This window comes from Pontibacter saemangeumensis (genome assembly GCF_039541895.1).
Lineage (GTDB): Bacteria > Bacteroidota > Bacteroidia > Cytophagales > Hymenobacteraceae > Pontibacter > Pontibacter saemangeumensis.
This window is the reverse complement of record NZ_BAABHC010000014.1, coordinates 524,181-579,064: the sequence shown is the minus strand read 5'-3', so window position 1 is coordinate 579,064 and position 54,884 is coordinate 524,181. Positions and strand designations below refer to the sequence as shown.

The 54,884-nt window shown below is 56.8% G+C and carries 69 protein-coding genes and 2 tRNA genes (1 of these 71 only partly in view); 54 read left to right on the top strand and 17 right to left on the bottom strand.

From position 1 onward, the window contains the following. A protein-coding gene (locus ABD920_RS13280; RefSeq protein WP_345159671.1) for a histone deacetylase family protein crosses the window boundary here: on the top strand, positions 1–248 show its end. Its footprint begins 655 nt before the window's first position; only the last 248 of its 903 coding nucleotides appear in the window; its start codon lies beyond the left edge, outside the window; it ends in the stop codon at positions 246–248. Between the two features lie 70 nt (positions 249–318). Here the strand turns inward: ABD920_RS13280 and ABD920_RS13275 are convergent, their stop codons facing one another. The 4 genes from ABD920_RS13275 to ABD920_RS13260 form a co-directional block, all read right to left on the bottom strand. Further along, positions 319–528, bottom strand: coding sequence for a hypothetical protein (locus tag ABD920_RS13275; protein WP_345159669.1), 210 nt, complete (start codon positions 526–528; stop codon positions 319–321). 52 nt (positions 529–580) lie between these two features. Beyond that, positions 581–1,291 carry a methyltransferase domain-containing protein gene (locus tag ABD920_RS13270; protein ID WP_345159668.1) on the bottom strand — a complete coding sequence of 237 codons (711 nt, stop codon included), beginning with the start codon at positions 1,289–1,291 and terminating at the stop codon, positions 581–583. Beyond that, the gene (locus tag ABD920_RS13265; RefSeq protein ID WP_345159667.1) at positions 1,266–2,393 is read right to left on the bottom strand and encodes a type III polyketide synthase; all 1,128 of its coding nucleotides are present in this window, start codon (positions 2,391–2,393) and stop codon (positions 1,266–1,268) included. The genes ABD920_RS13270 and ABD920_RS13265 overlap by 26 nt, the downstream gene beginning before the upstream one ends. Positions 2,394–2,580: 187 nt before the next feature. Then, positions 2,581–3,699, bottom strand: a complete 1,119-nt coding sequence (locus ABD920_RS13260; protein WP_425568620.1) for an NAD(P)/FAD-dependent oxidoreductase — start codon at positions 3,697–3,699, stop codon at positions 2,581–2,583. Positions 3,700–3,861: 162 nt separating this feature from the next. On the opposite strand from ABD920_RS13260, the gene ABD920_RS13255 reads away from it, so the two are divergent. Next, on the top strand, positions 3,862–4,248 hold the full coding sequence (locus tag ABD920_RS13255) for a T9SS type A sorting domain-containing protein (protein WP_345159664.1): 387 nt from the start codon (positions 3,862–3,864) through the stop codon (positions 4,246–4,248). Between the two features lie 71 nt (positions 4,249–4,319). Here the strand turns inward: ABD920_RS13255 and ABD920_RS13250 are convergent, their stop codons facing one another. The 6 genes from ABD920_RS13250 to ABD920_RS13225 form a co-directional block, all read right to left on the bottom strand. Beyond that, positions 4,320–4,676, bottom strand: coding sequence for an SH3 domain-containing protein (locus ABD920_RS13250; RefSeq protein ID WP_345159662.1), 357 nt, complete (start codon positions 4,674–4,676; stop codon positions 4,320–4,322). A gap of 451 nt (positions 4,677–5,127) precedes the next feature. Continuing rightward, positions 5,128–6,378, bottom strand: coding sequence for a tyrosine-type recombinase/integrase (locus ABD920_RS13245; RefSeq protein WP_345159661.1), 1,251 nt, complete (start codon positions 6,376–6,378; stop codon positions 5,128–5,130). Between the two features lie 66 nt (positions 6,379–6,444). Next, positions 6,445–7,329: a hypothetical protein gene (locus ABD920_RS13240; RefSeq protein WP_345159659.1), complete on the bottom strand. Its 885-nt coding sequence runs from the start codon at positions 7,327–7,329 to the stop codon at positions 6,445–6,447. Continuing rightward, positions 7,329–7,826 (bottom strand): hypothetical protein, encoded by a 498-nt coding sequence (locus ABD920_RS13235; protein WP_345159658.1) that lies wholly within the window; start codon positions 7,824–7,826, stop codon positions 7,329–7,331. Before ABD920_RS13235 ends, ABD920_RS13240 begins: the two co-directional genes overlap by 1 nt. 161 nt (positions 7,827–7,987) lie before the next feature. After that, a complete protein-coding gene (locus ABD920_RS13230; protein WP_345159657.1) occupies positions 7,988–8,419 on the bottom strand; it encodes a hypothetical protein in 432 nt (143 codons plus the stop codon). Between the two features lie 246 nt (positions 8,420–8,665). Next, the gene (locus ABD920_RS13225) at positions 8,666–9,091 is read right to left on the bottom strand and encodes a helix-turn-helix domain-containing protein (RefSeq protein ID WP_345159656.1); all 426 of its coding nucleotides are present in this window, start codon (positions 9,089–9,091) and stop codon (positions 8,666–8,668) included. 104 nt (positions 9,092–9,195) lie between these two features. Between ABD920_RS13225 and ABD920_RS13220 the strand changes: the two genes are divergently transcribed. From ABD920_RS13220 to ABD920_RS13040, 37 genes are all read left to right on the top strand, one after another. Continuing rightward, positions 9,196–9,444 (top strand): hypothetical protein, encoded by a 249-nt coding sequence (locus ABD920_RS13220; RefSeq protein ID WP_345159655.1) that lies wholly within the window; start codon positions 9,196–9,198, stop codon positions 9,442–9,444. A 37-nt stretch (positions 9,445–9,481) separates the two neighbouring features. Beyond that, positions 9,482–9,649: a hypothetical protein gene (locus ABD920_RS13215; protein ID WP_345159653.1), complete on the top strand. Its 168-nt coding sequence runs from the start codon at positions 9,482–9,484 to the stop codon at positions 9,647–9,649. 4 nt (positions 9,650–9,653) lie between these two features. After that, positions 9,654–9,932, top strand: a complete 279-nt coding sequence (locus tag ABD920_RS13210; protein ID WP_345159652.1) for a hypothetical protein — start codon at positions 9,654–9,656, stop codon at positions 9,930–9,932. 13 nt (positions 9,933–9,945) lie between these two features. Beyond that, positions 9,946–10,191 carry a hypothetical protein gene (locus tag ABD920_RS13205; RefSeq protein WP_345159650.1) on the top strand — a complete coding sequence of 82 codons (246 nt, stop codon included), beginning with the start codon at positions 9,946–9,948 and terminating at the stop codon, positions 10,189–10,191. A 20-nt stretch (positions 10,192–10,211) separates the two neighbouring features. Then, positions 10,212–10,460, top strand: coding sequence for a hypothetical protein (locus tag ABD920_RS13200; RefSeq protein WP_345159648.1), 249 nt, complete (start codon positions 10,212–10,214; stop codon positions 10,458–10,460). Positions 10,461–10,495: 35 nt separating this feature from the next. Further along, entirely contained in the window at positions 10,496–10,792 is a 297-nt protein-coding gene (locus tag ABD920_RS13195) for a hypothetical protein (RefSeq protein ID WP_345159647.1), read from the top strand. Positions 10,793–10,973: 181 nt separating this feature from the next. After that, the gene (locus ABD920_RS13190) at positions 10,974–11,420 is read left to right on the top strand and encodes a hypothetical protein (RefSeq protein WP_345159646.1); all 447 of its coding nucleotides are present in this window, start codon (positions 10,974–10,976) and stop codon (positions 11,418–11,420) included. A 23-nt stretch (positions 11,421–11,443) separates the two neighbouring features. Then, on the top strand, positions 11,444–11,836 hold the full coding sequence (locus ABD920_RS13185) for a hypothetical protein (RefSeq protein ID WP_345159645.1): 393 nt from the start codon (positions 11,444–11,446) through the stop codon (positions 11,834–11,836). Between the two features lie 48 nt (positions 11,837–11,884). Beyond that, positions 11,885–12,184: a hypothetical protein gene (locus ABD920_RS13180; RefSeq protein ID WP_345159644.1), complete on the top strand. Its 300-nt coding sequence runs from the start codon at positions 11,885–11,887 to the stop codon at positions 12,182–12,184. Between the two features lie 66 nt (positions 12,185–12,250). Then, entirely contained in the window at positions 12,251–13,123 is an 873-nt protein-coding gene (locus tag ABD920_RS13175) for a PD-(D/E)XK nuclease-like domain-containing protein (protein ID WP_345159643.1), read from the top strand. 11 nt (positions 13,124–13,134) lie between these two features. Then, positions 13,135–13,920: a recombinase RecT gene (locus ABD920_RS13170; protein WP_345159641.1), complete on the top strand. Its 786-nt coding sequence runs from the start codon at positions 13,135–13,137 to the stop codon at positions 13,918–13,920. After that, the gene (locus ABD920_RS13165) at positions 13,917–14,051 is read left to right on the top strand and encodes a hypothetical protein (RefSeq protein ID WP_345159639.1); all 135 of its coding nucleotides are present in this window, start codon (positions 13,917–13,919) and stop codon (positions 14,049–14,051) included. Before ABD920_RS13170 ends, ABD920_RS13165 begins: the two co-directional genes overlap by 4 nt. 132 nt (positions 14,052–14,183) lie before the next feature. Continuing rightward, on the top strand, positions 14,184–15,089 hold the full coding sequence (locus ABD920_RS13160) for a hypothetical protein (RefSeq protein WP_345159638.1): 906 nt from the start codon (positions 14,184–14,186) through the stop codon (positions 15,087–15,089). After that, positions 14,998–16,086 (top strand): P-loop NTPase family protein, encoded by a 1,089-nt coding sequence (locus ABD920_RS13155; RefSeq protein ID WP_345159637.1) that lies wholly within the window; start codon positions 14,998–15,000, stop codon positions 16,084–16,086. The genes ABD920_RS13160 and ABD920_RS13155 overlap by 92 nt, the downstream gene beginning before the upstream one ends. Further along, positions 16,083–16,289: a hypothetical protein gene (locus ABD920_RS13150; protein ID WP_345159636.1), complete on the top strand. Its 207-nt coding sequence runs from the start codon at positions 16,083–16,085 to the stop codon at positions 16,287–16,289. Before ABD920_RS13155 ends, ABD920_RS13150 begins: the two co-directional genes overlap by 4 nt. Further along, positions 16,273–16,704: a hypothetical protein gene (locus tag ABD920_RS13145; protein ID WP_345159634.1), complete on the top strand. Its 432-nt coding sequence runs from the start codon at positions 16,273–16,275 to the stop codon at positions 16,702–16,704. The genes ABD920_RS13150 and ABD920_RS13145 overlap by 17 nt, the downstream gene beginning before the upstream one ends. A gap of 54 nt (positions 16,705–16,758) precedes the next feature. Next, positions 16,759–17,901: a phosphoadenosine phosphosulfate reductase domain-containing protein gene (locus tag ABD920_RS13140; protein WP_345159633.1), complete on the top strand. Its 1,143-nt coding sequence runs from the start codon at positions 16,759–16,761 to the stop codon at positions 17,899–17,901. 2 nt (positions 17,902–17,903) lie between these two features. Beyond that, positions 17,904–18,080 (top strand): hypothetical protein, encoded by a 177-nt coding sequence (locus tag ABD920_RS13135; protein WP_345159631.1) that lies wholly within the window; start codon positions 17,904–17,906, stop codon positions 18,078–18,080. A 207-nt stretch (positions 18,081–18,287) separates the two neighbouring features. Next, a complete protein-coding gene (locus tag ABD920_RS13130) occupies positions 18,288–18,491 on the top strand; it encodes a hypothetical protein (protein WP_345159629.1) in 204 nt (67 codons plus the stop codon). Between the two features lie 46 nt (positions 18,492–18,537). Further along, entirely contained in the window at positions 18,538–19,017 is a 480-nt protein-coding gene (locus tag ABD920_RS13125; RefSeq protein WP_345159627.1) for a terminase small subunit, read from the top strand. Continuing rightward, positions 19,017–20,192: a PBSX family phage terminase large subunit gene (locus tag ABD920_RS13120; protein ID WP_345159834.1), complete on the top strand. Its 1,176-nt coding sequence runs from the start codon at positions 19,017–19,019 to the stop codon at positions 20,190–20,192. The genes ABD920_RS13125 and ABD920_RS13120 overlap by 1 nt, the downstream gene beginning before the upstream one ends. Beyond that, entirely contained in the window at positions 20,189–20,935 is a 747-nt protein-coding gene (locus tag ABD920_RS13115) for a hypothetical protein (protein WP_345159626.1), read from the top strand. The genes ABD920_RS13120 and ABD920_RS13115 overlap by 4 nt, the downstream gene beginning before the upstream one ends. Position 20,936: 1 nt before the next feature. Then, positions 20,937–21,107, top strand: a complete 171-nt coding sequence (locus ABD920_RS13110) for a hypothetical protein (RefSeq protein ID WP_345159625.1) — start codon at positions 20,937–20,939, stop codon at positions 21,105–21,107. Further along, positions 21,108–21,222: transfer RNA gene (locus ABD920_RS13105), tRNA-Gly, on the top strand. It begins immediately after the preceding gene. Between the two features lie 69 nt (positions 21,223–21,291). Further along, positions 21,292–21,711 (top strand): hypothetical protein, encoded by a 420-nt coding sequence (locus tag ABD920_RS13100; RefSeq protein WP_345159624.1) that lies wholly within the window; start codon positions 21,292–21,294, stop codon positions 21,709–21,711. Beyond that, positions 21,702–22,208, top strand: coding sequence for a hypothetical protein (locus ABD920_RS13095; RefSeq protein WP_345159623.1), 507 nt, complete (start codon positions 21,702–21,704; stop codon positions 22,206–22,208). The genes ABD920_RS13100 and ABD920_RS13095 overlap by 10 nt, the downstream gene beginning before the upstream one ends. Then, entirely contained in the window at positions 22,205–22,594 is a 390-nt protein-coding gene (locus ABD920_RS13090; protein ID WP_345159622.1) for a hypothetical protein, read from the top strand. Before ABD920_RS13095 ends, ABD920_RS13090 begins: the two co-directional genes overlap by 4 nt. Next, positions 22,595–23,233, top strand: coding sequence for a hypothetical protein (locus ABD920_RS13085; RefSeq protein ID WP_345159620.1), 639 nt, complete (start codon positions 22,595–22,597; stop codon positions 23,231–23,233). Next, on the top strand, positions 23,233–25,488 hold the full coding sequence (locus ABD920_RS13080; RefSeq protein WP_345159619.1) for a hypothetical protein: 2,256 nt from the start codon (positions 23,233–23,235) through the stop codon (positions 25,486–25,488). The genes ABD920_RS13085 and ABD920_RS13080 overlap by 1 nt, the downstream gene beginning before the upstream one ends. Before the next feature lies 1 nt (position 25,489). Then, positions 25,490–27,037, top strand: a complete 1,548-nt coding sequence (locus ABD920_RS13075; protein ID WP_345159617.1) for a SwmB domain-containing protein — start codon at positions 25,490–25,492, stop codon at positions 27,035–27,037. Then, a complete protein-coding gene (locus ABD920_RS13070) occupies positions 27,034–28,209 on the top strand; it encodes a sialidase family protein (protein WP_345159616.1) in 1,176 nt (391 codons plus the stop codon). The genes ABD920_RS13075 and ABD920_RS13070 overlap by 4 nt, the downstream gene beginning before the upstream one ends. A gap of 5 nt (positions 28,210–28,214) precedes the next feature. Beyond that, positions 28,215–28,985 carry a sialate O-acetylesterase gene (locus ABD920_RS13065; protein ID WP_345159614.1) on the top strand — a complete coding sequence of 257 codons (771 nt, stop codon included), beginning with the start codon at positions 28,215–28,217 and terminating at the stop codon, positions 28,983–28,985. Position 28,986: 1 nt separating this feature from the next. Further along, positions 28,987–30,009 carry a hypothetical protein gene (locus ABD920_RS13060; protein WP_345159613.1) on the top strand — a complete coding sequence of 341 codons (1,023 nt, stop codon included), beginning with the start codon at positions 28,987–28,989 and terminating at the stop codon, positions 30,007–30,009. A gap of 28 nt (positions 30,010–30,037) precedes the next feature. Then, a complete protein-coding gene (locus ABD920_RS13055; protein WP_345159612.1) occupies positions 30,038–30,880 on the top strand; it encodes a hypothetical protein in 843 nt (280 codons plus the stop codon). 2 nt (positions 30,881–30,882) lie between these two features. Next, the gene (locus ABD920_RS13050) at positions 30,883–32,844 is read left to right on the top strand and encodes a hypothetical protein (RefSeq protein ID WP_345159611.1); all 1,962 of its coding nucleotides are present in this window, start codon (positions 30,883–30,885) and stop codon (positions 32,842–32,844) included. 201 nt (positions 32,845–33,045) lie between these two features. Next, positions 33,046–35,730: a hypothetical protein gene (locus ABD920_RS13045; protein ID WP_345159610.1), complete on the top strand. Its 2,685-nt coding sequence runs from the start codon at positions 33,046–33,048 to the stop codon at positions 35,728–35,730. A gap of 90 nt (positions 35,731–35,820) precedes the next feature. Continuing rightward, the gene (locus ABD920_RS13040; protein ID WP_345159608.1) at positions 35,821–36,894 is read left to right on the top strand and encodes an acyltransferase family protein; all 1,074 of its coding nucleotides are present in this window, start codon (positions 35,821–35,823) and stop codon (positions 36,892–36,894) included. On the opposite strand, the gene ABD920_RS13035 is transcribed toward ABD920_RS13040, so the two are convergent. From ABD920_RS13035 to ABD920_RS13020, 4 genes are read right to left on the bottom strand one after another with little or no spacing between them, the layout of a single operon-like run. Then, positions 36,864–37,304: a hypothetical protein gene (locus ABD920_RS13035; RefSeq protein ID WP_345159607.1), complete on the bottom strand. Its 441-nt coding sequence runs from the start codon at positions 37,302–37,304 to the stop codon at positions 36,864–36,866. The two genes, ABD920_RS13040 and ABD920_RS13035, sit on opposite strands and share 31 nt — an antisense overlap. Then, entirely contained in the window at positions 37,301–37,489 is a 189-nt protein-coding gene (locus tag ABD920_RS13030) for a hypothetical protein (protein WP_345159605.1), read from the bottom strand. The genes ABD920_RS13035 and ABD920_RS13030 overlap by 4 nt, the downstream gene beginning before the upstream one ends. Before the next feature lie 10 nt (positions 37,490–37,499). Next, on the bottom strand, positions 37,500–37,736 hold the full coding sequence (locus tag ABD920_RS13025) for a hypothetical protein (RefSeq protein ID WP_345159604.1): 237 nt from the start codon (positions 37,734–37,736) through the stop codon (positions 37,500–37,502). A gap of 13 nt (positions 37,737–37,749) precedes the next feature. Next, positions 37,750–37,947 carry a hypothetical protein gene (locus ABD920_RS13020; protein WP_345159602.1) on the bottom strand — a complete coding sequence of 66 codons (198 nt, stop codon included), beginning with the start codon at positions 37,945–37,947 and terminating at the stop codon, positions 37,750–37,752. 116 nt (positions 37,948–38,063) lie between these two features. Between ABD920_RS13020 and ABD920_RS13015 the strand changes: the two genes are divergently transcribed. The 13 genes from ABD920_RS13015 to ABD920_RS12955 all read left to right on the top strand — a co-directional run bounded on the left by ABD920_RS13015 (position 38,064) and on the right by ABD920_RS12955 (position 47,731). Then, complete coding sequence (locus ABD920_RS13015; RefSeq protein WP_345159601.1) at positions 38,064–39,299, top strand: head maturation protease, ClpP-related; 1,236 nt, start codon at positions 38,064–38,066, stop codon at positions 39,297–39,299. Positions 39,300–39,307: 8 nt separating this feature from the next. Further along, on the top strand, positions 39,308–40,348 hold the full coding sequence (locus ABD920_RS13010) for a hypothetical protein (RefSeq protein ID WP_345159600.1): 1,041 nt from the start codon (positions 39,308–39,310) through the stop codon (positions 40,346–40,348). 28 nt (positions 40,349–40,376) lie between these two features. Beyond that, the gene (locus ABD920_RS13005) at positions 40,377–41,243 is read left to right on the top strand and encodes a hypothetical protein (RefSeq protein WP_345159599.1); all 867 of its coding nucleotides are present in this window, start codon (positions 40,377–40,379) and stop codon (positions 41,241–41,243) included. An 83-nt stretch (positions 41,244–41,326) separates the two neighbouring features. Next, positions 41,327–42,004 carry a hypothetical protein gene (locus ABD920_RS13000; RefSeq protein WP_345159598.1) on the top strand — a complete coding sequence of 226 codons (678 nt, stop codon included), beginning with the start codon at positions 41,327–41,329 and terminating at the stop codon, positions 42,002–42,004. A 21-nt stretch (positions 42,005–42,025) separates the two neighbouring features. Further along, positions 42,026–43,468, top strand: a complete 1,443-nt coding sequence (locus tag ABD920_RS12995; protein WP_345159595.1) for a hypothetical protein — start codon at positions 42,026–42,028, stop codon at positions 43,466–43,468. Further along, positions 43,425–43,859 (top strand): hypothetical protein, encoded by a 435-nt coding sequence (locus ABD920_RS12990; RefSeq protein ID WP_345159594.1) that lies wholly within the window; start codon positions 43,425–43,427, stop codon positions 43,857–43,859. The genes ABD920_RS12995 and ABD920_RS12990 overlap by 44 nt, the downstream gene beginning before the upstream one ends. Then, positions 43,856–44,146 (top strand): hypothetical protein, encoded by a 291-nt coding sequence (locus ABD920_RS12985; protein WP_345159593.1) that lies wholly within the window; start codon positions 43,856–43,858, stop codon positions 44,144–44,146. Before ABD920_RS12990 ends, ABD920_RS12985 begins: the two co-directional genes overlap by 4 nt. 199 nt (positions 44,147–44,345) lie before the next feature. Next, positions 44,346–44,555, top strand: a complete 210-nt coding sequence (locus ABD920_RS12980) for a hypothetical protein (protein ID WP_345159592.1) — start codon at positions 44,346–44,348, stop codon at positions 44,553–44,555. A 2-nt stretch (positions 44,556–44,557) separates the two neighbouring features. Further along, on the top strand, positions 44,558–45,124 hold the full coding sequence (locus ABD920_RS12975; RefSeq protein ID WP_345159590.1) for a glycoside hydrolase family 108 protein: 567 nt from the start codon (positions 44,558–44,560) through the stop codon (positions 45,122–45,124). Further along, a complete protein-coding gene (locus ABD920_RS12970) occupies positions 45,121–45,546 on the top strand; it encodes a hypothetical protein (protein WP_345159588.1) in 426 nt (141 codons plus the stop codon). Before ABD920_RS12975 ends, ABD920_RS12970 begins: the two co-directional genes overlap by 4 nt. A gap of 3 nt (positions 45,547–45,549) precedes the next feature. Next, on the top strand, positions 45,550–46,539 hold the full coding sequence (locus ABD920_RS12965; RefSeq protein ID WP_345159585.1) for a hypothetical protein: 990 nt from the start codon (positions 45,550–45,552) through the stop codon (positions 46,537–46,539). Positions 46,540–46,861: 322 nt separating this feature from the next. Continuing rightward, positions 46,862–47,302, top strand: coding sequence for a hypothetical protein (locus ABD920_RS12960; RefSeq protein ID WP_345159583.1), 441 nt, complete (start codon positions 46,862–46,864; stop codon positions 47,300–47,302). Positions 47,303–47,329: 27 nt separating this feature from the next. After that, a complete protein-coding gene (locus ABD920_RS12955) occupies positions 47,330–47,731 on the top strand; it encodes a type II toxin-antitoxin system RelE/ParE family toxin (protein ID WP_345159582.1) in 402 nt (133 codons plus the stop codon). A 36-nt stretch (positions 47,732–47,767) separates the two neighbouring features. Here ABD920_RS12955 and ABD920_RS12950 read toward each other — a convergent pair whose 3' ends face one another. The 3 genes from ABD920_RS12950 to ABD920_RS12940 all read right to left on the bottom strand — a co-directional run bounded on the left by ABD920_RS12950 (position 47,768) and on the right by ABD920_RS12940 (position 49,518). Then, the gene (locus tag ABD920_RS12950; RefSeq protein ID WP_345159581.1) at positions 47,768–48,019 is read right to left on the bottom strand and encodes a hypothetical protein; all 252 of its coding nucleotides are present in this window, start codon (positions 48,017–48,019) and stop codon (positions 47,768–47,770) included. A gap of 148 nt (positions 48,020–48,167) precedes the next feature. Continuing rightward, a tRNA-Arg gene (locus ABD920_RS12945) sits at positions 48,168–48,239 on the bottom strand. 82 nt (positions 48,240–48,321) lie between these two features. Beyond that, positions 48,322–49,518 carry a Pycsar system effector family protein gene (locus tag ABD920_RS12940; RefSeq protein WP_345159579.1) on the bottom strand — a complete coding sequence of 399 codons (1,197 nt, stop codon included), beginning with the start codon at positions 49,516–49,518 and terminating at the stop codon, positions 48,322–48,324. A 382-nt stretch (positions 49,519–49,900) separates the two neighbouring features. Between ABD920_RS12940 and ABD920_RS12935 the strand changes: the two genes are divergently transcribed. Together ABD920_RS12935 and ABD920_RS12930 are read left to right on the top strand one after the other, a co-directional pair. Then, entirely contained in the window at positions 49,901–53,725 is a 3,825-nt protein-coding gene (locus ABD920_RS12935; RefSeq protein WP_345159578.1) for a BamA/TamA family outer membrane protein, read from the top strand. Between the two features lie 86 nt (positions 53,726–53,811). Continuing rightward, on the top strand, positions 53,812–54,852 hold the full coding sequence (locus tag ABD920_RS12930; RefSeq protein WP_345159576.1) for a DUF6268 family outer membrane beta-barrel protein: 1,041 nt from the start codon (positions 53,812–53,814) through the stop codon (positions 54,850–54,852). Positions 54,853–54,884: the final 32 nt, after the last annotated feature.

Sequence of the window (54,884 nt, the reverse complement as noted above, 5' to 3'; positions counted from 1 at the left end):
TGGACGAGGTGCAGCCGGAGTTCGTGTTTTTCCAGTCGGGGGTGGATGTGCTGGCGACGGACAAGCTTGGGAAACTGGGCATGACGATAGCGGGCTGTAAAGAGCGCGACCGTGTGGTGCTAAGCCTGTGCCGTCAGCACCACCTACCGGTGACCGTGAGCATGGGTGGCGGCTACTCGAAACAAATCGCGCATATAGTGGAGGCGCACGCCAACACCTTCCGGCTGGCGCAGCATCTGTACTTTTAAAATCGGGTAAGGTTCCGATATAAACCGCAAACGCCTTTGGCGATACCGCCACCTGGAGGTGAAAGTTTGGTTAGTGCCGCGTCTTGAGTTTCTCCGAGCCGTCTTTCTTGTCGGGCAGCAGGATCTTCTTCAGCGTGAAGAATACCACGGGGGCCAGCGCCAGCACGAGAATCACCACCAGGACCAGCTTCATCGCCTTGACCAGAACAGAAATGATGACGGCAGAAATGACAATGGAGGCGGCAAAAATCAACCAGAAGTAAAGCGTTCTTTTGTTCATAGGTATACGGTAGCTTCAGATGCGGGTGGCTTTCAGATGAATATACGAAGAATTACCGCTTAAACAAAAGCAATTGCCACCGGAAGGCCCACATCCAGCGCAGTTTATATTCCTGCACGCCCGCCTGCTGCGCCAACTGTTTCAGCTCGCTGCGCTTAAACGCCCGCCACACCGACAGTGGGGCATCGTTCCGAACCAGGTATGAGCAAGGGAGAACCTTTGTCAGGTACATGATCGCGTAATAAGCCAGCCAGTGCCGGTGCAGGTCGTTGATGATTACCCCGAGGCGGGCCTGCCGGTACAGCTGGCCGAACATCCGCACCAGTTGCGGATGGGTAAAGTGATGGCAGAAGAGGCTGCAGACGGTGATGTCGTAAGGCTGCTGTGCGAAGGTCTCGGAGAAAACGTCGTGCTGCTCAATGCTGATCTCCGGGTAGGCCTGGCAGCGGCGGCGGGCGTACTGCACCATATAACCGTTGGCGTCCACCCCTGTCAGCTCCACCGGTATGTTTTTCCGGCGCGCCCAGCGGGCAATGCGCTGCAGCGTGTCGCCGCCGCCGCATCCGATATCGGCAATGCGCAGCGGTTGCCGCGCCGGCTGCTTTTTCGCCAGCTTATGCAGGGCATCCAGTACCACCTTGTGGCCGCCGAGCCAGTTATTGATCACCTCCAGCTCATATAGGTTCTGGCGCAGTTCCTCGCCTGTCAGCGACAGGTCGTCCATCAGTTCCGGCTCGTCAGACCGCTGCTTTAGCTTCCGCATAATGCACCTTCAGTAACATGGATTCAAGGGTGAGGCCGGGGCCGAAGGCAAAGCTCAGCACCGGTTCGTCCTGCTCTTCGGTGGTCAGGCTGTCCATCAGCTCCTTCAGCACAAACAGCACCGTGGCCGACGACATGTTGCCGAACTCGCGCAGCACCTGGTAGGCAAAGCGGTTGTCGTTGCGCGACATGCCCAGTTCCTGCTCAATTACCTCCAGTATGCGGCGCCCGCCCGGGTGGATGGCGAACAGCTTTATCTCCGACACCGTGGTCTTGAGCCCCTTCAGCAGTCGGTCCGTCAGCTCCTTGATGCCTTTCTTGATAAGGTCGGGCACGTAGGAGGACAGCGTCATCTCGAAGCCGGTGTCGCCGATGTGCCACGCCATATCGCGCTTGCCCGCCGGAGCCAGGTCGCAGTGGAACGACTGCAGCTCCAGGCTGACCTCCTGGTTTGGCTGGCCCTGCATCAGCACGGCGGCAGCGCCGTCGCCAAACAGTGCATTCGACACCAAGTGGTCCTGCTGGGCGTGTTTCTGGAAATGGATGGTGCAGATCTCCGTGCAAACCATCATCACTTTTGCCTCCGGGTTGGCCCTGCAAATGGCGTCAGCGAGTTTAATGGCGTTGAAGGCTGCGTAGCAACCCATGAAGTTAACGGCCGTGCGCTGCACACAGGGCGACAATCCCAGTTTCTCCACCAGTTCTATGTCCAGGCCGGGGGCATACATGCCGGTGCAGCTAACCGTGATGAGGTGCGTGATTTCGGGCAGCGAGACAGAAGTCGCCTGCTTCAGGCAGCTGCGGATGGCGTCCTCCGAAAGCTCCACAGCATATTTGCGGTACTCGTCCATGCGCTGCTGCACTGTTGGGAAGGGTTCCAGCGTGGGGGTGTTGGGGTAAAAGGTGAAGTCCCCGTTCTGGCGGGTATAATCCTGAAGCACGCTATAGCGCTGGCCGATGCCCGACACGCGGTACAGGGCCTTGAGCTTGCGGGTGTCCTGCTCATCAAACTGCAGCGCTGCCGCCATAAAGTCCGCTATCTGCATCTGCGGTATTCTGTGGGCCGGGTTGGCTGTGCCGATGGCGCATATATAGCTCTTCATGTAGTTTTATTCTCCGTTATTGGTAACCGTTGCCTGCGCCCTCAGGTGCGGCCATATGTTCAACACAAATCTCTGGGAATAGTTACAGCTTTCCGCTGCGAAGCAAGCAACGTTAGGTGTGCATTAGTTAACGCTTCTAACTACGCAAGCGCCTGCCTACTAGATGTGAACGGCTGGGGATGCGGCGTCAAAAGGGCTGCCCGTGCGTGCGGCGCATGATAAGCTGCGTGGCAAAAGGCAGGTGCCGCAGCGTGCCCACCGCCACTTCGGACAAAACAGTGCTGCCGAAAAGTTGTTGTACGGTGCGGCCCACCTTTAGGCGGCTTTCGAAATTCTTTTTCCAGCGGAGGCTGTAGCCAGCCTCCAGTTCCTGCCGGTTGTGGCCATTGCGGAAATACTGGAGTACTTGCTCTGTGGCTATTTTGCCCGAGTGCATGGCCATGGCCATGCCGTTGCCGCAAAGTGGCGTGATCATGCCTGCCGCGTCGCCGCACATCAGCATGTGGTTCTCAAGGCAGGTTTTGGTGGCAAAGGAGATTTCGTTGATCACCTCCGGCTGCTCATATAAAAAAGTAGCCTGTTCAAATATCCGGCGCAGGTGCGGGTTGCGGCACAGCACGGCCTGCTCCATGGCCGGGATACTGCCCTGCTGCTTCAGGTTCTGGCGGGTGGTGAGGTAGCAGAAGCAGTAGCGGTTATCCTCAATGGCCGAGATGCCGGCATAACCGTCCTTGAAGTTGTGCAGGGCGATCAGGTCTGTTGGGAAATCATAGGCAATATGATACTTAACGCCGATATAGGGGGAGCGCGCCCTGAAGAAGCGGCGGTTCAGTTGCCGGTCCAGATTGGCGCGCTTGCCGTAGGCGCCCAGCACGACCCTGGCTTGCAATGTGCCGCCGCCGGACAAGTGCACAGCGAAGGCGTCATCTTCGAATACCACTTCCTGCGCCGTTTGCTGCAACATAAAGCTCACGCCCTGCTGCTTTGCCAGTTCGTAGAGGTAGTGGTCGAGGGTGAAGCGGCTGAGGCCAAAGCCACCCAGGTCGAGCTTGGACTCCAGCGTTTTGCCGGTGGGGGAGGACAACTGGAAGCGGCTGATGCGGGCAGGGCTGAGGGAGCTGAGTTCTACCCCGAGCGTCCGAAGGAAAGGCAATACCTCGTTCGAGACATACTCCCCGCATACCCTGTGGAACGGGTAAGTTTTTTTCTCAATCAGCGTTACCTGTCGCCCGGCCCTGGCCAAACCCAGTGCACTGACCAACCCGGCTAAACCGCCACCGATAATAACGACATCCTCTGCCAAAATATTTTATTTTTGTATATGATTTTTATCCTAAACAGACAGCCGAATTTTGGTGAATAGCGTAATTTCAGGGTGTACAATGCAAGAACAAAAAAATGTCCCCCCCGTTCTTAATAAATGGAACAACTTTTGATCATTTGAATAAGACTTTACGACATAAGATATATGAAACAACTTGTACTTTCGCTTTTCACCTGCATGTCAGTGCTACTGGCGCATGCCCAGGACCGGCCGCCTGTGCAGGTACAGGCTAACACCCAACAGGCTGAGAAGCAGAACCCCCTCAATTTAGAATCTTCAGACGAGAATATCGCTATTTATCCGAACCCAAGCAACGGCGTTTTTACCATTTCGGTAAAAAACCTCGATGCACGCACGATAAACCTGAGCATCATCAATGTTATCGGGAACGAGATTTTCCATGAAACGCTTACCCGCTCAGATGCGCACTTTTCCAGAACTGTTGACCTGAACAGCTACGCCAAAGGGCTTTACTACGTGAAATTGGAAACGGACGGCTACAGCACGGTGCGCCGGGTGGTGGTAAAGTAACTTAATCTGATAGAACTTATATAGAAGGCAGCTCCTGCAAAGGGCTGCCTTTCTTTATGGCTGCCCGGGAGTCAAGGCTGCCCCTGCTCCGGCAGAATGGCCCGGGGTATATAGCCGGTCTGGGAGGAGGTGTCGTGCAGCAGCCGCACCTTCACAAAGATGTCGCCTGCAGTATCGATAATGTGCAGTTGCTGCGAGGTGTCGAAATGGGCGAGCACGGTGCCGTCGAAGCTCGGGCGTGCATATAACTTCCCGCTGATAAGCGCCCGCGAAGAATATATAACGTCGTTTGGCAGTGGGGCCGGGGTGCCTGTTTCGCTGGCGATAGTAGCCTCCGCGTTGTCTTGCCCCACAGAAAGGCTGCTGTCGTTGCAGGAAAAAGCAACGAGCAAAGCGGCAAAGGCTGTAAAGGCGATAACGGATCTCATCTGCGGCTGGATATGGCTTGCTACCTATATATGTATTTTTGCAGATAAAGTTGCGCTCCTTGCCTAATTTTTAGTGTAGTGCGCTGTTTTATATATAGATAGCAGGTATATAGATAGCAGGGCTTTAAAGCTTTTGCCTGCGCCTAAGGGGAGTTGAGAATATATGGGCAGCAGGATAGAAGGGAGCTCTTAGCTATTTGTGAGGTTTCTCACACCTGGGATTGGTTTTCTCCGTGCTGTGTAAGCGCTTACCTAAGCCAATACATGAGCTGCTGTACCCTGTTATACCGACCTCCTAAAAACCAGAGAGCCCGCTTTCACCGTGAAAAGCGGGCTCTCTGGCAATAAGTTGTGGCCTCGCCCAGAATCGGCACATCTCCAAAAAACGGCCTCCCTGTATCATACGGGCATCTTTTCAAAATCCTGCTTAAACAATGCTTAAACAACCCGCCTAAATCCCCCCGTAGATGCGCTCGGAGTGGGCGTCGGTCTCCTCCTCGAGGAACTCGTCCAGGTAGTGCTGGGTCTCCCGGAGCGAGGAGTGTCCGAGCAGCCCCTGGAACACCGCGGCGTTCGTGCCCGAGCGGGCCGCCACCGCCGCGAAGGTGTGCCGCGCCGTGTGGGTGGTGATGTGTTTGTCCACCCCCATCAGCTTCAGTATCTCCTTCAGCAGCCTGTTTACCACGGCGGTCTTCGACTCTATCTCCTGGCGCAGGGCTGCGCTCCTTAAAGGGTGCGGGTCCGATGCCAGTTTTCCCGAGAGGAAGGGCAGCAGGAAGGCGTCGGCGCGGGCGGGCAGGTACTGGCCCAGCACCCAGGCCACGCCCTCGGTTATCCGGAAGCTCACGTGCTTGCCCGTCTTCTGCATGGTGTAGTGCACCCGCCGCCGGGCGAAGTCGATGTGGCCATGGCGCAAGAGCATCATGTCGCCTACCCGCGCGCCGTTGGCGAAGAACTGCAGCAGGTACAGGTTGCGCGCGTGGTGCAGCCGCTCCGGCAGGGCCATCTCCTTCAGCGCCTTCAGCTCTGTTACCGTGAGCGTGTGCTTGCGGGGCTGCTCGTAGGTGAGGGGCACCCCGTCGAACGGGTCCGCGCCCGGCGGGGCCAGGCCCAGCTTGCGGGCGCTGTAGTAGACCGTGCGCAGCACCGTGAGGTCCTTAGCCACGGAGTTCGGGGCGTTGCCGTAGGCCGTGAACAGGTGCGAGCGGTAGGCCTGCAGGAACTGGAGCGTCAGCTTCTCCATCGGCAGTGATGGGGCATAGGCGGCCAGCTTGCGCTGCACGGAGCGGTGGCGCTTGAAGTTCGAGTAGGTGCCCTCGCCCGAGGCTACCTGGCGCTCCTTCTCCTCCACCTGCAGAGCGAAGAAGGCTACGAAGTCCGCCTGCTCCGGGGCGTCGCCGGCCAGGTAGCGGGCCTTCACCTGCGCGGCCGTGTAGGCGCCGGCCGCCTCCAGCCGAGCGGCCACCTCCCGGAGCCGCCGGATGGCCTCCGCGATCCGCTCGTTAAAGATGTCAGAGAGCGGATGGCCCGCCTTCACCCAGTTGCGGTTCTCCAGCGAGCCGGACTTGTGCCAGTCCTTTTTGGGCAGGTGGATGTCCAGCCCCGCGTACACCACGGCGCGCGCGTGCGTCACCCGGATCAGGACCTGGTGGGTCTTGTCCTTTTTTGGGCGGGGGTTGAGGGTGGCTTTGAGAGTGGCCATGAGGTAGATGTATTGGCAAACTCTCGCTGCACATTGTGGTGGAGAGCAGGTGGCGAAATGGAAAGCCTATATTCTCCCTGCCAAAGAATCTTTAAGTAATGCCTGATCCTTCAAAACATAACCACAACTAATATAAAATCCTAAGTAGGTTTGCATCATGTGCATGACAGTTTTAAACGCACCTTCTTTCCTGTTTTGAACGTCTATGACTAAATCGTTGGTAGAAAACGTCTTAGGTAAAGATAATTTGTATATAAATCTTTTAGTAATGTCATTGATTTTGATATCCAACCCATAATCTCTTAAAATTTTAAGAAATATCATAGTAGGAGAGTCTATAAGGCTGGAATAGGCAGGACTCGAAAAAAAACAAATAGATCTGATTTCCCAATCTATATTAGTTCTTTGCCTCATTTCAGGGTTAGCCTTACCCACATGGGCAAAAATCATTCTTTTCCTGCCTTTAAGAATAGCTTCAGAAGTCAAAAATATTTCTTGTGGATAATCTTCTCCCCAATTTGATGCAGAAGCAGCATGTGCGGTTTTACAGAAAGCCACCAAATTAGGCATAGAAACAGACCAAGGCTTAATATTTTCTTTTAAATAAGCTGCCACGCCCACTCGCTTGTCTTTAAGATAATCAGAGGGAATCTCATAGCTACTTTTTAGAAGTTGACCCTCATCCGTTTCATCTTTTATTATATTCTTATAAGTGAACTTAGTAAGTAGATCATCAACTATGTCCTCATATTTAATGATCATTTCATTGTCTTCCAGTTCAATTATGTCCAACCCTTCTTTTTTCTTTATTTCCTGATTGAACTGAAGAGCAATGTTATCAATAACGCTGTTTGAAAAATTATTTTCAATTACTCCATAACGTTTATTTGAGCTAAATTCTAACAACCTGCCATACGCTGCTATTGTCTCTATATTAGTAAAGCGCCTCATTAGAGTTGTATGTCTAAAATTTCAAATTCACTTTTGTCTAAATCAGCAATTTGGTATTCTACACCTAAAGGATTAGCGGTTTTTTTTACGGACACCCTGTTTACCCTGGCATTCACCATGTCTTCTCGTATTACATAAATATACGGAGTAAATTCTTCAAAAGAGGCCTTGTTTATCATGTGAACTATCTCGCCATATTGGGACTCTGTAATAACCCCTTCTTTTAGTTTAAAAGCAGCACCTGCCTTCAAGCCTCTCTTATTCGCCTTTATCTTAGAGCTGTCTCTGTCTCTTCCTTTGATGTCTTCCTTTAAACGGCAGTATATATTGTGAGGATTTGAGCTTGGGGGAATGTCAGCGAATTTAGAATGTCTATGTTCGGCGGATGGATTAAAAACAGGGCAACACCATACAAAGTGCTTGCCATGATAATAATCTTGATTTATACGAAATGCAATCTTGGTGTTGGTTGAGTAGTATAAAATATTTGATTCCAACGCTAACTATTATAATAGATGACACTTTCTATTTAAACCTCTCCTCATACTCCCGCCGCAGCTTCTTCCGCTCCCACTGCCAGCTGGCGGCCGTGCTGTCGCCAGGACGGCGGCGGCTTTGAGGAAGAAGAGGAGCTTGCGCATATTTCTATATATCTAAATCACACCGCCACCCGCTGCCGGGGGTAGATGCTCACCCCGCCCTGCCTTGGGGGCGTTGGCGCCTCCGGCCTCAGCTCCCTACACGGTGCGGGCAATACGTGGAAGCCGGTCGCCCGCCCCTCTATCTCCCGCTTTTGCGCCTCCAGCTCCAGGATCCTGGCCGCCTGTATCGAGATCGTGCCGCTCATATCGTCTATGAACTTATAGAGCCGGTCGTTCTCTTGGTACATCCGTTGCAGGTGCGCGTCCACGTCCATGGGAAGTAGGGTTTGGTTGCCGTTCCCCTGCACATTGTGGTTGCCCTCGATCTCGTTCCCCCGAAACACGGGAGCTTCAGGCTTTGTAACATTCTCTTTCTTATACATGGCGAAGAGGTACCCCAACTGCAGGCCGCCTACTGCTGCGCCCGCCACGATGAGTTCGGTAAACATGGTACTATAAGGGTGTTATTGGTCAAGGTCTTTTGATGCCCAAACGTAACACCGGTATTCAGACTAAAAAAGGTAGTTTGTAGCACTGTTGTAACATCGGCTTTTACACGTTCCGATGTTCCTATTCTGCTGAGGCAGTGTGTAAACTGTCGAAATAGGCCGGGGAAACACTTTACACCGCCGCTGGAATTGCACAGTTTCGGCGCATTATCTTTGTCAGATGCAGGCTGGTTTGTAACATCAGGTCTACCCCTTCGATTTTCTTATTTCTTCAGAAAGCTCATACAATTTCTCTTGAAGCTCGAAGCTCTTGTTTCTCCACTTCTCCAGTTCCTCCTTCGCCTTGGCCAGCTCCTGCCGGCACTCCTCGTCCCTGGCCGGTGCCGTGTTTCCATAGCCCTGCACGTTTGCGTTGCCCTTGATCTTGTTGTCGGAGAAGTTGGTGCCTGCTTTCCCCATCGTGCCCTCTCCGGTCAACAACCATTCACCAGAAACCTTATGAGTTCTATCATAGAACAGTATGAGCGATACTGGCACCTCTTGTTTTCCGTTTTCAATCTTTGATAAAGCCGCACGATTCATTCCAGCTCCTTGAGCAGCCTCATCTTGTGTCAGCTTTAACGTGTTTCTTACGTCTGTAAGCCTTTGGTTAATAGTGTATTCTGTTTCCACTGTTCTTTTATAGAAAATATATTTGTTCTTTATTGTAACAATCTATTGTGATGTTCGATAAAAGAACATATATTTGTACTGTACAAACAAAGATAATAAAAGCGATGACAAGGAAAGAAAATAAGCAGCTCTACATGGAGCTTCTAACCAAGGTGACAAGCAAGTTCACCACGGAGTATGCTGACAAGGTGAAAGTCGCAAATCCGGAGCTAAAGTTCTCTACCATCACAAATGTGCGGTATGGCCGGTCTCCGAAATTGGATGTGCTGATTTTCATGATACGTGTAGACCTGCCACATTTCAACATCCCGGAGAAGTTCCTGAAGGCAGAAGAGCTGAAGTCGGTTGCTTAGAATCGAATACGGTAAATCTTAGATAAGGTATATAATCATGCTGAGACTACGCAAAATACTCCGGGATATAGCCGCACTGGTGGCCCTGCTGTCCCTGCTCCGCACACGGGAGATATCGGAGAGCTACTCCAGTCGGGACCTTGCCCGCGACGCCTACGCCATGGCAGATGATTTTATGGCGGCACGAAACGCTAACCGATCCTAATCCAATGGAATCAGCAGTCATTTTAGGGGCCAAGGAATACAGCGCCATCATCGCGGGGCTGGAGTCGGTGAAGCGCCGGCAGGCCATCCACGACACGGTGCTGCGCCAACTGGGGTGGATCTCCATAAGGGAGGCCATGAAGATGACCGGCATCAAAAGCACCACGGGCATCCACGCCGCGGCAGAGAGGGGAGAGCTGGAGCGCCGCTACAAGTCGGAGAAGAAGCCGGAGTTCTCGATGCCCTCCATCATCGCCTACCTGGACAGCAAGTACGCATCATAACACAGCGCAAACTATGATCAATCTACTCAAACTAAGACTATCGAAAGCCTCCAACGGGCAATACAATATCGGCCACAATGTGTATGTGCTGACCAAGAACGAGCGGGGCAAAGAGTGCCTGATGCCGGTCACGGTGAAGGGGAAGAGCAAGTGCGGGGAATGGGTGCACACCATTGAAAAGGACGCAGCGGGAAACAGCACCTTTGATGCCCGCCAGGTCCTGACACCTGACCAGGTGTATTCTACTCAGAATTCCTAACCCTCTAACCCCATAAAACCATGAATGCTCCATCACAAAACAGAAAAGCCCTCGTGGGCACCGCCCTCTACTTTGCGATCCTCTTCGCCCTTGCTGTGCTGCTGGGCGGCTGCGCCACCACCCCGCCGGCCCTGAAGGGCGGCCACGTGAAGGCCAAGAAGCACACGCTCTATTACCAGTCCTTCCTCACGGAGGGGATGGCCGGCAAGAAGGATAAAAGCTCTTACCGCTACAAGAAGAAGCCGCTCACCTCACTCATCGGTCGCTAACCCTCACCACCCTTAAGCACCCCTAAAAACCACACATGAAAAATGAAAAAACGAAGGCCGCGGTGCTCGTCGCGCTGGGCCTGATCGGGATGACCCTTGCCTATGCGGTCGGTATAGCCGCCAGTTCCGACGAAGTAATCTCCCTTATCAAACCCGCCGCCGCCACCCTGGCAGACCGGGAAGAAGCCCGGAGCCTGCTGCTCCAGTTCGTCATCTTCGGCATCGGCGGGGGCTGCGGCCTGATCGCTTGGGGCGCCTCCCGCTGGGGCCGTGCTGAAGAAGCGCAGCGCCAGGCGCTGGAGCAGCGCACAAGGAAGGAGGTGGCGGCATGAAAAGAACCAGCCCCAAGGTGCCGAGAGGTTCCTACGCCTGCCCGCTAAGAGAGCTGCCTTCCAGAATCAGGCTCACCCAAACAGAACAGTTCCTTGAGAACCAGCGGCTCGACCAGATCCTACAACGCCCTAAAACAGCATTGCCCATACTCAAAGTCACAGTCAAATAATCAATCAAGCCATGTTAGAAAAACAGCTATTCGAGGGCAACCCGCCCGAACTGATCAAGGAGAACCTGCGCGCCAACTCCTACAAAATACTCGCAGATGAAAAGTTCATGCGGGCACTCACAGAAGAGGAGGTTTCCGCTCACCGCGCCAACGTCACCGAGAGCTACATCAAGATCCAATCCATCAACGAGAAGATCAAAGAGTACTCCGATCACATGAAGGCAGAGCGCAAGCCTTTCGAGCAGAGCCTGGAGGTGAGCGCCTTCGCGGTGAAGACCGGCCAGATTGAAGTCAAAGGCGACCTGTACATGATCGATGACCAGGAGAACCGCATGATGGGCTTCTACGACGCGACGGGCCGCATGGTCAACTCCAGGCCGCTGCTGCCGGAGGAGCGCCAGACCAACTTCATGAGCATCACCCGCCTGCACCGTGCTGCCGGGGACACTGATTATTAATCATCCTTTAGCTATAACCATTAATGAAAGAGCAAGAAATCAACATCCACGTGTCGGGAGACACCAAAGAGCTGGTCATCCGCAAAGGAGAGGCCGCAGTCATCAGAGAGCCGGAACTGGTGCAGGTTACAGGTGCCATCACCGCACCGAGGGAATACCTGGAGAGAAAGGTGGGGATGCTGGACGGTGACAGAAACGTGCTATACCAGCCCGACTACTCAACGCTTTACGTGGACCGCGAGAAGAAGCAGCTCGCGCTTCAGCTCAACGAAAAGAGCACGTTGGGAGACACGATTGTAGGCAGGCTGGTGGAAAGCGAGGAGCTGAAGCTGCTGCAGGTGAATAGTGATAAGCGCTGGAGCGTGCAGGAGCTAAAGCGCATGCTCAAGCAGGTGCGGTTCATGTTCGCCGACTGAGACGAGAATGCTGCCATTTTAGCAGCGCTGGAGAAGTTCAACGCCACAGTGACCACCAGCATCGCCCAGCACTCCAGCAACCGCGGGGACAGCCTGAATTCCATTGAGCGCACCGTGTCCGGCATTGAATGGAAGAACACCTTCAACCTGATGATCCCCATTTTCAAAGGAGGCGAGAAAAAGAAATTCATGGTGGAGATCGCCGTGGATGCCACTGACGCCAACGTGCGCTTCTTCCTGGACTCTCCGGACCTCTACGACCTGCAGGCCGCGGTGCTGGAGACGGTGCTGGCCGAGGAGGTGGAATACTTCAAGGAGTGGGGGTGCTCTGTGGTGACCATCAGCTAAAAAGCAGAAGAGCCGCGGGGATGCGGCTCTTCCTTACTCAAACAATAAACCTTTAACGCAAAAATAATGAAAAATTCTATCGACCTGCAAGGCGCTGCCTGCCTGGTGCAAAATGACACCAACGAGTTTTACCATTCGCAGACACATTTCATCGGCTCCTCCGGGCTGAAGCTGATCAACAAGAAGTCCGTGTATCACTTCTTCAACCAGCCGCCGCAAAAGCCATCTCCTACGCTGGCCTTCGGCAGTGCCTACCATACCCTGGTGCTGGAGCCGGAGCAATTCTACAAAGAATACTACTGCCTGATAGATGCCGGCATTGTGGCAGAAATAGGCGGGGGTAATCCGCGAGCCACGAAGGTCTACAAGGAGTGGCGCGCTGAGCAGGAAGCGCAGCACATCGGCAAAACCTGCCTCACGGTGGATGACTACCAGAAGCTACTGGACATGCAGGCGGCTTTGTTCTCCAACCCCAGCATCAAGCAGCTTTTCTCCAACGGCGTGGCCGAAGTGTCGCACTACGCTGACTTCGGCGGTGTGAAGGTGAAGGTGCGGCCGGACTGGCTTAAGCCAAAAGCCATTATCGACCTGAAGACGTGTGACGACGCCAGCCCGGAAGGATTCAGCAGGGCCGCTGCTAACTATGGATATCACCTGCAGGCGGCGCTGTATGCCGATGTGCTGGAGTTCATCACGCAGCAGGAGAAGCTGTTCGTGTTCGTGGCGCAGGAAAAGGAATACCCTTATGCTGCTGCCATCTATAAGCCCACCGATGGCTTCATGGCGCAGGGCCGCTACGAGTACCAGCTGGCTATGGACAAATACACGGACGCGCTGACAACCGGCCTGCACAGGGGCTATGAGATGTTCGCACCTGAAGAAGCACAAGGTGTGCTGGAGCTGGAGCTTCCGGCTTACGCTTATCGTGAAAAACTTTAATCAAGAGAGACATGAGCAATATAGTTGTACAAACCAGAGACATTATCGTAGCGGCCCGGCCCAAGTTCGAGGCAGTAAAGAGCAACCTGGATTTCGGTAAGGAAGCAGGATTCGCCATGCAAATCCTCCAGAAGAATGCCTTCCTGGCGAAGACCAACCCGGACAGCATCAAGAATGCCATTGTTAACTGCGCCCTCACAGGCCTCACGCTGAACCCGGTGCTGAAGCTGGCTTACCTGGTGCCGCGCAAAGGAGAGTGCATACTGGACCCTTCCTATATGGGCCTGATCAAGGTGCTGACGGATGCTGGCAGCGTGAAGAACATTTACGCCGAGGTGGTCTATGAGCAGGACTACTTCTTTATTCAGCAGGGTACCAGCCCCAAGATTGAACACAAGCCGGAGGTGATGGGAGACCGTGGCAAGAAGGTCGGCGTGTACGCCGTGGCCTTCCTGCACAATGGAGGCTACCAATTTGAGTTCATGCGCGCCGAACAGATAGGCTCCATCAAGCAGCGATCGGAGATGGGTAAGAAGAATGAAGGCAGCTGGAAAACGGATGAAGATGAGATGTGGAAGAAAACTGTCGTGAAGCGCCTCTATAAGTACCTGCCGAAAACCGATGTCAGCGAAGCTGTGGTGAATGCGCTGCAGCTGGATAACCAGAACAACGGGATTGACTTTGAGGCAGAGCAGGCAACCAAGGCCCGGAGCAATGCCGCTGCGCTCTTCGATGAAGCTGAAGATGTAACTGGCCAGGGAGAATTGGAAGAGGCAGCGGAGGAGGTGCAGTCATGAGCCAGGACGCAGCGGCTTTCTTCCTCCGGGTGGGGGTGCTGGCGGTGCTGGTCTCCTACGCCATCATGCGCTACAGGAAGCCCAAAGCACAACCGCCTGAGAAGCCGGAGGATGTGCACCTCCACATATAGCCATGGAGCGCGAGTACCCGCCACGCTACAAGCTCTGGGAGTTTGTCCACAGCCTGAGCCCTGAAGATGTGGAGAATGAGAGACAGGCCCCGGCGACACCCTGCCGGGGCATACTAAAAATGAGAAAGAAGCATGAACTATATCGAGCTTATAAACAACTTCTGGCAGGCTAACAAGGAGCATTGCTTCACCGGCAACGAGACCGCACTGTATTTCTATTTACTGCATACATGCAACTCGTTAGGTTGGAAGAATCCCTTCAAGCACTCCAACGGATATATAACCGGCACGCTCGGCATATCTGAGAAGACGCTCATCGCCTCACGCAACGCGCTTAAGCAGGCCAACCTCCTCGACTTCGACTCCAGCAGAGGCCGCAGGGTTCTCACCTCTTACTCCCTAAAAGCTGTAAAAATTACAGGTTTTAGGGAGGAAACAGGTAAGGTTTTAGGGAAGGAACAGGTAAGCTTTTTGGGCACAAACTCTCCAGACAACATTAAACTAAACAAAACTAAACTAAACAATAAAAAAAGGGATAGCGCTGACGCGCCCCCTTCTCTCGAAAAAGAGGAAGACCACCTTCCTAAGCAACCCACAAAAAAAGAAAAAGAAATCACCCCCGGTTCCGCGGCCCCCCCTAAAGAAAAAGACGAGGTGCTCCACCAGGACTTCGTGGACGCCTATCACAACTGGTATCTGGAACTGGTCGGGACAAAGCCCCGCGTGCTGGAGTCAGACTTTGCGGCGCTCAAGAAGATCAGGCGCTACCTGACCGATGCGAAAAAAGGGGATGGGGGGAAAGCCCTTTCAAGTTGGCAGTACATCCTCGACAACTGGGGCAAGCTGGAGGACTTCCTACAGAAGCAGATGCGACCTGCTCAGATAGACAGCAACATGACAAACATTCTCGCACAGTTACGCACCACTCATCAAAAAGTTACGGAAAATGCAAACCATAAAGGGAATAATCACAGACAACAAACCAGCCGCCAGCCAGCCGGCGAAAGCATCGACGAGATCGAGGCCCGCTACCGCTGAGCTGAGCAGGCAAGACTTCTGGCGGGTGGTGAACCTGGTTGTGCCGGGCTTCGTGGCGGACCGCCACAACACGCCGACGCTGCGCCTGCTCTACCTCTACGCCACCCGCTCGGAGGAGCTGGAGCAGGAAGGGCTCTCGCTTGACAAGGGGCTGCTGCTCTACGGCAACGTGGGCTCCGGAAAGACAGACCTGCTGCGCTCCCTGCAGAAGGTGCTCTGGCTGACGAGGTCGCCCCTGGCCTTCGCCTACGTGAACATGAAGCAGGTGGGCGAGGAGTTCGGTATCGGCGGTTACGAGGCCCTGCAGCGCTACACTAAGCGCCACTGGCTGTTCGATGAGCTGGGGCAGTGGGAGAAGGAGACGGTGGGCAACTACAGCAACAAGATCAACGTGGCCGAGAGCATCATCCTGACCCGTTACGAGCAGTTCCGCCACGGGCACCTGACGCACTTCACCACGAACCTGAGCCGGGAGGAGATGGAGAGCCACTACGACGGCCGGGTATGGAGCCGCATGCAGGAGATGTGCAACATGGTGCGCGTCGTGGGGCCTGACCGCCGCCCCGTGGCCCAGCCAAAGGTGAAGCACCGGCCGGCCGACAGCATCGCGCTAATGCCGGAACTCAGCGAGGAGGATAAAGCCGCCCTGGTGCTCCAGGTGGTGGAGCAGCTGAAGGCTGGGGAGCAGTACCGCTTCCTGGACACGGGTGGAATCTGCCTCAGCTTCCTGAAGAGCAAGGGCCTGATCCCGCAGGCCGTGCCTCCTGAGATGGAGGCCGAGGAGATGCACCTGCTGATCACCGCGGCCAGGTATAACGACCTCGACTCAGCCAGCCGGAAAGAGCTGCGCCGGTTCACTGAGGCGGAGGAGCTGCCGCAGGACAACAAGTACACCCGGGAGCTGTCCTACCGCTGCGAGAAGCGCCTGCTGCGGGAGTGCCTGCAAAAGCTGGCCAGCGGTGAAATTGAAAGCAACTTGCTAAGTGCCAAGCCATGAACATCTCTGTCAAAATTCACGAGCTGCAGCGCCAGGTGACGCAGCTCAGCCGGAAGGCCAGAACAGCGCGCCACCCGCACACCAAAGCCAGGCACCTGGCCGTGGCGGCCGCCAAAAGGCAGCATCTGCGGGACCTGTCCAAACTGGTGCAGCTGCTGCACAGCCAGCCAACCGAAAAGACCAGCCATGCCGAAGCCGCCTGATACCATGTCCGTGACGGAGGCACGGGCATACTTCGCCAACGGGTGCAAGGCCACCGTGAAGGTGAAGCGCAAGAAGTCAGCCATCGAGAAGCAATTGGAGGAGGCCCTGCAGCGGCACCGCATCCACCAGCTGGAGAAAGCCACCGGGCAGCAGGTCATAGCAGAGCTCGAGTTCCACCCGGAGAGGAAGTGGCGCTTCGACTTCTTCCTTCCCGCGGCAGGTGTGGCCATCGAGGTGGAGGGCGGTGTCTGGACAGAAGGCAGGCACACCAGGGGCAAAGGCTATATCGGTGATATGGAAAAATACAACACAGCGCAGGCGATGGGCTTCAGGGTGCTGCGCTTCACGCCCGACCAACTGCTGAGCCCGAAGGCGATTAGCATTATCAAACAGGCCATTCAAGCCACCATTTAACACTAACTCATGAAAAACCAATATCAAATTTTCGAAGGCACGAAGCGTCTACAGATGACAGAATCAATAGACCTTACCCGTCAGAGCCTGCTTGCCTACGGCCCCTCACATAAGCACTGGTGCATCGCTTGGAGCGGTGGCAAAGATTCCTCCACGCTGCTTACGCTAGTGGTATGGATGATCTCTACTGGCAAGGTGCCGGCACCGGAAAGCCTGACTGTGATGTATGCAGACACCAGACTGGAACTATCCCCTCTGTGGTTCGCTGCTCAGGAAATCATGGAAGAACTGCGAGAGATAGGCATAGAAGTGAAAACGGTTATGGCTCCGCTTGAAAAGCGCTTCATGACTTACATACTCGGGCGCGGCGTTCCGCCACCCAACAACAACACCTTCCGCTGGTGCACCCGCCAGATCAAGATAGATCCGATGAAGCACGAGCTGGAAAAGCTGTTCTCTGAGAAAGGGGAGAAGGTGCTGATGCTGACAGGAGTGAGGCAAGGGGAGAGCGCCATCCGTGACCAGCGCATTGTGATGAGCTGTGGAAAGGATGGAGCAGAGTGTGGTCAGGGCTGGTACCAGGAAACGATGCCAGATCAGCTGTGCGACACGCTCGCACCCATCCTTCACTGGCGGGTGTGCCACGTCTGGGAATGGCTGAAGCATTGGGCACCCCTCCCTGAGTATGGTGACTGGAGCACCGCTGCCATCGCTGACGCTTACGGTGGTGATGAGGCAGAAGAGATAAATGCCAGAACCGGATGCACTGGCTGCCCTCTGGCTCAAAAGGATGGCGCTCTGGATACTGTTACGAAAATGCCACGATGGTCTTACCTGGCACCGCTCAAGAGACTCAAGCCGCTGTGGCGAGAGCTAAGGAAGCCAGAGAACAGACTCAGGAAAACAGGCATGGAAGAGGAGGGAAAGAACAAGCAACGCATGGGTCCGCTCACCATGGCAGCTCGTCAAATGGCCCTCAATGAGGTTTTGACTATACAGCAGGAGGTAAATACAGCAGCAGTTGCACTTGCAAGGCCGAAGATTGACATCATGAGCAAAGAGGAGGAGGCTTTCATTAGGCAATGCTGGGAAAATAATATATGGCCTAACAAGTGGACGGGCGACGAACCAACAGCAGATACCCTTATGGACATTGTATACAGTGACGGATCTATTCAACCATTACTATTCTACTAACCATGGCAAGACACAAACCACCCCGCACCGAGGAAGACAAAGCCAACTTCTTCGACTGGATCAAACAGGAGAGGCAGCGGATCAAGGTACCGAACCGCTACACCTTCGGCACTGCCTTCGATGACGAAGAGGAACGCATCCGGGCGCAGGCTATAAGCGACAGAGGCCGCCCCCTGTAAGGGACGGCTTCTGACTCACTTAACAAACAAACTGTTCAAGGCTAACCTTAAACAGTTTGAAGATAGCCTTTTAAATGAAGCAGAAAGGCTGTTTTAGACTAAGCACCAGCTTTGGTGTACCGCTTCCCTGCAACAATAGACAAACCTCAAAACCGGACGTGATTCCTTAGACTAAAACCTATCGATTGCCTTATCCTTCACCCCCCCATGCAGCTCACCCTCGACCTCCACTACGACCGCCGCTACCGCCGCAAGCCCTTCGAGACATCCGACCTCCGACAGGTGCGTGAGCTGTACCTCAAGCAGAACCTGCCGGGCAAGGAGGTGGCTAAGATCATGGGCCGGTCCTACGGCTCCTTCAAGCTTTTCCTCAACCGCAATCCCGAATTGCAGAAGCGCGGGAAATGTTAAGTAACCTATTCGCAACCCCCTATATAGTGCTTTGTACCTTGTGTGCATGGCAGCGAAATTAACCGATAAGCAGCAGCGATTTTGTGAGGAGTACCTGGTCGATTTGAACGCGACCCAGGCGGCTATCCGCGCGGGCTATTCGGAGAAGACAGCTAACCGTGAGGGGTCCCGCCTGCTGTCAAAAGTAGACATACACGCGCGCGTGCAAGAGCTCCAGCAGCAACGTTCCGAGAAGTTGAATATTGACACGGAATGGGTGCTAAGGAGGTTAGTGGCGATATCAGATAAGTGCATGCAGGCTGAGCCTGTGATGAAGTGGGACCCGGAAGAAAAGGCCATGGTGGAAACCGGAGAGTACCAGTTCGACAGCCAGGGCGCCAACAAGGCCACGGAGATGATCGGCAAGCACATCGGCTTCTTTGAGAAGGATAATGAGCAGGGCAAGGTGCCGCTTGTCATACCTGAAATTAAGGTTTATACAGGCGCGCCACCGCTGGCCAGCTCAGAACGCGAAGTGGATATGTGATGTTTGCGTGCGGCCCTTTATTCCAGGTTAACAACAGCGCAGAAGAGAAGGTCCTGGTTAATCAGGGAGGCACCAGCAGCGGCAAGACCTATACCATCATGCAGCTGCTCTATGACTGGGCGATTAGATATCCCCGCTTTGTCATCACGGTGATCGGGGAAAGCATCCCGAACCTGAAGAAAGGCGCTTACCGTGATGCCGAAACCATTTATGCGCTGACGCCTGAGCTGGAGCATTACATCAAGAGCTGGAACAGGACGGAGCGCATCATCTACTTCCGGAACGGCAGCATCATAGAGTTCACCTCCTTCGAGACGGAGCAGGGAGCCAAGAACGGAAAGCGGGACGTGGCTTTTTTTAATGAGGCGAACGGCATCATATATCAGATTTACTGGCAGGTGGCACGCCGCACGCGGCACAAGGTGATACTGGACTACAACCCGACTGCTGAGTTCTGGGCGCACGAGAAGGTGATCGGCAAGCCCAACACGCGGCTTATCATCTCAGACCACCGGCACAACCTCTGGCTGACGCCTGAGCAGCATCAGGAGATTGAGGATATCAGGCTGGAGGATGAGGAACTATGGAAAGTATATGCCAGGGGCCTCACGGGCAAGATCGAGGGGCTTGTGTACCGGAAATGGCGCGTGGTGGAGGAGATACCGGAAGGTGCCAAATACATCGGCACGGGTCTGGACTTCGGCTTTACCAACGATCCGACCGGGGCCGTGGATGTGTACGAGCAGGACGGAGAGCTGTGGTGGGATGAGCTGCTCTACGAGCCGGGCCTGACGAATCAGGACATAGGCAAGCGGCTGGATGAGCTTGGCTTCAGCCGAAGGAAAGAGTTGATAGCCGACTCCTCCGAGCCAAAATCCATTGAGGAAATACGGCGGCTGGGCTTCCGGATAGAGGCAGCCAAGAAAGGCCCCGACAGCGTGAACAACGGCATCGATGTGCTGAAGCGCTACTGGGTCAACGTGACACGGCGCAGCACGAACCTGAGGAAAGAGCTGAGCAGCTATAAGTGGAAAGTGGACCGTGCAACAGGGCTTGCCACCAATGAACCGATAGACAAGTTTAACCACTTGCTGGACCCGGCGCGCTACGTGGCGCTGAATAAGCTGGCCCTGGTGCCAACCAAAAAAGTAAAAGGCAGGATCCTGAAACGATGATACCCTACACCCTGACAAAGCAAGGAACGGAGGAAGCCCGGCAGGTACGCACCAGCTGGGCCGAGGTCCCGCTTTCCCAGTACGTGGACATCATGACGGAGCCCACGCCCCTGGAGAGCGCCTGCAAGCTGTGCGGCCTCTCCCTGGAGGAGTACGGGCACTCTTCGGGCATCCTCGACAGCTGGATAGGCCACGCGCTGGAGATGGTGGCGAAAGGGGCAGAGGGGCCGCGCCCCGCGTGGCTGCCGGCGGATCTGGGCAAGGCGGGCATCGGGCGCTTCGAGCTGTGCAAGAAGTACCTCCGCCTCGCGCCCCACCAGGAGCACGCCTACCCTTACCTGTACGCCATCTACTGCTACGCCGACCAGTACGACGCGCTCGACAGCCTGATAGGGGACTTCCCTACCGAGCTGTTCTGGAAAGCGGCGAAGCTGCCCGTGCTGGAGACCATCGGCGCCTGCGCCCACATCGTGGCCGAGGTGCTGCGCCTGACTGAGAAGTATGCTCCCGTGCTGGACGCGGCCTTGACGGCCGAGCAGATGGCCGCGGGAATCGAAAGGTTCGAAAAATATGGTTTTTACCCCACGCTGCTGAGTTACTCCGGCGGCGACCTTACCCGACTCCGCGAGGTGCTGGAGGTGCCCGCGGCGGTCTTCTTCCATGCTCTGTGCGTGGACACGGAGAAAGCCGAGTACGAGCGCCAGTACAACGAGATCGTCACCCGAAACCGAAACCGCAAGTGATATGAGCCACGAGCAAAAGATAGCGCAGGAGATCACCCGCCTCTGCAGCGACAAAGAGCACAGCATGCCGGTCCTGCCCCCGGACGAGGATGGCTGGGAGCTGGAGGAGTTCGAGTTTGAAGAAGAGGATGAGGAGGAGGATGATGAACCGGTGTATAGGCTTACAGCATAAGGCACTGTAGCATTTCGGAATGCAAGCAGCAGAAATGGGAGCGGACTCTAATCGCCGCGCTGTGCCGGAGCAGCCACCCCGCAGGAAATTGGTTCGAATCCAATCAGTGCCACCAAAGAAAATCAAGCCGGCGCCCTCGCACTTCATGCGGGAGTACCGGTTCACAGAGGAAAGTTTGTTTTAGATGACCTACGGAGAATTAGAAGCCTTACTGCAAGCCATCGCCGCCACTGTGCAGCGCGGTACCGGTCACTTCCATGTGGGAGACGGCACCAGCCTGGCGCTGGCCGTGCAGGGCAAAGGGTATCCCGTGATCCACGTGGACCCCATCGCAGGCAAGCGCTCCTTCGAGCGCGCCACCAAGGACGCCCGCATCACCATCGGCTTCTTTGAGCAGGGCGGGCCGGATCTGTCCGCTGCCCAGCTGCAGGCCATCTACTCGCGCCAGGAGGCCGTCAGCGCGCGCTTCCTCTTTATGCTGGAGGAAGATGGCGAGATAGGCAACGTGAGCGTGAGCGACTCGCTGGTGAAGAACTACACCGCCGAGCTGCTCACCGGCATCGCCGTGGAGTTCACCCTTGCCCTGCCGCTCTCATGCTCTTAGCCTCGCGCATCCGCCTGGAGAAAAAGGCAAAGGAGTGGGTGGCCGCGCTGCAGAAAAGCATCGCCCAGACCGACACGGGCCAGTACCTGCCGCGTGCTGAGCGGGAGGCGATGGCGGCCACCGTGGGCTATGCCTTCACCGACACGGGCTTTGAGCTGTTCGGGGGCCAGTATATCTGGACCTACGAGTATGGCCGCGGGCCAACGGTGAATGACGGAGATGGAGCCGTAAGGCGCTACGTGCGGCGCTACATCGACGAGGAGGGCATGGTGCCGAAGGGGCAGGACAAGAACGGCATGCCGATCGATGAGGACACGCTGGCCTTCTTCATCTCCCGCAAGATACACGAGACCGGCTCCAAGCCGTGGCGCAACAACCAGCCGACGGGCGTGCTTAGCGGCATCATCAACGACGAGGCGGTGGTAGGGCTGGAGCAATTGCTCTCGGAGCCCTACGCCATCGAGATCGCGCAATACTTAACCAAGGCAGCAGCATGATAACCATACTCGAGAGACCGGCTGAGTTCAGCGCCGTGGGGGGCTTCCTGCCCAACCCGGTGCGCTACCGCATCGGCACCGACAGCGCCTTTATCAGTGCCACGATCCACCGGGCCGACGCTACGGTAATCGGCACGCTGCGCGCCTCTGCCCGCAACGGCGAGGCGGTGCTGGATGTGAGCAGCTACCTGCGCTCGGAGCTGAAGCCGCAGATACCCGTGGGGCTGCAGGTGGTGGAGAAAGCCGCGGGCGCTTCCGCTGCCTTCTGGTGCGACTTCGCGACCGGGGCGGGGGAAAGTGTCAGCGACTCAGAGCACGTGCGCTACGCCGTGGCGGCTGCCCTGCCGGCGGGGGAATCAGACTACAGTGTATACGTGATCAGCTAATTGGCGACCCGCTACGCCACCGGCCTCCTTGCCCTGTTCGAGGGCTACCCGCTAAGCCTCACGCTCAGCATCCCGCACGCCATCCAGCGGCCGCTCTACTTCGAGCGCTCCTACCTGTCCAGCAGCGGGGCGGTGCTGGCCATCCGGGCCACGCTGATCAGCGAGCGGGGCGTGGTGAGCCTGACCGAGTTCGGGCCTGTGCCTCCTGGTACCACCAGCATCAGCGCCTGCGTCACCACCGAGAACCGCGCCACCGAGTCGGACCCGGCGGTGCCGACGCCACCGGAGGCCGAGACCGGGCCGAAGTTCGCCACGCACCTGGAGACGCCGGTACTGTGGGAGCATAACCCGCTGCAGCTGGCTATCGGGATAGGGGAGATCCGGCAGCCGCTCTACCTGGAGCGCTCCTACCTCGACATCAACCGCAGCGAGATCGGCAGGCGCTCTGACGTGATCTATAACCGGGCGGAGCTGGTGGCCTTCAACATCCACCAGCCGGAGCCCTTTGCGGGCACGCGCTGGATCAACGTCTGCATCCGCAACACTTACAACCCAGGCACCGGCAATCCGGAGGACCCGGGTACCATCTTCACGATGGAGTACGAACTTTTGGAATTCAACGAACTGGAATATAACTAATGGCCGCACCCACCACGGTAGAAGAGCAGGAACTCGATAAGCTAACCAACCCGGCAGAGGCAGGGAGCATTGAGCAGACGATCAAGGTATTTCCCGATGCTTCGAAGCTGGACCCCAACAAAACCCAGGGCCGCCACCACCGCACCCTGCTCACCTCCCTGCTTACCCGCACGAAGGCCTGGGTGAAGGTGCTCTACGATAAGCAGAACTACGCCGGGCCATACCGCGCCGGCACCGTCACCGCGGGCGACATGCACTGGACGAAGACCACCACGGAGCTCACCATCTGGAAAGCGCTGGCCGACTTCACCGCAGAGGCCGCACCGGTGGCCGGGGCGCAGTGGGAGCAGTTCGCCGTGCTGCCCGTGACCGTGACGCCGCAGGACTTCACCGACATCGAGGCGCGCCTGCTGGAGCTGGAGACCGCCATGGCTTCGGATGACCCCAGCCTCGATACCATACAGGAGATCGTCACCTACATCAAGGACAACCGCGCCTCGCTGCAGACCCTGGGCGGCGTGCTGGACGGCATCATCGAGGTAACCGACGAGATCGACCTGCGCCTGATCGAGGCAGAGGCCGCCATCATCGCATTACAGCAGGTGGTAGCCAGCAACGACCCGAACCTGGACACGATCCAGAAGATCGTCAACTACATCAAGTCCACCACGCCAGGTACCACCGGCAGCGTGGGATCTACCCCGACGTGGATCGTGTCTCCAAGGGTAACGGTGGACGCCTCGCTTAACATCGTGGTGCTCAACCAGAGCCCCAACGAGCCGACCGCCGACTGGAACGATCAGAACCTGGTCTTCGGCACGGGCATTATCTTCCCGGCCGTGGTGCCGCCTGCTGAAGGTATATATAGAACCGACGCCATTGACGCGGCGCCCAACGGCATCTACGAGCATGTGAAAGGTGAGGAGAGCCCAACGGCAGCGGCCTCACCTGCGCTGCTCAACAACAGGCTCCGTGCCGCCTACATCATCTGGGCGGGCTCAACCGGAACGGTTACCTATCCGGAGGGCAACGGCTACTGGGGCGGCATGCAGTACAGCAGCACCGACTCCAGAACCATCGAGGAGTACTTCCTGAGCCTGCTGGGCTCGCAGGTAAACGACGCTTGGCTTGATGTCACTGACGCCGCCTCTGTCACGCTGAGCTATATGCTGGCAGGCAAGGAGCGGCCCAACCAGCGCATCACACCGGCTACTCTCGTCACCATCACAGGCCCTTCGGACCTTCCCGTGGGAGGGGACATGCGCCTGAAGTTCCTGAACCCGGGCGGCAAGGAGATCACGCTCTCCGGCACCGGGCACAAGGACCTGTTCGGCAACCCCCTCACGGCGCTGCCTCTTAATTCAGAGCCGGAGCACATCGTACTGATTAACAACGCGGGCACCCACCTGACCTGGAGCCTGACGGGCATGGTTGATGGCTTGCCCGACATGACCGAGAACCGCATCCTGGCACGGTTCCCCGGCGCAGGCACGGGGGCCCCGCAGGAGGCGCAGTTGGGCGCGGGCATGTACATGGACTCCTCCGGCTTCATCAACCAGGGATTCCTCAACATTGGGGACACGGTGTATGGCGGGATGCCCTACCCGGCCAATTCCTCTATCCGGCTCACTTCCAACCATGTGGGCTATATCAGCATCAAGGTGCCGTTCTCCGAGCCGGGCTTTATCGCCTACATCGAGGGCGTGATACGGGAACTGGACGGTGCCGACACGCCATCAACAGACCCTTACTACAACAAGATAACAGGCTTCCAAATCGGCGGAAGCTGCGCGGCGGCTGGGAACGCCGCCGGCAAGCCGGAGGGCTGGTGGGGCAGCACGAGCGCCCTGATGCTCACCAAGCACCCGGCGCGTGACCTGACGGTGCGCTACGTGACCAACGAGGCGGACGGCACCTACTACATCTATTTGGGTGAACCGACAACACAGTGGAGCGGGATGATGATGAGCCTCAAGGCGGTGCTGTTCGCCAACCAGATAGGCGGCAGCTCGGTGGTCATTGAGGAGGCGCGGGAAAACTGGCTCGTGGAGCAGCGCACCACCATCACCGGCACGGTCTACGCCACAGAGGCGGGCAACCTGCCCCTGGCACAGAACGGCGGCACGGGCGGGGAAACAGGGAGTGGCTCGTTCACGCCTATCACGGCGGCCCAATACAACACGTACCACCCCGCCTTTTCTACGCAGGCGGAACTGAACGCGTGGCTATTAGGAAACATGAACACTTACCGATAACATGGCAAGAATACCAGAGAATGACAAGCAAGTAGGTAACCTGATACTGGCCTCCGACTTCACGAGCCTGAAAAACGGCGTAAACGACCTGTACCCGGTTTCAGCCGCGCACACGAACGTGCTCAACTTCACAAAGGAGGAGTTTACCTCCACCAGCCTCTCCCAGAGCGCGGCCATCGCCTACACGCTGGGGGCGGGACCGCATGTGGACGGCATGGTGAAGGTAATCGAGGTCCTGTCCGACGGGGTGAACCCCATCACTTTCAGTACAGACTTCCGGGTGTACAACAAATCGGCAGACGACATTTACCCCTCCGGCTTCCATGAGTTCTGGTGCTGCTACCTGAACGGCACGGTACGGGTGTCTATCCCGACCTACGCCACGGCTGGCACCGGCACCGGGGGCGAGACGGGCGGCACCGGCGACACCTCCGTGGCCACCCTGAGCAGCGCCACCGTGGAGAGCCTGTACCCGAACCGCCTCGTACTCACCTACAGCGAGCCGCTCGACACGGCCAGCGTCCCAGCCGGGGCGGCTTTCTCCTTCACGCCCTCCCGCACGGTATCTGGTGTGACCATCAGCGCCTCGGTGGTGACGGTGACGGTGAGCCAGCCGTTCGCCTCCACCGACGTTATCTCCTTCGCCTACACCAAAGGGGCCGCGCCGATACAGGACGTGGCGGGCAACGACGCGGCCAACATCGCCAGCTGGGCCGTCATCAACAACGTGAAGGACTACTACTCGCTCTCCAACGTGGAGCTGATACTGGATGACGAGGGGCTGGCGGCCAACACGGCCAACACCTACGGCACGGTGGACTCCACGGGCGGCGTCACCACCTGGAAGAGCCTCGCGCCGGGTCCGACGGGCCGGGACTTCACCGCCGTGGGCACGGCCCCGAAGATTGGGGCCTCCGGCATTGACCTGGTAGGCACGGGCAACTTCACCAACGCCACGAAGGCGCTGTGGAAGTTCCTGCACTACCACGCCTCCGGCATCACCTCGCTGAAGTACACGCTTCACTTCGTGGTGCAGATGGGCAACAGCGCAGACCCCAACGCGGTGTACTGCCTCTTCGGCAATAATGGCACCTCGGCCACATCCGTCGGCGCGAATGCGCAGTACGACGACAGGGTATCCACTGGGGCAAACAACGGCCTGACGTTCCAGGTTTCCAGGGGCGTGATTGACTCACCCATACACTCGACCGTGAACACCAGCACCGACCCGGACACGCAAATCAGCAACGTAATGACACCGAACAAGCTGTCTGTTATTACCATCGAGTATGACGGGTCGCTCTCACTTGCCAACCGAATGAAGTTCTACCAGGACGGTACGAATATCCCGATGCCGGTGGCCGTCAGCGGCAGCACCGCCCTTAGCGCGGGGGACCCGACCTACGGACTGGACCTGTTCGCAGGGGGGAACTCCGTTGTGCGGGCCATCGGCAAGGCGCGGGCGGTGATTTTCCAGAGCAGGATAGAGTCTGCCTTGGTGCGGGCCGGGGTCATCGACTACATGCGCTTTAAGAAGGGGGTGGCATGAGCTTAGCGCGATTCTTCATGGCATTGCCGAAAGGCGGGGCATCCGTTACGACCCCGCCCGGCACCTCCTTCGACGACACCAAAACGCTCGTGCTGACGGAAGAATACGTACAGTCGGGCCGCTACCTCTTTACAGGCAGCTATACCCAAAACCCCGTCTCCAAGAACGTCCTGCACAGCTTCTTCAACGGCTCCAGGCACGTCTTTGAGGCAGGCAAGAAGGTCAGCGGCAGGAGGTTCATCTACAATGGGGCCACCTCTGCGCTGTTCGATATTTACACGCCTCCTGCGGGTTGGGGGGTGCAGGACGTGGCGCACGGGCACAGCGCCAACGGGCGCTGCCACCTGTTCTTTGACGAGCATGAGGGCTTTGTCGCCAACGTCGGGCACAGGCTGATGTACACCTATTCTAATGACGATGGCGTGTCCTGGAGCACCCCCGCGGACGTGGGGATGCCACCGAACGGGCATAAGTCCATACGGGTGATCGGCAACGTGGTGGAGTCGAACGGGGTGTTGCTAAAGCCTTACTACTCTGGTCTTGATGAGGGCAGCTACGGCACCGAATCCGCCCGCTATGTCCTGAGAAGCACAAACGGCGGGGCCACCTGGGCACACATACTGGTGGAGCAGACGGCGGAGTACGTCAACGAGGGCAGCGTGATGGCCCTGGGCAATACGTGGCTGTACGCAGTGCGGCGGGAGACAGGCACAAGGGGCTGGCGCTTCTACAAGAGCACGGACGCGGGGCTTACGTGGGCGGTGCAGGGGGACACGCAGTTCGGGGAGCCGACCATGACCGAATCACACCCCCCGCACCTGGCGAAGTTTAAAATCAACGGCGTGGACATCTTCGCCTGCTACTTCGTGAACCGCAACACGAAAGAGTACAAGGTCATTTATGGCAAGGCTGCTGATGTGATCGCGGGCATCTCGGGCTGGAATCTGAACACCAAGCTCACCCTGTTCGACCACGACAGCTACAACGCAGGGGGCGCGCCGACCTTCATCTCCGGCTATGGCTGCTTTTACCACATCGACGACACGCTGGAGGCGAAGGGGATAAGCTATCTGGAGTATTCGCAGACCACGGCCACCCATGTCTTGTACTTCAACCTGCCGACCACGCACTACGGGAATTTAAAAACACAACTGGGCATTACCGCGGTATGAGTACCATGCAAAATATCAAAGACGTGTTCTGGATAGTTGGCGACTCCATCGCCAACGGGACCAACAACCGGACCGGGGAAATAAAGCCAGACCCAAATGGGGCTTTGCTGGAATGGAACGGCAGCAGCTTTGCCCCGGTGCGTGACACAGCTACGGCCAACGACGGATCCCCTTTGCCGCAGTTCGCCATGACCTACCACCACCTGACCGGCAGGAGGGTGCACGTCGTGGAGTCTGCCGTGGGCGGGGCGGAGTTCTACCCCAACGGCGACGAGATGAATTGGTTCCCGACCGGCGAGCTGTACACTCCGGCCAAAGAGCGCCTGCAGGCGGCGCTGGAAACCGAGGGTGCGGTACTCAAGGGGGTAATCCTCATTCAGGGCATCAACGACGCCCGCGGCACACAGCCTTTGGCCAGTATTATGCTGGGGATGCTCTCGCTCCTGGACCGCATCAACGCCCATTTCAACACGCCACCCGTCTACCTGGTGCAGATTGGCAGAAGCGAGAGCACGGAAAACGTCGGCTTCACGCCGCGGGTGAAGGATGTGCAGAAGCTGCTCGACAGCCCGGACCCGACCTATGTGCTGAGCGACGGCCGCCCCTACGGGTTCGGTCTGGCGCAGCGGTACCCGAACATCCGCATGGCCGAGACGCTGGAGCGGTACGTGCACCTGGGCTACTACGGCCCGGATAATCTGCATTTGTCTCAGGCCGGGAACGACCACCTGGGCGATCAACTCGCCCGATATATTGTAAGCGCCACCGCCAACTGATATGAACCTGCTGCCCTACTACCTCTTCGCCCGAAAGACCGCCGCCGGAACTGATCCGGGCGGGGGTGGCACCACGCCCCCGCCGCTGGGCAACACCGGGACGTTCACGATGCACCTGCGCAAAGGGCGGGAGGTAGCCTTCGGGCCGCTGGTGATGGATATGGTGAGCACCCGCAGCGATATGATTATGCACCGCGAGTACCCGCAGGATTTGTTCGTGACGAACGATTTGCCCGATTACAACAAATTGGATCAAAGGCTGGCGGGCATCCCAGAAGATGACACGGGCTACCTGACCTTTGACTACGAGGGTACCACGATGACGGACCTGAAGTTCGGCAACGTGGGCGAGCCGCTGTTTGAGACGGCGTTGCAGCGGTTCATCGACATCGCGCAGTACACCAAAGCCAGAAGGACTGCGCTGAGGATCGGCTTCTACGGCCTGACGATCCGCGCCTGGCACACGGCGGACGTGGCCCGCTACAACGCTGAGGGCAAGTACGACCGCCTGATGCCGCACGTGGACTTCATCACGCCCTCCGTCTACCTGCCCTATGCGCAGGAGGAAAAGGGCGCGGCGCGGGTGAAGCAGTACCTGGAGGACAACGTGAAAGCCTCGCTTGCCTACAAAGACCGCTTCCCGCACCTGGAGGCGGTCATCTACGTGGACGAGCGGATCCACGTTTCCAACGACAACATCGACACGGTGGCCTCCGAGATCGCGGGGCGCACCCTCAGCTACGCCAGCCTGTTCCACAGGGCAGAGGTCATGGCCGAGCATGTGGCCATTATCAAAAACACGGTGTACAACGGGGTTTCCCCGGACGGTATCATGTTCTACACCAGGGGCACAGAGAACGGCCTGCGCTTCAAGCCTTACGGGGTGGACTTCCACTGGGGTAGCCACATTGGCATCCCCACGCCGATCACCGGCACGGAGACGCAGACGGTGGCGCAGTACAACGACTTCTTCCATACCATGGTGACGGCCATCTTCAGCCGGATAGACCCGCCCGCCAACTAAATATTAATAAGAAACCATATAAGCTATCATGCAGCACCATATCTTCCGCTTTATCCCGCTTATCGACATTGACATGAACAACCCCGGCGGCGAGGCGCTGGTGATGTACGACGACGTGTCGGAACGGGTGGTGGTCTTCGACGAGTACTACAACCCCATCATGCCCAAGACGCAGCGTTTCGAAGATGTGGGCGCCCAGTATATCGCCGCCGGCTTCTACTTCACTAAGAAGAACTCCTACCCCTTCGCCAAGCGCGGGGAGCCAGTGCCCCCGCCGGAGCCGGAGGAGCCCGTGGTGGTGGAAGGCTGCACGGACCCCGCCGCCTTTAACTACAACCCCAGCGCCACGGCGGATGACGGCACCTGCGAGTATGCGCCCGTGGTGGTGTATGGCTGCACGGATCCTTACGCCACGAACTATAATGCCGGCGCCACCCGGGACGACGGCACCTGCGAGTATATCCCCGCCACGTTCCTCTGCCAGACGGTGGAGGTGCGTCCCTGCGAGCCCAAGGGCGTCTATCTAAGGTGGTTCAATAATTTAGGCGGCGTGGATAGCTGGTACTTCACCGGGCAGTCCGACACGCTGAATGCCGCTGAGGCGCTGGGGGAGTTCTCCGAGTACTCCGGCCTTGCCGGCGCGGCGGTGAAGACCGCCGACCGGGGCACGCTGGTGCGCGCCACCCGGCTCACCCTCAACCAGTGGCAGGCGCTCACGGGCATCTTCACCGCGCGCCTGGTGTGGCAACACCACGAAGACAGCCGCACCGAGCGGGTGTACGTGAAGCCCGCCTCCGCCACCTACGCCCGGAACCAGAAGGAGCTGGAGGTGGAGTTCTCCCGCGTGCCTTTTAACACCCTGACCCGCTAACCATGGAACTATACATCGAAGGCCAAAGAACAGACCTCTCGCCCGACCAGGTGTTTGCCGTGACGGTTCAGAGCAACGACATCACCAAGCCGGACACCGTGCAGAGCAGCTACTCCAATACGCTCACGCTGCCCTTCACGGAGGCCAACCACGCCGCCTTGGGCCATGCCGCGGAGCCCACCAGCCAGCACCACGCGCCCTACCGGAAGCTGGAGGCGCTGGTGTTGGCCGACGGGGTGGAGGTGGTGGCCCATCCCAAAGCCTACCTGGAGCAGGCGGGCGAAGGGTATGAGCTGCAGCTCTTCTCCGGGGCGCTGGACTTCCTGGCACGGCTGGGGGATAAGAGCATCCGGGACCTGGACCTGAGCCGCTACAACCACCTGTGGGACTTTCAGGGGGTGAAGGAAGGCGCCCGCTACTACCGGGATTATACCTACGGCTACATCTACGACGCTATCGACAACGGCAAGCCCTTCAGCCCCGGCAACCTGTGGGCAGAGGACCGGCACCCGTCGGTGTTCGTGCGCGCCGTGTTCGAACAGATGCTCAGTGAGGCGGGGGTAAGCTACACCGGCATCGAGGACGTGCTGTGGGACCGGCTGATCCTACCCTTCTCCAATGACAAGCCGGTGCATAATCAGGCGTGGCGGGATGCGCGGGCCATTGATTCTGATACGCGCAGCGGACTGCCACTTGCCCCGGTACCGGTGGACTACGGTATCATCGAGGCCAGCTTTGTATTCGAGGTGGACTTCATCTCGGAGTCGCAGCCCTCCTTCATCGCGCTCTCCCTCAAGCAGGGCGGGCTCGAGCTGCAGCGCCGGGAGCTGGCCGTCACCACTACCGGACGCCAGGAGCTGAAGGCCACCTTCGAGATCCTGCCCTGCTACGAGCTGGCCGGCTTGGAGATCGTCAGCCACCTGACCAACCTGTTCCCCTCCGGATCTTCCGGCACCAGCACCTATACCAGCCGGCGCCTCACGGTAAATTATAAGGAAGACGCCTTCTACAAGACCGAGTGGGACGTGGCCCTGAACCTGCCCGACATCAAGCAGAAGGACTTCTTCAAGGCCGTGCGGGCACTGTTCGATCTGATGCCAAGCTTCGACCCCTACTCCAACACGATGACGCTCACGGCTTTCAACAGGCTGCAGGAAAATATTCCCATGGCGCTGGACTGGTCAGGCAAGCTGGTATATGTGGATAGCCGCAAGCCCGCTGTGCAATATCGCTTCGGCGACTTTGCACAGAAAAGCTGGTGGCGCTACAAGGCTGACGAGCGGGGCGGCAACGGTGACGCGTACCTCGCGGTGGATGACCACCAGCTGGAGCCGGAGAAGGATGTGCTGACGCTGCCCTTTGCCGCCTCCGAGGATGTGGACGGCTTCCTGCGCATCCCGCTTTTTTCGCAGATAGAAGACAAGCCGGACTTCTCGAAAGAGACGGACAGCATCGACATCCGCAACCGGAAAGGCTTCGAGGATACTGACCTGGTGCTGGTGAAGAACGCCACTGCCGACCCGCTGGTGCGGGAGGGCTGGGCCACCTATGAGCGGATCGAGGGCAGGCCCTACTCCATCAACGGATGGGTGTTGCGCGACCAGCAGGCCTATCACTACAAGCGGGAGAAAGTGGAGCCCCGCATAGCCGTGCTCAGCGAGGAGCACAGCCAGCTGGTGGTGCGCATGAGCCGCGCCTACGCCGTGCAGGTGGTGGGCAAGTCCAGCAGCTTTTTGCCTATTTCCTTTACGGAGCTGCTGCCCACCCGCTACACGGCACTGCAGGGCGTGCTCACCCGGTGCAAGGGCATCACGCCGTACTTCCTGCTCACCCCGCAGGACGTGGCGGGCTACGATCCGGGCACCCCTATCTGGCTGGCGCAGTATCAGGACTATTTCTACCTGAACCAGATATCGGAGTACACCGGCAAAGCGCCCACGGCCTGCCAGCTGTGGCGTTTATAAACACAAAAAGGAGGCTTTCCCCAGCCTCCTTTTGCTTGATTGCATCTCGTCCCGAAGCTGCAATCGGTACTTTCCATGTATTGGGCGGCAATATAGATGTGCACAGCGGATATACAAGCGCCCCACGTGAATATTAGCCAATAATGATATAGGAATTTTGTATTTTTACATACTAATCACCCTCACCCCACCCGCACAGAGATGGCAGAACAGAACCAGGAAGTACTCATCCGCATCAACATCGATGAGGGCACCTACAAAAAAAAGATCGTCGACCTGCAGAAAGAGATCCTGAAGACCAAGCAGGAAGAGCAGGAGCTGGCCAAGGCCATCAAGCTGGCGGGCACCGCCACCGAAGACCAGGTAGAGCAGCAGGTGGCGCTCAAGGCCCGGCTCAAAGAGCTGAACGCCGAGCAGCGCGTAGCAGTGAACGTGCTCGACTCCAAGGCCAAGGCCGACAAGGCCGCGCTGGGCAGCATCGACCAGATGCGGGCGCAGCTCTCCCTGCTAACACGGCAGTGGAATGAGCTGAGCGAGGAGGAGCGGGAGAACACGGAGCTGGGCAAGCAGCTGGGCAAGCAGACAAAAGAGCTGTCCGATAAGCTGAAAGGCCAGGAGGCCGTGATCGGCGACATGCGCCGCAACGTGGGCAACTACGCCGAGAGCCTGCTCTCTGCCGTGGACGGCACCGGCCTGCTTGCCAACATCACGTCTAAAGCTAAAGGGGCGCAGGAAGCCTACACGGCCACGCTCAACATCACCAAGGCCTCGCTGGCCGGCAACATCACCATGCTCAAAGCCTTCAAGCTGGCCCTGGCCGCCACCGGCATCGGGGCCGTCGTGCTGCTGCTGGGCGGGCTGGTGTCGTGGCTCACCCGCACGCAGGAGGGGATCGACTTCGTGTCCAAGAAAACGGCCGGCATCACCACCGTCATCGGGGCGCTGACAGATAAACTGTCTGCGGTGGGCAAAGCGACCATCGACTGGTTCAACGGGATTGAGGACTTAGGCGACTTCCTGAGCAAATTGGGAGATGTGATACTGGTCAACGTCACCAACCGGATCAAAGGCTTTGCCGTGATTCTGGAGGCCATACAGAACCGGGACTTCTCAAAGCTGCAGGACGGGGTGACCCAGGTGGCCACCGGCATCACCGACGCCACCGCGAAGGCCAAGGCTTTCGCCATGGAGATGAACGAGGTAAGGAAGTCGGCGGAAGGCATCGAGGTGGAGTTCCAGCGGATCCGGGAGGCAGAGCGCGCGCTGAACGTGGAGCGCTCCAAGAGCCGGGCGGAGGTGAAGGCTTATAAGCTGGTGGCCGATGATATCACCAAATCAGAAAAGGAAAGAACCGAGGCCGCACAGAAAGCGCTGAGCATAGAGCAGGGCCTGCTGAACCAGCAGCTCAAACTGCAGGAGGAGAAGATCGCCAACATCAAGGCGAACCAAGCGCTCACCAACAACCTCACGGCGGATAACGACGAGCTGGCGGCAGAGGAGATGAAACTGGCAGACCTGCGGGGCGAGTCGCTTGAAAAGCAGGTGGAGCTGCAGAACAAGCTCAACTCCCTGACCAAAGAGGGGGCCGATAAACGCGCCGCCGCCGCCCAGCAGCTGGCAGAGAAAGAGGCCGCCGCGTATAAGAAGCGCCTGGAAGATGAGAAGGCGCTGCTGGAAATTGCCGTTTTGCGTACGGATGAAGGCTCTGATGAAAGACTGCAGGCGCAGATGGCGCTGGCAGAAAAGGAGATGGAGATCGCTTTGGCTGCCAAGGACCTGACTGAAAACCAGAAGAAGCTTATCCAGGCGCAGTATGATCAGCAGGAGATAGCGGCCCGGAAGGAGCACGCTGAAAAGATAGTGGCCATTGCCAAGGCGCAGGCGGAAGAGTTCGCCAGGGTAAAGCAGGCGGAGTACCAGCAGGCGATCGAGTACACCAACGACTACTACGACCAGGAAAGGCTGAAGGCCACGCAGGCGCTCGCTGACGGCTCCATCGGGCAGGCAGAGTACCAGCGGCAGTTGGAGGAGATCCACCGGCAGTCGCTGGAGAACCAGCTGCAGAACGCCAGGGAGTACGGGGAGGAGACCGTGGCCATCGAGCAGGGCATTGCCGAGGCGAAGATTGCCGAGCGCCAGAAGGAGGCCGATATCAAAGCGCTGATCGCGCAGGCCGAGTACGACACGGCCATGACCATCGCGGGCGCCATGGGTGACCTGCTCTCCATCGTGTCAGGCCAGTCTTCTGCCGCGGCTGAATTCCAGAAGGCCATCACGCTGTTCCAGATCGCCATCGATACGGCCTCTGCCATCTCGAACATCGCCAAGGGCGCCACGGCCGTGGGTACCTCCACCGCCATCGCCTCCGGTCCGCTGGGCGCTGTGTCCGGTCCGCTGGCCACAGCTGCCTACTACGCCACCAACGTGGCCACTGTCATTGCCAATATCGCCAAGGCAAAGGCGCTGCTCTCTGATGAAGCACCCAAGGCCCCGCAGTTCTACGCCGGCGGGTATACCGGTGACGGCGGTAAGTACGAGGCCGCCGGTATTGTTCACAAAGGGGAATACGTGCTGACGCAGGAGATGGTGAAATCGAACCCGGACCTGGTGCAGCAACTGGAGGCAGCAAGGGTGAAGAATGCCAGCATGACGCTGCGGCTGGAGACAGCAGGCCTGAAGGGCTACGCCGCGGGCGGCCCTGTGACGGCGCCCGTTTACAGGATGCCGCCGGTGATCAGGGAGCAGCTGGCCGGAACGCCGATGCCTGCCATCGATTACAACAGGCTGGCCCAGGCCATGCGGCAGGTGCGGGTGCAGGCCGCCATCACGGATATCCGTGCGGCGGACCGGAAGTACAGCGCAAAGATGCAGATTGCGAACCAGTAAACTCACGCATATACAAAAAGCCACTCCTCACCAGGGTGGCTTTTGTTATAATCTTATTCCTTGTAGTTTTGCACTCTTTCCAAGTGCAATATGAAAACACGCTTACACAACCTGGATTACCTGCGAGGCCTCTGCGCCCTCTCCATCATGGGCTACCACTACACCATCTTCGCCTATGAAACGCATTTTTCTCCCGATGACTTCATGCAGAAAATAGGCCTCTATGGGGTCTCCGTCTTCTACGTGCTCTCTGGATTGACCCTTTTCCACGTCTACAGCGGCTCCATGAAACCCGACCGGGACGATGTGATTGATTTCTTTATCAAGCGCGGCTTCCGCATCATGCCCCTGCTGTGGGCGGTGGTGCTCTATAACACCGTGCTGTGGTTCTGGCCGGGGTGGGAGACGATCCTGCTCACCCTGACGGGGCTCTTCAGCCTCGTCATGCCGAACAACGACTTCGGCACGGGCATCTGGTCCATTGGCAACGAACTGGCCTTTTACCTGTTGTTCCCCATTATGATGCTCCTTTTTCGGAAGAGTAAGGTGCTGCTTGCAGGGTTTGCTTTGGGCGTGCTGGCGTGTTACTGCTACTTTGCCTACCATGTATTCCCCGGCTTCGGACATTTTCACAAGGGCGCATGGGCGGCGTATGTGAACCCGCTCAACCAGGCCTTCCTGTTCGTGGCAGGCTTCGGGGCGGGGGCGCTGCTCAAAGGGCGCGAGGTGAAGAACAGCCTGGCGCTGTCCCTGCTGCTGCTCTCGGTGCTGGTGTTCGCCTTTTGCCCGGTGCAGGGGGCGGATGCGCTGGCGCTGGTGCAGGGGAACACCCGGATGCTCTACACCCTGCTGAGCGTGCTGATCTGCTTGGCGGCCTACAAAGTAACCGTGCAGCTGCCCGCTGTGCTGGACACCCCCCTGCGGATATTGGGCGAAATCAGCTATTCCCTGTACCTATTGCATGCGGTGGTGTGGTTCACCGTGGAAGAACTGGCGGGGGAGCTTTACCTGCTGCCGGTGGAGGCGCGGTTGTTGATCTGCGTGCCGGCAACGTTCGTGCTGAGCTACCTGAGCTATGCCTACTTTGAGCGGTATTTTATTCGGTTAGGGCGGAGGGTGTCGGCAAAGCTCACCTACAAACCAGAGATGGAGGTGGTGAAGTAGAACACCACCCCATACCCCACGGCCAGCGCCGCCAGCGAGGCCAGCATCAGCCAGAGCCTTAACTTATAAGTGAAGTCGAGTTTCGCCGTGGTGGTGGGGCTCTGGTGCTTCCAGGCGTTGATGGCGCCCATGTCGCTGATAGTACCGCCTCTCGATATCTTCTCCCGCATCACATAATAGGCGCCATTGTGCCAGAAGGAGAAGGCCAGCACCCACGCCACCAGCTCCACGAACAGCAGCGGGTAGGAGTACAGGCAGGCGGCCACCACGGCAGCGGCTACCAGCCCCCGCTCAATGGTCAGGTCCCGGTGCTCATTCCGGGCCAGCGCCTCCGCTCCCTTGCGGGAATACAGGAAGGCGTTCGTCTGCCCGTGCACGTAGGCGTAGGCGCATAAGAGTAGGTAGATCATAGCACCTTGAATCTTCTCAGTATCACATAGGCCACGATGCCCACCAGGACACCCGCGCCCCCACCGATCAGGCCGGCGGCGTAGCTCGATGACTGCGTGGTAATGGCAGCCAGTGTGCCGCCGTAAATGAAGTGAGCGATCAGCATCACTGGGTAACCGAAGGGGAAAAGGAATCGCTTTAGCATATAGGTAAATTTAGTTTTGCTTGTTCTGTGCCCGGAACCAGATCCGGTTGATCGTGAGGCGGGTGCCGACACTGAGGGTCTTCACGGTGGTTTCGCCTCCCACGATCTCGCAGCCGATGTGATCCATCTCTTCCTGATCCACCACTTTCACCAGCAGGCGGCGGGCTCTTGTGCGCCAACCCACATACACCAGGTACACATCGTTCCGCTCCAGCTTGATATAATGCTCCATATAGGATTTCTCCAAGGCTAAAAAGGTTTCACTTCCTGCACTCGCCGCATTGCCTTTCCGGCAACAGATTCTCGCTCGTAACCACTGCCACCAGCCGGATATTGCCGCGCCCGGCCTCTGTCAGAAGAAGCTGAGTATAACGGTATAAGCTCATGCCGCGGGCCTCTGCCTGCGCCCGAAGGCCCTCTTCCGCCGGTCCGATGACCCTGGTCTGTATTAATCCCATCTGCTTGGCTAAAAGTGTATACTGTGTGTCTACACAACATGCGAAAGGTACTAAATAACCTCTTGCATATATAGTACTTTTACTTCACAAGTTACTTAACATTCTCCCCCGCCCGCATGGCAAAAAATATTCACATCCCCATAGACGGCATTATCGGTGAGTACTCGGATGAGTATGGATTCGTGATGCCCGGCTTCACTGGCTGGATGCTGGACATGTACACAGGATATGATGTAAACGGCAACTACAATTACAACCCCGACCTGGAGCACATCACGCTCCATATCAATTCCCCCGGCGGCGACGTGCACGAGGGCTTCGCCATCTACAACAAGCTCCTTCGCATCCGCGAGCAGGGCATTGCCGTGGAGGTGCACGTGGAGGGCGTATGCGCCAGCATCGCCACCATCATCGCACTTGCCGCCAGCCCTGGCCTCCTGAAGGCCCGCGAGGCCTCTGTCTGGATGGTGCACAAGCCCATGGCGCCCGGCCTCTACATGGCCAACGCCGACGACCTGCGCAAGGTGGCCGACGCGCTGGACTCCCATGAGAAGCCCTTCATCGCGCTCTACTCCCAGAAGTCAGGCAAGGAGCAGCAGGTGATCGAGGGGCTGATGCGCGAGGAGCGCTTCATGTCAGCCACGGAGGCCAAGGCCTACGGCTTCATCGACGAGGTGCTGACGCAGGCAGTTCCCGAAGCCGTGCAGACCAGGAAGGACGGAGAACTGAAGGCGGTGGCTTTCTACAACCCAAAGAGTATTCAAACCCCAACTAATAAGATGAAAGACGAGGAAAAGAAGTCTCTTTTCGCTGAGTTTAAAGCCTGGCTGAAAGGTGAATCACCGAAAGCAGAAGGCGATGGCACACCCCCACCCGCTGCCACCGAAGAAGCCCCCGCCGTAGTGGCCGAGAGCACCACCCTGGAAGACGGCTCGTCTGTCTACTTCGAGGGTGAATTGGCGCAAGGCTCTGCCGTGTTCGCTGACGCGGAGATGCTGACCGCATTAGAGGACGGCACCTACACCTTGAGCGACGGCCGCGAGATCGAAGTGGTGGAGGGCCAGGTGGCGAACCTCACCAAGGCGGAAGAGGATGACGATGCCGGAGCCGAAGCTTCTGCACAGCCGGACGCCGTGGCTGCCCTCACCAAGCGCATGGCCGCCATGGACAAAGCCCACAAGGCGGAGATAAAGGCGCTCAATGAGAAGCTGGACGGCGTGGTGCCTGGCTCAGGCAACGACACCGGAAAGCCCGCGCAGAACTTCACCACCACCAACAACAAAAAGGGAGAAGACCCCTGGGCCAAAGTGGCCGATAACTTCAAAAACAAATACGGCAAAAAAGGTAACTAAATACAGAGATGGCAGACAAAAGCTTATTCAACATCACTTACGAGTGGAACGGCCAGGAAGCGGATGAGATTTTCGCTAAACCGATATTCACCGACCCTGAGCTGCTGAAGCAGTTCCGCATCATCCCCAACGTGAAGAGCAAGAAGCGCCTTGCCGTGGACTCTCTGTTGCAGAAAATCCTGAAGAAGAAGGCCGGCTGCGCCCGCACCCCTTCCGGAGAGGTTATCAACATCTCGCAGGTGGATATCACCGTGGAGCGCGTGGGTGTGGACCTGGAGCAGTGCGCCACCACCCTGGAAGACTCCATCATGGAGGAGCACCTGAACAAAGGCAACGACATCTACAACCTGGATGGCACCACCATCAAGCCTTACATCGAGAAGAAGGTGAAAGAGGCGCTGCAGCTGGACATACCGCGGGTGGGCTATTTCGGTGACGTGGCTGACACTGACCCGAACTACAACCAGATCGACGGTGTGTGGAAAGTGCTGGCAGCCTATGCCGCCACAAATCCTGATATGAAAATCGCAGATATCCCTGCCACGCTTCCTGATGAAGACACTGAGGCAGGCGCGAAGGAGATCATTGCGCTGTTCAAGGACCTGTACAAAGCGCAGAGCAACGTGCTGAAGGCATTACCGAAGCAGCGCAAGCGCTACATCGTGAATGCCGAGATCATGGATGCCCTGATTGACGCCTACACTACACTGGGCGGCAAGATGAACGGTGATATCTACCTTAAGAGAACACAGGACGGTGTTGGCGTGGAGGCCGCTTATTACAAAGGTATCGAGGTGGTGCCGATGGCACACTGGTCTGATATCATCGACACGGATTTCGGAGGCAGCCAGAAGTGGCGCATGATCCTGACAGATACAGACAACATCTGCCTGGGTACTGACCGTGTGGAAGACGCTATGACGGTGGAGATCATGTACCACCCATACCAGAAGGTGAACACCATCGATGCAGAGTTCAAGCTTGGTGTGCAGATTATCTGGCCAGAACTAACCGTGTACCGCACCTCGCCGGTAGTAGCGCAGGTTTAATTAGCCACCTCTAAAATTATATAAGAAAATGGCAGAATGCGCCCCATTAGCGTCGGCGGGTAACTTAGACCCGAGCTGCGACGCGAAGTTCAAAAAAGCTGGCTTGAACGCCAGAATGTATATCGGCTCCCTGGGCGACAAGCCCGCCTTTCAGCGCAACAGCGAAGGCTACATTACCTCCCTCACCCTGCCCACAGGCAAGTACCTGCGACGCGTGGTGGGACGCAAGCTGCTCAACAACGCCTCCACCAGCCTGACAAGGACGGAGGGCGGCGTGAGCTTCGCCGGCACGGTGAACTTCCAGGCTTTCTTCAACACGCAGAAGGAGAAGAACACCATCCAGGGCTTCGCCAAGATGGAAGACCTCTTCATCATCGTGGAGGAGAACTCAGGCGTGTTCGATGTGTACGGCCTGGTGGCTGAGAACGGCGCCTCCGACGGTCTGGAAATGACCGCGCTGGACCACAACACAGGCACGGCCATTGGCGACAAAACGTCTGCCACCCTGACCTTCTCCGGCTCCAACGACATCATGTCGGTGTACACCAAGCTGGGCGCTGACACGGCTGCCGAGGCCACCATCCTGGATGCCCTGGTATTGCCTGAAGCTGCTTCTCAGTTGGCCACGCCGACCCTGACAGCCACGGCCACCTCTTCTACCCAGATCAACCTGAGCTGGATTGACGTGGTGAACGAGGACAGCTACCTGCTGGAGGAGTCTACTGACGGTACAGCATGGACGGAACTGGCCACACCGGCCGTTGGCACGACTTCTTACCCACGCACTGGTCTGACAGCCGGCACGCTGAAATTCTTCAGAATCAAAGCGGTGGGCAACGGAACGTCTTACAGCGATTCGGACTACTCCACGGCGTCTGCTACGACTCCTGCATAGTAGCAGTCTGATCAACAGAGTTAACATTTAGGTGAAAGGCCGCTGCCACAAGTGCGGCGGCCTTTTTCTTTTCCCTTCTAACTATGGACCAAGTAGCACAACTGGTAGCGCGGGCACAGGCCCTTCTGGATAACCCAACGGCAACAATACAGCAACTGAATGCTGTGTATTATATCTGTATCGGCAGGAACTGCACGACAGAGCGGAAGATCCGCTACATGTTGAACTCCTTCGTGAACAACCCTAACAGCTACCGATTAAGAATTGAATCATATTTCTCAGAAAAGAAAATGGAAAACGAAAAAAGAAACTACCGCTTCACAAGAGCCGCTGCCGGCAGTGTGATCATGCTCCACGACAAAAACGGCAGACCCGTGAAGGTTACAGCTGAGACGCTGACAGACGAACGCGCTGAGTTAGTGTTGAGTAATCCACGCCTCGCTCATAATATTGAACGCATCCCGGGCACGGAAATAAAGCCGAAACCAAGCGAAGAAGAAAAAGCAGAGCAGGCCGCAGCCGAAGAAGCTGCGAAGCTGGAGGCGCTGGCAGCAGCGGAAAAAGCGGCCGCTGAGAAAGCCGCTGCAGAAGCCGCTGAGGCGGAACGTCTGGCAGCAGAGCAGGCCGCAGCCGAAGAAGCTGCAAAGCTGGAGAATGCCCAGAAACGCTACACAGAACTGTTAGGCCACAAGCCTGGCAACCGCAGCCTGGAAACCTTGCTGGCTGCCATTGCAGAGGCTGAGGCGGAAGACAAAGAGTAATCACCCCTAATTCACTTATAAGTGAAGAGACCCAAGGTAAAAGCCAGGACAGTGAGCCGCCCGGTGGCTTTCGTGCAATCGCAGAAAAGCACCGGTACCGGCAAGCAGCAGGAGAGAGGGAGCGCCAAGATAATCGAGTATGGCAAGGGTAACAAACTGCCGGATGAGATTATCAAGGTGTTTCTCGCCTCGCCTACTGCGCGCCGTTGCTGGCTCAAGCTCAAAAAATTCATTCAGGCGGACGGCTTTTCCGAGCGGGCCGCTGCTGCTGTCAGAGCCAACCCGAGACAAACCACGGACGATCTGCTGCCTTACATCTGCTGGGATGCTGCCGTGTTCGGTTTCGCTCTGCGCGTGAAGTACAACCTGAGCCTGAAGGTGGCGGAGGTGTACCATGTGCCGTTTCATACCGTGCGGAAGCTGGATGATGGGCGCTTCCTGGTGAACCCGAACCTTGGCACTGACAAGGAAAAAAGGGAAGATGACGAGATACTGGACGCTTTTGATGACTCTGAGGAGGCGGTTAAACGATGCCTTACTCAGGTAGGCCCCAAAGGCAACAAACAGCCAGGCCAACTGCTCTACTCCTTCGAAGAAAGCAGCGTGCACCCGCACTACCCGGAGCCCGCCGCCTGGTCTGCCAAGCCTGATATTGAATCGGACACAGAGATCCAGCGGGCCGACTACAACGCCATCCGCAAGCGCGTGAAGCCGAACGTGGGCGTCTTCATTCCTGGTGAATATGACGAGGATAACCTGGATGAGGACGGTAAGTCTGAGATGGACTACCTCGAAGACGAGGTGCGAACGCTGACTGATCCAGAAGGGGAAGGTGATGCCGTGCTCTTCACGGGTGCCGGCAAAGAGGATGCCCCGCAACTCATCACGATTGATGGCATGAAGGCCACGCTCTCCATGGACGCCAAGTCGGAGACCATCCGCAAGCGCATCTGCATGGCTTTCGGCCTGCACCCCTCGCTGATCGGCATGGATACCACGGGCCAGCTGGGCAACACGCAGCAGCTCCTCAACATCATCCAACTCACCCAGCAGGAAGTGCTCGATGTGCAGGGTCTGATCCAGCGCGCCTTTAAAAAGCTGTGGCCTGACTTCGACTGGACCCTGACGAGCCTCAACATCATCAAGGCCGTGCCGGAGCAGATATGGCAGATCATGACCGAGGAGGAGAAGCGCAACTTCGGCGGCTACTCCCCGCTCGAGAAGGAGCAGACGCCGGAAGGGGAAAAGGTGCTCAACGCCCTGAACTCGCTCTCGCCACTGGTAGCCACCAAGGTGCTGGAAAGCATGACAAAAGAACAGATACTGGCTCTGGTAGGGCTGGTAGCTGAGGAAGAACCGACCACCCAAACTGAGGCAGCGCAAGCGAATGCAACTAACACAGGAAGATTTCAAAAAATACGTGCAGCTATCGCCAAACATCTCCCTGGCGCAGCTGCAAAATAGCATTGACGATGCGCTCAAGATGGACGTGCGGCCGCTGTTGGGCGACCTGCACGACCGCCTCACGGGCGCAGCACCCGCCACGCCGCTCACGGCACAGGAGGTGAAGGCGCAGGAGCTGGTGACGCCCGTGTGGGTGTGCCACGCCTTCCAGCGCTTTCTGGAGTGGCACGGCGTCACCGTGGCCGCGGCGGGCATCACCCAGCCGAAAGACGAAAAGGGCGCCTATGAGCATATCTCCGAGGCCCGGCGCGCGCAGCTGCTCCGGTCAGTGGGCGGCAACATCGCCTACTACGAGGGGGAGCTGGGCAAGGCCCTGAAAGAGATCAACGGAACAGGCAGGGGAGGCAGCAAGCGCAGCAGGATTGGGCTACGTGTCATCCGGCCGCGATGAAGGCAGAGATGATACTTATCACCATCGGGGGCGCCGTGATTACCGTGCTGCTGGGCATTGTCGCTTACTTCCTGATCCGGCTGGTAAACCAGCTCGATTCGCTGGACACGCAGCTTAACACACTGAAGACCCAGTTGGCGCTCTACGCCCAGACGGTAGCCTTTCTGCAGGAGAAATACCAGCAGCTACACGATAAATACGAGGAGCTACTGGGGAAATACAACGCGCTACAAAAGGGCGTGGACGCCTTCGATAACTATCTCAACAACAAAAAACGCAAGCCATAAGATTTGGCGATTGTCGCTAACGCGGTCTTAAATGCAAAAAGCCCACTCCTAAGAATGGGCTTATATAGATAGGCAGGATTTGAGCCTGCATTAGCACACCAAATCGTGGGCTAAGAAATAGGTGCTATCCGAGCATAAAGCAACGAGCGTCTGATTCCGCCACTATCTACACCACTAAGGTACTACATATATACATAAGATGTTACAACTTTTATCTAAACACAAAACCACCGCCGTGGCGCTGATCGCCGGGGCCTTCCTGATCGGAGGCATGGTGCGCTGGATGCTCGGGCAGATTGACGCCGTGGAACTGGGTGCCTTCTCCGGCTCCGTCAGCGCCGTGGCCACGGTCCTGATCGGGCTGCTGAGCAAAGACGGAACAGTTAGAAAAGACCCTGAAATCCAATAACCATGGCAACTATCAAACCGGCCTTAGCCATCACCCTGGCGCATGAAGGCTATTATGCTAATGACCCAACCGACACGGGAGGGGAGACTTACAGAGGCATTGCCCGCAACCACAACCCCAACTGGAGCGGGTGGTCTATTATTGACGCACATAAAAAGAAGGCGGGATTCCCTGCCAACCTGAAAGAGGTGATGAGCTCACTGGAACTCTATGTGGCGCGCTATTACAAGGCAGCCTATTGGGATGTGAATAACCTCGACCTGGTAACGGATCAGGCCATCGCATGCGAACTCTTCGACACAGGCGTGAATATGGGAGTTAACATTGCAGCTAAGCTGTTGCAGGAAGCTTTGAACCTGTGCAACCGAAACCAGAAGGATTATCCTGACATGAAAGTAGACGGGCAGATTGGCCCGTTGACGTTGCGCACCCTCAATTCCCACAGCCGCCCCAAATCGGTGCTGAAGGCGCTGAATGTGCTGCAGGGGCAGCGGTACATCTACATCTGTGAGCGCAAGCCGAGCCAGGAGAAGTTCTTCATGGGCTGGCTGGAAAGGGTAACAGTATGAAATACCCGTACCTCCTGATGTTCGCGACATTGATGTCATTAACATCCTGTAAAACCACCTACGTCGTAAACACGGCGCCCGTGGAGGTGATGGCGCCCGACTCCCTTCCGGATCCGCCCCCCTCCGCCAACGGGTGGGCATTCGTGCGCTCCTCTTCACACGGCGGGAAGTATGTGCCGCCTGTGCCTACCGGTAAGATCAAGAACTCCTTTAACACGGACAACTCCCAGAAGAAGTCGAACAATGATGAGTCTGTTGTGAAGGATAAGACCAAAACCAAAGCCAAAGACGCCGGCGTGATCGGGAACGGGAACGAGGTGAAGCAGAGCAAGGGTATTCCCCCGCTGCTGATCTATATCGGCCTGGGGCTATTGATAGCGGCAGCCGTGGGGTATGGGATATACCGGATGAAGAAAGTTTAGAAAATGAAAAAGCTCCTCTTCCTGCTACTCCTGTTCCCCTTCCTGAGCTACGGCCAATGGTCCGAGAGTTTTGAGAGCACCAAGGACACCGCCCTCTACGACTGCTGGACCTTCCGGGAGGCGCAGATCGTGGACTATGCCAACGGCTACGAAGGGTGGATGCACCTGGTCAAGCTGAGCACCACGGGCGGCTATATCGAAACGCCTTACATGGACTTTGCGCAGGACAGCCTCTTTCAGTCCCTTTACTTCCAGTTTTACGCCACCGGAAACGATGGCAAAACAGCGGCATTGTCCATCGACTACATCAACACGGAAGGAGAGGTGGTGGACGGCTACTTTATATATGGCGAGGGCAGCGGATCTTTCGGGGCTTCTACTTCGGCCCAAAACTACACCGGCAGGGCAAAGGCCCGGATATTCGTGTACGCGGTAAACGACAGCGCCCAGGCGATCGGCATCTACGTGGATGAGTTCCAGGGCTTCGGCCTTGCGCTCTCCTGTGAGCAGGCGGTGCTGCCTGTTCACCTGATCTCATTCAAGGCGGTTGGGGACCAGCTGCTCTGGGTCACGGCCATGGAGCAGAATGTGGAGCGGTTCGCCGTGGAGAATTCCACCGACGGCATGAACTTTCGGGAGGTGGGCACGGTAAAGGCGGCGGGCTTCTCCCAGGGCCGGAGGGACTACGCGTGGCGCTATGCCAAAGTGGGCGGAACTTCCTATTTCCGGTTACGCACGATAGACCGGGACGGCACCTATGAGCTGAGCAAGGTGATCGCCGTGTCGGGGCGGGAGGATATCGCCTTCGGGCCGTTTACCATCGGGGTAACGGAAGAGGTGCGGCAACTGTCCGTGTATGACATGCAGGGCAGAAGGCTGCAGGAGCACCGGACGCCGGCGGCGTTTCCGGAAGTGAAGCGGGGTGTGCCCCTGATCCTGCAGCTGGTGACCGACCGGCGGGCCTACTCGCAGAAGGTATTGTATAAGGATTAAGGTTGTTTGTTTATGATTGATCGACATAAGCCCCGCCCCTCTGGAGTGGGGCTTATCGTGGGGTAATAAAATTTAGGGCGCGCCGGCGGCGCTGGCCTTGGGCTATGGGTGGTGCTGTGATTGCACAAATCAAATACGGATTACCATGTATTAAGGGATATAATAAAGAACATAAGTAAGTTATTCACAAAAGTTTGTGAATATGTCCGTTCAATTATATGTTTGATATGCACTTACTCTATCAGGCGAAGGACTGAATCAATTTAAACCGGTTCGCGTTGAAGGATAAAGAAAGAACATTTCTAAGCGGAGAAAATCAACCATGCAAGCATTCGAAGAGGTTATTCAGGACACGTACTTAGAGACCGAAAAAATCTTCTTTAAGGAAGAAAGCAGCAATGTTGTCCGTGTTGGTAGTGACCGCTTTCTGGACTTGGTGATAGAGTTCAAGGAGGGGTTTGACAAATTGACCATTAAATTTCAAAATCTTAATGAATCTTTAGAAGAGGGGCTAACATTTTGCTCAGATGAATATTTGCAGTCAAAGGGAGGTTCTCTGCGCTCATTACTTAGAAGCTCAAAACGTCTTGTTGCCACCTTTGTAAAAAGCGCTTATTACCCGGGCGTTAAAACCGCTGTTAGGCGGTATGAAGAAGAGGTAAATTGCTTACAGGAATTTATTCAGGACATAGAGCTTAGAACTAAGGTCATCAAAGAGGATGATGAGTTTCAAGCATTGATTGCCCAAATAAACTCCTTGTAGATGATTGTAAATGCCCTAAACAGCTTCATGCATGAACTCGAAGCATTCTGCAAAAGACCTAAACATGGCTACAGTAGTTGCAAGCAGGATATTGTGAATGAGTTCGGAGGGTTAGACGATATCAACAGCTTTTTTAATAAGCCGGAATTGATTACTATAAATGGTGACACCCGGCTAAACAAAACCAGAATTGCAAATTCAGGGCAGAATATAGGCAAAAGTGGCGGTTTCAGGGTTCTATACATTGTAAATCGCGCCACAGAGGAAGTAACATTTCTGCATATATATGCAAAGAAAGGTAGTAATGGCAAAGCCAACGTTACAGGTACTGAGCTTAAGAGACTGCTTAAAAATTATATCGATGCGAAACGGCAGAATTCTCTCAGTTTGATAAGCGAAGAAAAAGACCTGCTTAAAGTGTTGAAATAACTAAAAGCCTCTCCCAACCGGAGGGGCTTTTTCGTGCTACCCCCTCCGCGGCGTCAGCAGGGCCCGGCCCCTGAGCCAGCGGTGCTCGTTCTCGAACAGGACCTCCAGTATATAGGAATCAGAGGCAAAGGTCAGCTCCAGCCCGGCGTTGGTGAGGGTGTAGGAAAATTCATGCGGCCCCTGAGCGATCCCATAAGCCAGCGCGTGGAAGCCCGGATCCTCGAACTCGATGTCTTCCCCGTTCTTCACGAAACTGCTGTGCCTGCTCTCCTCTTTCCGCCTGTACATGGGTGTGTGGTAACGCTGCGTAAACTTTGCTTAAACAATGCTTAAACATTTCGTTGAACAGGCGGGTATAGCCTGTTAAAATGTGTGCCCTGTGGGCGCAAAAAAGCCCCTTTTCTGAATGAAACAGGGGCTTTTGATTAATTATTTGTGGCCTCGCCCAGAATCGAACTGGGATCTAAAGTTTAGGAAACTTCTATTCTATCCGTTGAACTACGAGGCCGGCACACTAAAAGTGAATTCCGCTGCAAATGTACAGCAATTAACACCATTTTACAAGCCGCAAGAATTATGGCTCATCGGGTTTAGAAAGTGGCGAAGGCGATGGCAAAACCGATAACGGTCAGCACCAGGCCGATCATGAAAATGGAGTAGGAAATGCGCAGGATCTTGTACTTCCGGCCCAGCACGTCGCCAAGGTAATAGATGTCGGTGATCATGTTGTTGTAAAGGGCCTTCTTGTCACGCATGATCTCGTGCATTCCGTCGTGGAAATCCTCCAGCGGTAGCTTCGTGAAATTTCCGAAGAAGAGCAGGCTGACACTCCGCGTGTTGATCTTCTTCTTTTTCTTGTTGATGTTGAAACTGGTGATCTCCGGCTGCGCCGAGATGATGGCGAACACAAGCGACCCCAGGGTGGTGAGCAGCAGCATGCCAATCGGGATGATGGTGGTGCGATGCTGGGCAAACTCTGTCCCGATGACCGCAGACTGGGCGCTGAGGTACGTTATCACAATAGAAAGGATAATGGCATTTAGGCTGATCATCATGTTGGCCTTGTTGTCTGCCATGGCGCTGAGGTCGAGGTGGGTGCGGTAGGTGCTGCGGAACATCGTCTCGATTCCCCGCTTTGGCTGCGCCAGCGTTTCGCGGTTCTTCTTGTCAGACTTCTTTTTCTTCTTGTCCTCCTCGCTCAGGCGCTCCCGCTGCTCCTGTATGTTCAGGCCCAGCTGCCCTGCGAACATGTGCTGTGCATGGCTGGTGTGGAAGTTCGTGGAAAGCAGGAAGTCCATCTGGAACTGCGCCCACTCCCTGTCGGAGAAGAACCTGTCCAGGAAAATCTCCCATTCCACGCGCAGCAGCTCGGCGGTGGCCGAGAAGGTAGGCTTGCCAATGTTCGACAGGTCTGCGTCCACCAGCAGTTCCTCCAGCAGGGTCTGTGGCTCCACAGTGTGTTTGGTGGCCATAATGCAGCTCCTGATTAGCTCCGTGCGCTCCGCAGGGTAGTTGTGCTCCTTCAGCCACTCGCCCGCGATGCGTATGCTCTCTTCCTCGTGGCCTTCATACGCATTTACATAGCCCGTGTCGTGAAACCAGGCCGCCAGCACCAGGTCCTGCAGTTGGTCAGCGCTTATGCCGCTGTTCTGGCCGAGCTCCTGCGCCACCGACACCACCTCCAGCGTGTGCCGGTAGTTGTGGTACACCAGTTTCTTTGAAAGTTTCTCTTTAAATAACTTGAAAACAAACTCACTGGCTTGCTTCACTAATTCAGGTTCTTCCATAAAAGGTTGCGCTTGCGCGCCAGATTTTAAAGCCTCTCGCGGCACTACGATTAGCATAGGGTGCAGTTTAGACGCACACTGTTTGCGGTTACGGTAAAAAACAGCTTTTTGTTAGTGAACGGGGTGCTGCGTCAGGGTGAAAGCACCCGTAGGGGCAACAACTAAAACCCCTGTCATCTCGTTTATCAATTTCAGTCCTACAGTGCCTGCGGTACCTTTTTCCGCCGATACAAAGGCGGAGGAGCTAACGCAATACGTTGCCCGGGTGCAACTCTGTCGTTCGAAAGCGGCATAGGTCCGGTTGCCAGCCTGATGCTCGCAGCAGGCACACGACGGATATGGCTGCACCTCAGGCAGCAGATTTGAAAGAACCAAACTTCCTATGATCCAAGTCTTACTTAAATGGCGCCAGCTGTGCACTCACCCCATATGCCTGGCTCTTTTATGCACCATCCTCACGGCCTGCGGCGTCTCCCACCAGCCTTACTACAGCCGCGAAGCCTCCAGGTGGCAGCAGGACGTGCCCGACCCACAGAACAAACTGCTATATACGGTGTTCCTGATCGGGGATGTGGGCGCCCCTGACCCGGACGGCGAGCCCTCGATGATATTGATGCGGAAGCAGATGGAGCAGGCCGGGATGCAGAGTGCTACCATCTTTCTGGGCGACAACGTGTACATGAACGGCCTGCCCGAGCCCGACGCCTATGACCGGGAGGTGTCGGAGAGGCGCCTGAGGGACCAGCTCGACATTATGAAAGGCTACCCCGGCGAGAAGTACATGATACCGGGCAACCATGACTGGAACCACAGTGGCCGTGGCGGGATCGAGGCCATCCTGCGGGAGCAGCGCTTTGTAAACGAATACCTGACAGAAGAGAACATCGTGACGGGTGGTGACTTCTTCGTGCCCGGCGACGGCTGCCCCGGCCCGTACGAGGTGAAGATACACGACGACCTGGTGTTGATCGCCATTGACTCGGAGTGGTGGCTGCACCCTTTCGACCGGCCGTACGGCGACGACTCTCACTGCGGCGCGGGTACTGAGGTCGATTTCCTGGTGCAGTTGGAGGATATCATTGAGAAGAACAGCGGCAGTGACATCCTGGTGGTAGGGCATCACCCTCTGATGAGCAGGGGGGCGCACGGCGGCTTCTTCTCCCTCAAGGACCACTTCTTCCCGCTTACCATGCTGCGCGACTGGATGTACCTTCCGTTGCCGGTTATCGGCTCTATCTACCCGTTTGCCCGGAAGTACGGCGGTATTCTGCAGGATATTCCGCACCCCCGCTACCAGGCATATATAGAGGGTCTGCTCAACATTTTCGACAAATACGACAACATCATATATGCGGCGGGCCACGAGCACGCGCTGGAGCATTATAAATACAAGAACCTGTCGCACATTGTGAGCGGGTCCGGCTGCAAGGTGCAGTACGTGAATCCAGGTGGCGACGTGAGCTATGTGCAGAAGGTGAAAGGGTTCGCTAAGGTGATGTATTACGAGAACGGGGAGGCCTGGGTGGAGTACTGGGAGCCCCTCGGTGACGGATCTACCGGCAACGTGACCTACCGCACGCCGCTGTACGCCAAAAAGCCACGCAGGGAGGTGCCGCTGGTAAGGGACAATACGAATTATGCCGACAGCACGATCACACTGGCTGCCAGCACCGAGTACCAGGCATCGGGCCTGCGCGAGAAGCTGCTGGGCAAGCATTACCGCGATGTATGGGCAACGCCGGTGGAGGTGCCGCTGCTGGATATGAAAAACGAGTTCAGCGGCCTGACTCCCTATCAGAAAGGGGGTGGCAAGCAAACCGCCTCGCTGAAAGTACGCAACCCGGACGCCAGAGAGTACTCGCTGCGCACCATCAACAAGGACCCTACGAAGGCACTCCCGGAGTACCTCCAGGAAACAGCGGCACGTACGCTGCTGCAGGACCAGATATCGGCGCAGCACCCCTACGGCGCACTGGCTATACCGCCCCTGGCCGATGCCGCAGGTGTATACCATACCAACCCGAAGCTGGTATATATCCCCAACACGCCTTACCTGCGGCAGTACATCGATGAGTTTGGCAATACCCTCGCTTTCCTGGAGGAGGATGCCGACGAGAACCACGAGGAGACCGCCAGCCTGGGCAATGCCGAAAACCTGGTGGGTACCGAAAAGCTCCTGGATGATTTGGAGGACGACAACGACAATGAGGTAGACCAGCTAGAGTTTGTGCGGGCCCGCCTGCTGGACATGCTCATCGGCGACTGGGACCGCCACGAGGGCCAGTGGCGCTGGGTGGAGGAGAAAAAGAAAAACGACAAGGGCAAACTCTTTACCCCAGTGCCCGAGGACCGGGATATGGCTTTCTTTAAAGTAGACGGCATGCTGCCCTGGCTGGCCACCCGCAAGTGGGGCGTGCGCAACGTGCAGCACTTCGGGTATGATTTCCCGGATGTGATCGGGCTTAACCTGAGCGCCCTCACCCTGGACCGCACCTTTACCTCCAGGGCCACCCGCGAGGACTGGATCCAGATAGCACAGGATATAAAGTCCCGTGTAACGGACGAGGTGATTGAGGAGGCCATAAACCAGTGGCCCGACAGCGTGCGGGAACTTACCGGCCCGGATGTGGCCGCGAAGCTGAAATCCAGAAGGGACAAACTGCCGCAGGTGGCCGAAGAGTATTACAGTTTTCTGGCGCAGTACGTGGATATATCGGGCAGCGACAAGCACGAGCGCTTCGAGGTGAACCGCCTGGACAATGAGCGGGTGGAGGTAACGGGCTACAAGATATCGAAGGAGGGAGAGGTTCTGGAGGACTTCTACCACCGCGTATTCCTCACAGCCGAGACAAAGGAAATTCGCCTATATGGCCGGGATGGCGAAGATGAGTTTGAGGTGACCGGCGATGTGGAGGAAAGCATACTGGTGCGCATCATCGGCGGCGGCAACGAGGATGAGATCATAGACAGATCGAGCGTGAGCGGCCTGAAAAAGTATACGGTTATATATGACACCAACCCCGGAAGCGTGCTGGTGTTGGGCAGCGAGAGCAAAGACAAGACCACGCCAGACGAAGAGGTGACCCGTTATGACCGGGATAATTTCAAGTTGCCATACGTGGGACCGAGGTTGTCGGCGGAGTACAACGTGGACGACGGGCTGTTTCTGGGGGCGGGCCTGCTGCTGCGCACGCAGAAGTTCAGGAAGGCGCCCTACGCATCGGAGCACCTGCTGGAGGGGAACTTTGCCTTCCTGACCAAGTCTTTCAACATACGCTATACCGGCGATGTGCGCAAGGTGCTGGGCGAATGGAGCCTGGCCATGAACGGCGCTTTGCAGGGACCGCAGTACCAGCGTAACTTCTATGGCCTCGGTAACTTGTCGCAGCAAACCTCTGACGCAGACGACAGCTACTACCGGGTGCGCTACAGGCGCCTGGGGCTGGATGCCTCCCTTTACAAAGACCTCACCTCTTTCCTGAAAGTGGGGATAGGGCCGACTTACGAACGTTTCCAGGTGGAGACACCGGACCGGCCAAACTTCCTGTTGGACGAGGCGCGCGCCGGCCGGGTGGATCCGGGCACTTATGATATGGAAGAAGGGGAGTTTGAGGTGCAGCATTACGCCGGCGCGACAGCCTATGCCAACTTGGATGTGGTGGGGGCGGGCAGCAGCACAGAAGCCAACCCGCGCATCGGGATACGCTTTCACAACCGGATCAGCTACAACCAGCAGTTAGACGGCGAGGAGCTTAGTTTTACGAACCTAAGCTCTGAGTTCAGGTTTTATATCAGCCCAAATTTCCCGCTGCAGCTTACGTGGGCAGGGAGAGTGGGCGCGGCCCATAACATCGGCGACTTCCGTTTTTACCAGGCAAACACCCTGGGCGGCACCTCAAACCTGCGCGGCTACCGCCGCACGCGCTTTGCCGGGCGCAGCAGCCTGTATGCCAACGGAGAGGCGCGCATCCAGCTGTTCGACTTCAACCTGTACCTGACACCAGGGAAAATAGGCGTACTGGGCCTGCTCGATGCCGGCCGCGTGTATTATGACGGGGAGCCGAAGCAGAGCTTCTTCCGCAGCCTGCACACCGGCTACGGCGGCGGTGTCTGGGTGGATTTGCTGAACCGCACTGTATTTTCGCTCTCCTATGCCATTGGCGAGGACGAAAAGCTGGCGATGCTGAATTTCGGCTTCTTTTTCTAACAGAAACGGGCGATTGCAGTATATAGGGGAAGCTGCGCGGTACCGGCGGCATATGAGACGCAAACCTGATCAATCCTGAGAAAACTATGAAAAAAATTAGACCATTACTGTATGCGCTGGCTTTGCTTTGCCTGGCACAGCAGGCACAGGCGCAGGAAACGGAAAGCAAAGCCGAGGCAATCAGCGATATCATCGATTACGCTTCGCCCTCTGTCAGGGGGATGGGCCGGGCACGCGGCGTGGTGGTCAGCTACGAGCGCCTGCCGCAGTTCGACATTGATTCAGAGTCTGATGACCCGCGGGTCGGCAATGGCAGCGCCCACATCCGGCGCAACAACCAATTTTCCATGCGGGCGCTTGCGCCTTTGATGAACAAGCCGCAATCCAAGTTAATCCTTGGGATCGGCTACAGTATAGAGGAGTTCAACTTCGATGACCTCACCCCCGGCTCCTACCCCCTTTACAGCTACCTCGAGGACAAGGACCTGAAGAGCCTGGGGCTGCAACTGGCTTTCCTGCACTCCATCGACGAGCGCCGCTTTTACCTCATTCGTGTTTCGGGCGATCTGAACGGCGATTACACGCATGCCAACATCAACATTGCCGACTACCTGAAAGCAACAGTGGACCTGGCTTATGGGTGGAAGAAATCACCTGATTTCTCTATAGGTATAGGTGCGCAGTGGGGCTACACGTTTGGCAGGCAAAGGTTGTTGCCTGGAGTTCTGTACAACCGCACTTTTAATCCAAAATGGGGGGTGGAGTCTATCTTCCCGGCTAATCTCCGCCTGCGCTACAACGCGAACGAGAAGACGTTGTTTTATGTCGGCTACAGGTTAGAGGGTGCCAGCTATAACCTGTATGTGGACGAGCCGCCGCTGTCGCAGTTCAAGGACCTGGAACTGCGCCGTACCGACGTGAAAGGGCTGGTGCGCTTGGAGCGGGAGATATATGACTTTCTGTGGTTCTCCGTGGAAGGGGGCTTCCGGCAGTATTTCCGTAACCGGATATTCGATGAAGTCGGCTCGAGAGACGTACTGATCGACAACGACCTGGCGGGTGCCGGGTATGTGGGTGTAGAGGTATACTTGGTGCCTCCGCGCAGTTGGGTGGATAAGAAGAAGTAGGGCAGAGCCCGACAGAGACCCTATATATAAAA

Coding starts and splice junctions, on each gene's coding strand:
- ABD920_RS13275 (WP_345159669.1), bottom strand. CDS start 528: ATGAACAAAAGAACGCTTTACTTCTGGTTGATTTTTGCCGCCTCCATT.
- ABD920_RS13270 (WP_345159668.1), bottom strand. CDS start 1,291: ATGCGGAAGCTAAAGCAGCGGTCTGACGAGCCGGAACTGATGGACGAC.
- ABD920_RS13265 (WP_345159667.1), bottom strand. CDS start 2,393: ATGAAGAGCTATATATGCGCCATCGGCACAGCCAACCCGGCCCACAGA.
- ABD920_RS13255 (WP_345159664.1), top strand. CDS start 3,862: ATGAAACAACTTGTACTTTCGCTTTTCACCTGCATGTCAGTGCTACTG.
- ABD920_RS13250 (WP_345159662.1), bottom strand. CDS start 4,676: ATGAGATCCGTTATCGCCTTTACAGCCTTTGCCGCTTTGCTCGTTGCT.
- ABD920_RS13245 (WP_345159661.1), bottom strand. CDS start 6,378: ATGGCCACTCTCAAAGCCACCCTCAACCCCCGCCCAAAAAAGGACAAG.
- ABD920_RS13240 (WP_345159659.1), bottom strand. CDS start 7,329: ATGAGGCGCTTTACTAATATAGAGACAATAGCAGCGTATGGCAGGTTG.
- ABD920_RS13230 (WP_345159657.1), bottom strand. CDS start 8,419: ATGTTTACCGAACTCATCGTGGCGGGCGCAGCAGTAGGCGGCCTGCAG.
- ABD920_RS13220 (WP_345159655.1), top strand. CDS start 9,196: ATGACAAGGAAAGAAAATAAGCAGCTCTACATGGAGCTTCTAACCAAG.
- ABD920_RS13215 (WP_345159653.1), top strand. CDS start 9,482: ATGCTGAGACTACGCAAAATACTCCGGGATATAGCCGCACTGGTGGCC.
- ABD920_RS13210 (WP_345159652.1), top strand. CDS start 9,654: ATGGAATCAGCAGTCATTTTAGGGGCCAAGGAATACAGCGCCATCATC.
- ABD920_RS13205 (WP_345159650.1), top strand. CDS start 9,946: ATGATCAATCTACTCAAACTAAGACTATCGAAAGCCTCCAACGGGCAA.
- ABD920_RS13200 (WP_345159648.1), top strand. CDS start 10,212: ATGAATGCTCCATCACAAAACAGAAAAGCCCTCGTGGGCACCGCCCTC.
- ABD920_RS13195 (WP_345159647.1), top strand. CDS start 10,496: ATGAAAAATGAAAAAACGAAGGCCGCGGTGCTCGTCGCGCTGGGCCTG.
- ABD920_RS13190 (WP_345159646.1), top strand. CDS start 10,974: ATGTTAGAAAAACAGCTATTCGAGGGCAACCCGCCCGAACTGATCAAG.
- ABD920_RS13185 (WP_345159645.1), top strand. CDS start 11,444: ATGAAAGAGCAAGAAATCAACATCCACGTGTCGGGAGACACCAAAGAG.
- ABD920_RS13175 (WP_345159643.1), top strand. CDS start 12,251: ATGAAAAATTCTATCGACCTGCAAGGCGCTGCCTGCCTGGTGCAAAAT.
- ABD920_RS13170 (WP_345159641.1), top strand. CDS start 13,135: ATGAGCAATATAGTTGTACAAACCAGAGACATTATCGTAGCGGCCCGG.
- ABD920_RS13165 (WP_345159639.1), top strand. CDS start 13,917: ATGAGCCAGGACGCAGCGGCTTTCTTCCTCCGGGTGGGGGTGCTGGCG.
- ABD920_RS13160 (WP_345159638.1), top strand. CDS start 14,184: ATGAACTATATCGAGCTTATAAACAACTTCTGGCAGGCTAACAAGGAG.
- ABD920_RS13155 (WP_345159637.1), top strand. CDS start 14,998: ATGCAAACCATAAAGGGAATAATCACAGACAACAAACCAGCCGCCAGC.
- ABD920_RS13150 (WP_345159636.1), top strand. CDS start 16,083: ATGAACATCTCTGTCAAAATTCACGAGCTGCAGCGCCAGGTGACGCAG.
- ABD920_RS13145 (WP_345159634.1), top strand. CDS start 16,273: ATGCCGAAGCCGCCTGATACCATGTCCGTGACGGAGGCACGGGCATAC.
- ABD920_RS13140 (WP_345159633.1), top strand. CDS start 16,759: ATGACAGAATCAATAGACCTTACCCGTCAGAGCCTGCTTGCCTACGGC.
- ABD920_RS13135 (WP_345159631.1), top strand. CDS start 17,904: ATGGCAAGACACAAACCACCCCGCACCGAGGAAGACAAAGCCAACTTC.
- ABD920_RS13130 (WP_345159629.1), top strand. CDS start 18,288: ATGCAGCTCACCCTCGACCTCCACTACGACCGCCGCTACCGCCGCAAG.
- ABD920_RS13125 (WP_345159627.1), top strand. CDS start 18,538: ATGGCAGCGAAATTAACCGATAAGCAGCAGCGATTTTGTGAGGAGTAC.
- ABD920_RS13120 (WP_345159834.1), top strand. CDS start 19,017: ATGTTTGCGTGCGGCCCTTTATTCCAGGTTAACAACAGCGCAGAAGAG.
- ABD920_RS13115 (WP_345159626.1), top strand. CDS start 20,189: ATGATACCCTACACCCTGACAAAGCAAGGAACGGAGGAAGCCCGGCAG.
- ABD920_RS13110 (WP_345159625.1), top strand. CDS start 20,937: ATGAGCCACGAGCAAAAGATAGCGCAGGAGATCACCCGCCTCTGCAGC.
- ABD920_RS13100 (WP_345159624.1), top strand. CDS start 21,292: ATGACCTACGGAGAATTAGAAGCCTTACTGCAAGCCATCGCCGCCACT.
- ABD920_RS13095 (WP_345159623.1), top strand. CDS start 21,702: ATGCTCTTAGCCTCGCGCATCCGCCTGGAGAAAAAGGCAAAGGAGTGG.
- ABD920_RS13090 (WP_345159622.1), top strand. CDS start 22,205: ATGATAACCATACTCGAGAGACCGGCTGAGTTCAGCGCCGTGGGGGGC.
- ABD920_RS13080 (WP_345159619.1), top strand. CDS start 23,233: ATGGCCGCACCCACCACGGTAGAAGAGCAGGAACTCGATAAGCTAACC.
- ABD920_RS13075 (WP_345159617.1), top strand. CDS start 25,490: ATGGCAAGAATACCAGAGAATGACAAGCAAGTAGGTAACCTGATACTG.
- ABD920_RS13070 (WP_345159616.1), top strand. CDS start 27,034: ATGAGCTTAGCGCGATTCTTCATGGCATTGCCGAAAGGCGGGGCATCC.
- ABD920_RS13065 (WP_345159614.1), top strand. CDS start 28,215: ATGCAAAATATCAAAGACGTGTTCTGGATAGTTGGCGACTCCATCGCC.
- ABD920_RS13060 (WP_345159613.1), top strand. CDS start 28,987: ATGAACCTGCTGCCCTACTACCTCTTCGCCCGAAAGACCGCCGCCGGA.
- ABD920_RS13055 (WP_345159612.1), top strand. CDS start 30,038: ATGCAGCACCATATCTTCCGCTTTATCCCGCTTATCGACATTGACATG.
- ABD920_RS13050 (WP_345159611.1), top strand. CDS start 30,883: ATGGAACTATACATCGAAGGCCAAAGAACAGACCTCTCGCCCGACCAG.
- ABD920_RS13045 (WP_345159610.1), top strand. CDS start 33,046: ATGGCAGAACAGAACCAGGAAGTACTCATCCGCATCAACATCGATGAG.
- ABD920_RS13040 (WP_345159608.1), top strand. CDS start 35,821: ATGAAAACACGCTTACACAACCTGGATTACCTGCGAGGCCTCTGCGCC.
- ABD920_RS13035 (WP_345159607.1), bottom strand. CDS start 37,304: ATGATCTACCTACTCTTATGCGCCTACGCCTACGTGCACGGGCAGACG.
- ABD920_RS13030 (WP_345159605.1), bottom strand. CDS start 37,489: ATGCTAAAGCGATTCCTTTTCCCCTTCGGTTACCCAGTGATGCTGATC.
- ABD920_RS13020 (WP_345159602.1), bottom strand. CDS start 37,947: ATGGGATTAATACAGACCAGGGTCATCGGACCGGCGGAAGAGGGCCTT.
- ABD920_RS13015 (WP_345159601.1), top strand. CDS start 38,064: ATGGCAAAAAATATTCACATCCCCATAGACGGCATTATCGGTGAGTAC.
- ABD920_RS13010 (WP_345159600.1), top strand. CDS start 39,308: ATGGCAGACAAAAGCTTATTCAACATCACTTACGAGTGGAACGGCCAG.
- ABD920_RS13005 (WP_345159599.1), top strand. CDS start 40,377: ATGGCAGAATGCGCCCCATTAGCGTCGGCGGGTAACTTAGACCCGAGC.
- ABD920_RS13000 (WP_345159598.1), top strand. CDS start 41,327: ATGGACCAAGTAGCACAACTGGTAGCGCGGGCACAGGCCCTTCTGGAT.
- ABD920_RS12985 (WP_345159593.1), top strand. CDS start 43,856: ATGAAGGCAGAGATGATACTTATCACCATCGGGGGCGCCGTGATTACC.
- ABD920_RS12980 (WP_345159592.1), top strand. CDS start 44,346: ATGTTACAACTTTTATCTAAACACAAAACCACCGCCGTGGCGCTGATC.
- ABD920_RS12975 (WP_345159590.1), top strand. CDS start 44,558: ATGGCAACTATCAAACCGGCCTTAGCCATCACCCTGGCGCATGAAGGC.
- ABD920_RS12970 (WP_345159588.1), top strand. CDS start 45,121: ATGAAATACCCGTACCTCCTGATGTTCGCGACATTGATGTCATTAACA.
- ABD920_RS12965 (WP_345159585.1), top strand. CDS start 45,550: ATGAAAAAGCTCCTCTTCCTGCTACTCCTGTTCCCCTTCCTGAGCTAC.
- ABD920_RS12960 (WP_345159583.1), top strand. CDS start 46,862: ATGCAAGCATTCGAAGAGGTTATTCAGGACACGTACTTAGAGACCGAA.
- ABD920_RS12955 (WP_345159582.1), top strand. CDS start 47,330: ATGCATGAACTCGAAGCATTCTGCAAAAGACCTAAACATGGCTACAGT.
- ABD920_RS12950 (WP_345159581.1), bottom strand. CDS start 48,019: ATGTACAGGCGGAAAGAGGAGAGCAGGCACAGCAGTTTCGTGAAGAAC.
- ABD920_RS12940 (WP_345159579.1), bottom strand. CDS start 49,518: ATGGAAGAACCTGAATTAGTGAAGCAAGCCAGTGAGTTTGTTTTCAAG.
- ABD920_RS12935 (WP_345159578.1), top strand. CDS start 49,901: ATGATCCAAGTCTTACTTAAATGGCGCCAGCTGTGCACTCACCCCATA.
- ABD920_RS12930 (WP_345159576.1), top strand. CDS start 53,812: ATGAAAAAAATTAGACCATTACTGTATGCGCTGGCTTTGCTTTGCCTG.